Below are 57,671 nucleotides of genomic sequence, written 5' to 3'. Positions count from 1 at the left end.
CTTTAAAAAAAGTGAGTTTTTTACTGTACAGATCAAATAACTCATCGGGATCTGGCACAAAAGGAAGCTTGATATCGAATGATTTTTCCAGATTCTCCACCTGATCACATAGCGTCAGTTCTTCAAATTTAGTCATGTATCCATGCGATCCGTATATCTTTACCTGGATAGAAACTGCATCATCAGCTTTCAGCTTTTCCTGCCTAAAGAACTTGGCGTAATAGCTTAAAATGCCCTGTACAATCTCGCTACAGTCCCCTTGATTGAAAACATTAATTTTTAGGACCGAGCGTTGCCCCACAAACAGATAAGCAAAATGTTTTAGGAACTGATCGAGTTTTTTATGTACCAGATCTGGAACGAAGTGTTTGGATACCTGTTGAGCGTACACCTCATCACAAAAATAGTACAGCCACTCTCTTGACCCGGTATGCTCGATCGGCTGGTAATAATAATGCCCGTCTCCAGATTTCTTTTGGTTTCCTTTGATATAGGGCACAAGGTTGATCGGTCTTAACCTTTTAAACAGATAAGAGGCCAGTTCTTCTCCATTTAACTTCTCGGTCACTTTGAGCAAATAAGCGATATTAATAGGATGCAACGGAGATAGCTTGAGCATTTTATTACCCGAGGTCATCTCGACGCTCCCGATCCGAAGCAGATCGCCCTGGTTATGATGGAGTGCCTTTCCGGTTTCGATTCCTTCTAAAGCTTGTAAAAAGCTCCCAAGAAATGTGCTGTATAAATCATGAAGAGTTGGAGTGAGCTGGGCAAGGCTAGGCAAAAGCCTATGGATACGGAAATATTCCAAAAGCGCCAGATATGCCTGGCGTACCGAATGATCTACAAGTATATCCTCCTTCGGTAAAAGATTGTTGTCCAAATGCTGATAAAAGGCCAGGTAATCTGCATTGATAATTGATTGTTCGAAAGCTAAATTCTCGCGAAACTCTTCTTTAACATAATATCTTTTAGTACCCTGGCTAAGGGTAACAGTAATCTTATCTTTTTCGCTTACACTTGTGTAAGTAAAGGAACCCCCGACGATCTTTTTCTCCCTCACCTCCTGTGCGGAGATAAATTGCGGCACCTCATTATCAACCGCCAAATGAAGCGGAATTATCAAATCTTCATATTGGATTGAAAACTTAATATCCTCTATTTCGCTATCTGAAAGAACAACATCTGGTTGTAGCACCAGGCTTCGTCCCTCGTTAAGAGTAAACACCGAGTCCTCTCGGATTTTTTCGCTCAGCACGGACTCCTGACCAGGATTAAAAGTTATGGCATCTTTAGTTTTAAGTAAAAGGTGCCAGTCATTGGGTTTGCCTTTTATGCGGTAAAAGGACTTGATGCCCAGTAAAATCTGTGCCTTAAAAGGTACAATGAGAAAATTGAAGACAAATTTTGAAGAGAAGCCCGGTTGCGTATAAGAAATACTCTTCATCACAACTCCTTCGTGATCGCCAGCGATCATCGTCATCTGAATTTTTCTCCCGCTGATGCTATATTCACTTCCGGTCAGATTTTTCGGTTGACTAAGTCCTTCTTTTCTAAGGCGTCCATCAAAATTGAGCGAAAAATTAACTCTGGCGAGCAATTGGTGGTTGAAAATCAAGATATGCCTAATCCGCTCTTTGGCCAGGCTATCTCCATCTGCACTATCCCAACAGGTTAACAGGTCGTCTGTTAGTTCCGTTACATTAGGAGAATAGGTAATATTGGTTGTTTTGTTCCTTTCTGTGTTCCAATTGGAAACATCTGTTAGGTCTTCATTCATCCAGTCTTGTGGACGAGAAAGTTTTGTAACCCCTTCCTGACTAAACTGTCTTTCTAAAATTTTATCCAGGCCACCATATTGATGTCCATTACTAACTTGATCGAACCATTCTTCATTTTTGAACAGTCGTTTAAGACCGTCCTCATCCGAGACAGTTTTAAGTCCCCGATCAGGGAAAAGGCCTAGTTTTGCATAATCTTCTAGCTCGATCTTCTTTTTTCCTAAAATGCGCAGGAAAATAGAATAATTAAAAAGCGAAAAATCGTCATCCCGATCTTCAGCCGAATCATCGATGCGAAACCTGAGCACTAATTTGTCACTTTTAGAAAAATGCGGATCCTGCTGGATCTGGTTTTTTATTTTATCACGAACATAATTTACATTGAGTGGCTTAGAAGTCTCGGACAAACTTTTACAGCCGCCTACAATGCTGTCCAATGAGGTATTATGGATAAAAAGAATTGCAGCCCCTTCAAAATTCTCTTTGCCGTCTGAAATCTGATTTCTGAGTCCAGTCAAAAAATCTTCGCTAACATCCGGAGCACTCGCTGCAATGACCAATCGACAACCGGCAAGCTTGATACTATAGGTATGGTAATCTTCATGGGTAAAAGGCGCCACATCATAACCATCTCTTTTTGCGATATCTTCCAAGGCATTATACTGCTCGAAAACTTGTTCTGCCTGTTCGTATTTAATATGGAATTTTTCACCTGGAGAAATGTGGTTCTTGCTGAGATAATCAAGCAAAACCTCTGATATGTAATCGTATATATATTCTTTAGTCTCGATCATAACATTGTGGGATTAAATTTGCTGATATACTGGGCATCACCGCTATCACTTTTCTTTTCCAGTAAATTGATTTTTTCGTAATAACTTAGCACATGGTCCCTGGAAACATTATCAAATCTTACCCCTCTCTGTTCAAGCTCATCCCATAGCTGATTTAACCTGATCCGATCATGATTTCCCACGCATAACCGTGTCAGTAGCAGCAACTGTTCCTGGTTCAGTGCTAAAGACAGCCCTAATTTCCCGCGCTTTCTAGAAAAGTTGAAATTGGTAAAATCGATCATCCATTGCTGATAAGCTTCCTTTGCCCTTTCTCTGTTACTCTGTCCAAACTGAAACTCGATCATCTCAAAGAGTTCAATGATTGCCCTCTGCACGGTAGCCTCATCGGTATCGACCTGCGAAGGTGAAAAATTACCCCAGTTCACATCCTTAATCCCTTCTTTGTACATCTCTTTAAGCTCGTTCAAGGCTTCTTTCAACTCGTCTTTTTCATCTTTGTCCATTGAGGCAAGGTGAACAGAGATCTGTTGGTAAGTTAGGGGGCCATCCTGAAAACCTTCTATATAGTTGATCATTTCCAGATTCACAGCATGGGAAAAGATCTTCTCTACGTGATTTTCAAACATCTTCCAACCATTGGTGATAGGCAACCTGTAATCCTGAAGCTTCTCCCACTGTACTGAAAAGAACAGCTTATCAGTAGGTTGATCAAAAAAACTATTCAGTTCAATGGTGAGGTCGGTAATGTATCTGAAAAAATAGAATTTGAGCAACTGATGAAAACTGTTGACAAACAGATCCGGCTGCGATAGCAAAGTCTGAAGATCTTTTTTAAACAATGCTTTCGTTTTCTCTGAGGCCATCACATAACGTTCATGCACATTTTCCTCTTTCTCATCTGCTGGCAGGCATAACAAGATCAGTTTATAGAGCAGGTTGTCTGGATCTTTATTGGCCAGGCTTTTTAAGTTCTGTTGCTCGTTGAGATCAAAAAAAACAGAATATAGGCATTTTGCAATATTGGTCAAAGTCGGGTTGAACTTTGAATGTCTGATGTGAGGATAAACCAGTACGTCAAAAAGTACCAACTGCCCGTGTTCATCGAAGGCTACGCTTTCTAAAATATTTTTTAAATTAGGATCTCCCGGTGCTCCTGCCTTTTCACAGACAACAGCAATAAATTTATCTTTATCAAAATCTGCATTCTGAGACAGCCCCATTGCTTCGCGGAAGCAGGCACCTGCAACCCCTTTAAAATCTATTAGCGCTAACTTCACTTCTTCTTCACGAAGAGAGGTAGCATTTGCAATAAAAGGGAAAACTTTAATCACCTTGCCCGGCTTATGCCTAAAAGTATCTTTAAGGAAAAGATTTTTCTTAAATCCTTCTGTATCTATCTTAAATCTCATGCGTTCTTCTTAAATTGGAAATCGTCAAAACCTGGAGTAAACTGAAGGGTAAAAACCTGCTTATTTTCGCCAGTGAATTCCTGAATCATCAGCTCTTTGTTCTGCGCTTCAAATTTGCTGACATCATTTACAAATTGAGTGAACTTAACCTGAAGGCTTTTATCGATTCTGTTCGGCCTATAGCCATTGTTGATCTTCGCAATCAATTCATATAGAGGGAGATCAATCGAAAGAGAAAAAATCTTTTCATGTGGCAATACCTTGAATGCTAAACTAAGGTTGCTAGAAAATTTGCTTGCATCAGACATCGCTAAAATTGTTGTAGGGACGAATTGCAATTCCAGCTTTTGGCTGATCTGGAATAGGCTCTGTTTACGGCCGATATTCAAATTAATTCTGGCGCTGTTTCCAAAGGTCAACCCGTTCCACAAATAGATTGCATTCTGTACCTCTTTATAGAGCGGTAACATCGCTTTGATATCACCAGAATTATAAAGGTAAAGGTACTTGATGTAGAGATCGAAAGGACTGGCGGCCAATTTAACACTATCGATTTTCAAAAATCTCAGCCGAAGGTAAAGTGAAATGGTTTGAGCGGTATCTAAGAGCTGTATAACCCGAAACAAGGGATCTTTATCCTGCAATAGTTTATCTATCACAAAATAATCTCTTCTATTATCGGATGTTCCGATCTTAATAATTTTTTCATCCAGTTCCTCACTTCCTCCATCCACAGGATCATATCCAGAAATACTCTTAAGGATATTTGAAGTTGAACCACTTTCAAACAATAACACAGGCAAGGTATGACTGTAAAAATCTTTCTGGTATTTTGCTTCTATAACGCGCTGATGAATCTCTTCATCATTCATTTGAGCAAATTCAGCCGGCACAATCAAATCATAAACCAGGTTCATCAATAAACGGACCGATATAATAAGCTTGTCTACCAAAACCGTTTTGACAATCAGCTCACTAAGGGCGGTCTGCACACTTGGCAAACCAAGCATTTCAAAATTATAACGGATCGGACAATAGCTTTCAGCACTATCTTCCTTATAATCCTGCAAAAACGCGGCATAAAAAGGGTTGTCTGCATTTTTCGCAACAATTCGCCTGATCACCTCTAAAAGAACATTAGATCTAGCCCCGTCAGGTTGGAGATCGAAAATTTGATAATCGGTTAGATTGACAGAAAAAAAGTGGTCATTTACCGGAGGAGCGGAATCAGTATTTTCAGGGTCAATCAACCGCCAATCCTCTACATATTTTCTAAGTCCGTTGAACTCTTCCCCAACATGTTCAAGAAAATTAGCAAGCGTCCCCAGATTGATTGCGATAATGGTCTTTACGATCTGCTTTCCAGTAGAAAGTTCTCCATCGCGGTAAGGAGAGAATACCTCGGCCAAGTTTTCAAGATAACTTTTGTGCTTTGACCGACTTTCAGTTGCATCGTTATATACCTTAAAAGTATCAAGGATTTCCTTGTGCATTTCCCACATCCTGGCCAAAAGGTGAGATTTTCCATCTCCCACATTTCCCAGAACCAAGATCAAGCTCGATTGGTCCCTGGAACCTGATTCCAGGATCAATGAACTAAGATCCTTTTCAATTTTTCTTTCGACGTGGAGATACCGCTTCAGCTCGCTTAATGAAGCATGTTCACCGTCCACCACGGCTTCCTTAGCTGACAGCTTCAGCGTGTCTAGTAATTTTTTAAGTGCCATAAGAGCGTTAAGTTAAACAGCGCCAATTTTAGTGATCGAAACCCTCACTAAAAAATTCTTTTAGTGTAATTCCAAGTCCGTCCAATACCTTGCAAAGCGTTAAAAATTTGAGATTATCGCCCTGCTCATACCGGCCATATTGGGTACGGGATATGCCACTATCATTGGCAAAATGTTCATAGTTGGAATATCCTTTTTCAATCCGCAGCGACTTAATCCTGTTAGCCAGGTTGATTAGAAGCCGCTTTTCCTCACTTGATATTTCCTTCATTTATTAAATTAGGTTTTAACAAATGTTGCAAAATAAACCAAGGTAAATTACCGCTCTAGAGTGTCTTTAATCCAATAGGGAATATGATTATAATAGATCGATCAATCTTGCTGTGATGCAATTTTAAGCTCCAAATAGACCGCCCTGAAAAAATGAGAGCAAATATTACAAAATATCAAAACAGATATTTCACTCTTCCAATTTAAAGTCACAGGCGCTATTAACCAACTTTTGCGATTATAAAAATTTTAAGAAATGAGTAAACAAACCACATTTGATTTCAATGTCATAAAAAACTATATTTGAAAAATTCTAAATGCTCAGTTCATGAATAATTCCATTTTTAAAACATTAAATGGTGATCCTAAAATTCCATCGAGTTCAATTTCCACACAAATTAACCATGGATAGGGACACACTTAAAAACTTTTTTTCAATACGAAAAATTATCTTCCGGAAAACCGAGATCGCTATCTTGGAAAAGATCGAAAAACATATTGCTGATGATTTAGACCTTTGGAAATTACCCAACCTGATCCACCCATTAATGCTAGTTGGAATTTCAATGATTGGTTTTTGTCTTTTTAAAGACCCCAAGCAGGTAACCTTAATTAATGTAATTAATCTCTTGGTAAATGGTAGTTTGCCCATGTTTGCCTTTAACCGTATGAGCTCACTAAGCACAAATCTGTTTAAAACCAACAAATCCGAAGAAGAAAAAGCCAAAACCAGGACTTATTCAATTAGAGTAAAGATAAACGATTGGTCTAAATTACTGATATTTCTGATCGGCATATTTTATGTTTTTCAGGTTACTAAAACCCCTTTTAACTGTCTACCATCAATTTTATTCGTCCAAATTCCCTTGACAGCACTTATGGTTTGGTGTTCAGTCACACTTTCCCGCGATTCATTTCTTCTGCAAGAACAGTTCATCACCAGTACTTTTGCCGATTTGATTAATGATGGAGCAAAAGAGGACAAAAAACATCTGCAAAACAAATACGGGGAGGAAGATAATGGATAATCTTAATAATACCATTCAAGCCAGAAGGGTCGAACAAAATAATCAAGAGTTCTATCTTGGCATTTTTTCAATTGAACAAATTCTAACCTTTACGAAGTTTACTGAACGCCTGATTGTGAATTATGATGAGGAAAATAAGCCCATATATAACGATCACATCCAAAGAAAAGTGGAAAACCCAAGGGTGGAGCGAATTGTAGACTTTTTGCTAGACGATCCTGACGCGCTCTTCCCTACCAATCTTGTAATAGCCATACCCAATGCGGTTATTGAAACTTTTGAGGAAACCAGCCCTGGTATCCATGAAATTAAGTTAAGCCAACGAGTATTTAGTGAAATACGGCGTGTAAACGGAGATGTATTTTTAACCATTATTGATGGACAGCACCGTATCAAAGGAATTGAAGCAGCAATTGCCAAACTCGAATCGGAAATGATTAATCTTAGCCAGATCGCAAGAAGCTCGCCCGATGCCCGCTTTAAGAGAGACTTAGCAAAAAAGACAACTGCGTTGCAAAATTTAAAAAAGATTCAACTTCCAGTTACTTTCTTCATTGATCCAACCCTTGAATTTCAGGCTATGGTGTTCTCAACAATTAATCGAACACAAAAGTCCGTACCTCAAAGTCTAGTATACAGTTTGTTTGGTCTACGAACCGATGATTCACCACAAAAAACGGCCCTGCAGACCGTTTTAACGCTCAATAGTTTTATCGAATCTCCCTTCCACAACAGAATCAAACTTTATGGAGGAAAGTACGAGCGAAATCAAAGTCCCCCACTAACACAAGCGACAATGGTAAAATCAATCATTGATTTTATCTCTACCAATTTAAGGGAATCAGAGAAAGATCGCTTTAGAGAAAGAAAAGACCTTAAAGTGAATATTAGTGATGACTTTCCATTTCGTAAATACTATGCCAATGATCGGGATACGCTGATCCTGGATATTATGTATTCTTACTTTAAAGCAGTCCAAAAAACATTTCAACGTGATGATGCTTCTTTATGGGATTTTGAAACCATTGAAACCAAACCAACTAACATCCTACATACAGCTGTTGGATACCAGGCTTTGCTGGATATTTTAAAGGACATCTTAAAAGAGGTAAAAACCGATGATGAACGTGATAAAGTTGCTACATACAAAAGCTACCTGCAAAAGGCAGGTCACATAAACGTTAGCGACAATGCCAGATATCCATTTACAAGTAAATCAAAACGAATTTTCTACCTCGATTTAAGCCTAGCAATTTGGCCGAATAAAGGCCCAGAGGATAACAGAAGAACATTATTAGCAGAAGCTTTAAGGCAATAGTCAAAAAATACTTTTTTTTAAAATGCCATGCCCACACCGTTTTCTTGGACTTCACTTAACCGACTCTCTTTTTCCTAACTGGGAAGTCGAATATCTGTTTGTCGGCACATTTAATCCACTATGGGATAGGCCTGATGCAAACAACGCGGATATTTCTATGGTCGAAGCGCATATTTCTGGGATGCGGTTAGTACCTTTTTTGGAGATACCATTTATGGGTCCAATCGTGAAGATAGAGAAATGATGGTTAATTTTTGTAAAAAACACAAAACCGGCTTTACTGATCTAATCATTTCTGTGAAGGATGCTGATTTGGAGCAAATAGATCATCGCATAAAAATCTGGTCGGTGAAAGATCTGGAAACTTTCAAAGATATCAAATGGAATACAACGCAGATTAAGAATTTCCTTAAGTGTAAAAAACCAGAGCAGGTATTTTTCACTCTACTATCCGGCAATCGTAAGTCGATCTTCTCAAAAGAAATCCGTGACATCGAACAACAAGCTCGTCAATTAGGTATAAATCACAAAAGATTTCACTACCTACCGGAGCAAGGCTGGGAAATGGCGTCCCTAGGCTGCATCAATTAGTTGAACGGTGAAGCATTAAAGAAAGACTGCCCAAATTAGACTTATTTAAATACCTGAATCATTTCAAAAAAGTAAAAAAACCTGCTTCTGGCAAAAGAGTAAAGCTCTGAATAAAGTTCACTCATCAATTCACCTAAAAAACGAAATTTCGATCATGAACAGATATGTTCTATTTATAGAAGAAGGGGGAAAAATAACACTTATTGACCAACTTACGAATACCAATACCAAACAAGGCCATAACTGTTATTCGAGAAATAAATATTTCTCACATAAAGGTTAACTATCAAATGACCATTGACCTCAATTATTCCACCAAAGCTAAAAACTTTAAGAATACCAGAGATCTAGGTAAAGCGGTTTATGATTTTTCAAAAGCAAAGGGCTATAGCAACACATCTAGTAATGACAATTAAAGAAAACCCTGGCAAAACCAGGGTAGGTAAACAAATATGCCTCAAAGACTTCCCAAGCGTCTACCAAGTTCCATCGCCGCCATAATTGATGAAGATTTGGCAATACCCATACCTGCAAAACGGCATAGACCAGGAAAATCCAGTGCAGCCAGTCCCCCGAGCCTCCATTCCACACTCTGCAATATCCTATGCGCAAGATCAATCGCCGATTCATTTGGTGTTCCCGAACCTATCAGCATTGCAAGCAGTTCGGTATCAGTCATCATAGCAGAGCCCCTCTCCAGCATTTTTTCCCTTGGCCTCTCCCTTTCCTCCATCCCTTTGATACCACTTCCCATCTCTCCAAAGCTCGACTGTCTGGATGCCCACATATCCTGCACCGATTCATATTTCTTCCCAAAATGTGCAACCGCCGCCAACAAAGAGCATAAACTTCCTATAAAGACTTCAAAATCTTCCTCGAACACAGGGATCGACTGACGGACAAACCCGCTGCCAAGCTGCGCTTCACTCAGGGTAAGGCTGATATAATTACTTCGGTTCCGGGCCTGTTTATAATCCAGATAATAGTTTTTTCTTCCACGTGAGAAGCTTTCCGATGTTAAAATGTTAGTTTTCATAATGTTTTTGATTTAATATCCGGCATCAAAATTGGGTGCTCATCCAAAAATTAACAGCAGAAAAAATCACATTATCTGATAGCTAAAATGAACAACAGTTTCCCAAAAAAATTATCCGATATTAGATACCGGAAACAGTTAAGAAACAACACAAAACACTATGAACCAAGAACTAAACTTCACAGAAAAACCACATTGCCGTTACTGCGAGAAGCCACTGCTCGGCAGAGCAGGAAAAATCTTCTGCAACGTGGATTGTAAAAACAACTACAACAGCCGAATCCGGTCAGCACAGCGTGCAGAAGAGAACAAACGCTTTCCCCAAGTAATCCAGACCATCAAAAACAACTATAGGATTTTGCTGCAATACGATTTGGCCAACTTGAAAGAAGGAGAAGTAAAGCATGTCCGCAAAGATGAACTTAGAAGCCTTGGCTTTGATCACCGTTACTGTACAGGGGCCGTAATCGAAAACGTTAGAGAACTATGGAAGTGCTGCTTTGAATTTTGTTGGAAAGAGGAAATGAACTGGCTTACACTAAAATACTCACCATCAATGAATAATCGCTATAATTATTAGCGATCACTAACCTACAAACGCATAAAATATTATCCGTTGCCAATATCGATGCTAACAATGGTTAAATAAAGATTTAGCTTCGCTTCACTCACAGTAAAAGCAAAAAAATCGCCAGCGTCGTTACATTATTTAGCCTTACTTGCTTCCAAGGAAAACACAGTGTAGCCTATTCATTTTCTAATCTTCCAAGGATATCATTCTTGAATTTACTGAACGGCCTTTGGTGATAATTTTTAGGATCTTCTTCGATACCAAAAATAAGACGTTTGGCCTCTGAAGGACTTAAGGGCAGATCCGGTAATGTACTCTTTAGTAGCTTGCTGATATAATTATCCGGATACTTATAGCGCAGATCTAGCAAATCACGAAGCTCTAAAGGGGAATGTACATCGTAAGCTTCTTCGATTTTTAGTTCTTTTATATTGGCGGCGATTCTGCTCGTTGCCGAATCAATCTTAACATTCAAGGTTTTAAGATCCTGGTGACGGTAATTGAAAGTAAATCTTTCGAGTTGATTTTCAGCATAAGGGTGAAAATGCGTATCCAATTGAAAGTTTTTATCGCTTTTAATCTGGTTGCATATTCCGCAGCTAGGAATGAGATTGTAGTAAGAAAGCGCAAGCAAAGGATACCTGGATTTGGAAAACCAGTGATCAAACTGTGCTCTCGCCACATGTTTCACAATTGGTAACTGAGGTTGTTGTTCGGGACGTGGAGGTGCTCCAATTCCTGTGATCGTATTCGTATATAACCGGTTGCAATATGTACAGGTATTACGGCCAATTTTTGCAGCAAGATAGTATGAATTCTTTTTATTTCTTGAAATGATCGCATTATAATCGAATAGCTTTGGCACATCCTGGTAAGCATTATAAACGCTGTGCTCTTCCAAAAAGTTCTTATCAGAATCTGATTGCGTGCTCTTTGACCTTATTTTGAGGAATTCTTCAAATTTATCTGGATCATAATCAGGAATCAACAAACCCATGACCTTCGTATTGATGTCCATCATATTTTCTGGTTCAGCAGACAGAATTTCCTCAAGTAGCTGATCCGAAAAGACATTATTATCGAAATAGGTAGAAGAATTCTTAAGCATCCTACCTTTGATTGCCAAAAGGACAAGGTCAACATATTCTTTAAGGTGTTCCTTTTGCGGACGCGGGATACTAAGCATTTTTCTCGAGTGTTAATTTTTCTTTTTCCAACTGCTCAATTTTTTTGGAAAGCTCATCTATCCGGTACTGATTGTCGATTTCGCCGAGCATCTCTTGCAGTTTAGTTCTAAGCAGAGGCTCATCAATTTGGGAGACCAAAGCCCGGTGAAAACTTAAGTCCAAATTGATTGAGTTCCTTGAAAGAATACTTAACTGCTCTTTTATGTTATCTTTAAGGTCCTTTTCGTCAATGGATAGCTCTTCTTTGAAATTTAATAGCTCATTGTTGAGCCGCTTATAATTAATAAAGCTGATCGTTTCGTTTATCTTGTGCCGCGCAAATTCACCCATAGAACCATCTTTTAAGAAAAAACTCAGCTGCAACAGGTCATGGATATTTGCACCGAAAGTTTTAAAGGCGCTGATATCGGTCTCTGGAACCGCATCGCTCTGCAAAAACAGGATATTACTGCTTGGAATATCAGAGAGGATAAATGGTGAATGGGTTAAAAAAAGAAAATTAATTGCATTGATATGGCTCTTTTTTCCAAGGTGTACACTCTTTAGCGATCTGATAATTCGTGATATGAATTGCCTTTGATACTCTGGGTGGAAGTAAAGTTCGATTTCATCATAGATAATATTGATATTCCTGTACTTGACCCGATCGAACCGGCTTCCAGTCACTGAATTGATATTGTTGATATGATAAATCACCGACTGTGAGGCGTGGATAAGCTGCTGTTCCCCTGAACTGAGCGAACTGAATGGCGATTCCGATTCAGCATCCTTTTCTTGTAAATAAATTTCAATATCAAAAAATGAGGGCGGCAAATGCATAACCATATTCTCTGTTGTAGCATCTTTAGCCCACTTTACCAAATCTTCAAGCGTGAAGTCATATTGATCAAGGGCATTTCTTTGTTTGAAGGCGTTTTCCTTGGAATCCAAACTACTATATCTAAAAAAATTGACCAATTGCTTAAGTTTGAAGGCAACATGGCTTTCCTCTTCAAGCAAGTTTTTGGTGATTTGATCGTAATCAACCTCCGACGGGGTATTGTTAGATTTTCTAAAACCTTTGTATTCATCGTACTGGTCTGCAATCTTTTTCACTTTTTTAATCGCATACTTATCCATTTCTGATTGAAAAGGATGTTGATTTGACATCAGTATTTTTTGATCTTCAATTCCCAATTCTGCAAAAACATTGTTGGTAATAATATCTAAATCCGAAGTGCCAGAGGTTATATTTGAGCCTCGTTTTATGGATTCTTCTCCTACCTTATCCTTAATGAGCGTAAAACGAATCTTTGATACATATTGTTTTTCCGTAAGGTAAATCTGCTTCTCTTTAGAGATTTTTCGCTCGATCATCAAATTGGAAAGCAAGCGGTATTTTGCACGCAAGATCTCATCATTGATTTTAAAATTGCCATTTGTTCTCATGGGATTGATTACCAGCGGCGTCTTATAACCATCATTCTTATGGAAAAGCAAATTGATCCATCCGCCCATCTTACTCGCATTGAGCGAGTAATGAGAATAGTTTACCGATACATTATAAAAAAAAGCTTCTCCCAATTTCTTCTGATAGCTGCCACTATTAAGTAATTTGGTGTCAATATCCGAGGCAGTTTTTGGCAAATTACTTTCAATTAGCTCAAGTCTGCACTGTGCACCTTGCTGCCCCTCATCGATCCTTAAGACAAACACCTGATTTGCAATCTGATAAATGAGCTCCACCCTTAAACCAGCTTGCATTGCTGATAATTCCTTTTGTGCGGATTGAAGTTCCGATATTTTTCTCTTCAGCCAACCAAGTTCATTCTGGATTTTAGACTTCTCATTCAAAGATTCCCCTATAGCATTTTTCAGCTCATTGACTTTCTTTACGATATTTTCTTGCTGCAATATTTCATCGAGGCGTTGATTAAGTTTTTCTTCCTCCAGCTTTTCCCTTTCACCATTTGGATTGGCATCAAGCTCAGCTTGGAGACGTTCCTCCTCTTTTTCATTATCCTCAGGTGTTGGAAGAACACCCAACTCGGAAGAAAAAAGATACACCGCTGCAAAAAGCAGTTCAATCAAAGTACTTTTTCCTGATCCATTTCTGCCTACCACTGCCGAAACATTTACGGCAATCGGGCGATCATCACCCGAGGTTGTATTGTACAAACTATCCATCGGTGTTTCCGGGACCGAAACTTTTAAAATTTTAGCAGATCCGCTAGCCCCGGCAGTTTTATCCAGATCAAAAATGTATTGGTTATAAAACTGATAGATCGTACCGCTCTTGAGATTCTTACGATAGCGTTCGTCGCATCCCTCAAGAGGTCTTATGGCCAGAAACCTGAATACTCCTTTGACTTCGTTTTTTTTTATATTAGACATGTTGCATTAATTAATTTTAAATGATCTGACTGATGGTCCAACATATTACACATAAAAATCAAATCTTAATGTTTGAATATTACCCGAAATCTTGGAATACAAACTATGAATACTGCGAATTAAAATATAAAATCGGCAAAAGGAACCTCACATTACTACTAAGGACTTCTTTTAAAAATCCGCTTACCAACCTTATAGGCAAAAGCAACACCGGAACTTATGGGAAGGCCATTGAAAGCCATAGCATCGAGCATAAGCGTTGATGAAAACTCTAAGGTATTCAGTGCAATATCTTTATTTCTTTCCAGCAGGGACTTTGAAGAGAATATTTTCAATGCTGATTGTTCATAGAACTGCTTATTTAACACAAACTCTATCAGCTCATCTACCGAAGAACTTTGGGGGCTCCGCAGAAAAAAATCCAAATTCTTGTCTTTCTCTAATGAGTCCACTGTTTGCAAATCTTCATAAATACGGAGCTCACTTAAATATTTCGCAAACAAATCATCCCCAAAAATAGCTTTAGTTCCCGTGTTAAGCTCATATCCCAACATTCCCTCAAGGGTAATCGGCATATCCGTATTGATCACATATTTATCCCCCATGACATTATAAAACTGATTAAAATATTTATCTGTATGGAGAAAATCCTGGCCGTCCGCAACAAACTTATCCGTTCGAAAAAGACTGACCATCCCTTTTTTATATGCTTTCTGCAATAGATAAAGACCTGCAATAAAATTATCAGGTTCTATTTTTCTCTCATCAAGACCGAATGAACGCTGATAGTCTTTTAAATCATCTTCAAATGTATAAAGGGTTACCGGCATCATCTGCCTATTCCAAATCTCTACAAACTGCACAGAATCCGGCACTATAATTTCGCTGTAAAACACATCAAGTCCTGACAATACCAGGGAAAGTTTATAAGGTTCTAATATTAGGGGAAGGTCTATCGAGACTTTGGGTAAAGACATTTTATATTTAGTTGAGCAAAATTAATTTTCAGATGCGACAATAATAATAAAAAGAATGGTGAGTTACGATCTTATTTAGCTCACTCTGTAAATAAAGTTATCCTTAAGCATTCCCCAATCTAATCGAAGAGTTGGAATAAGATGTTTAATTGCTTTTGGTGGGCGAGATAGCGGGAAAGGGTGTCTATAGAAAGGATTTTTTTGAGGTGATTTTTACGTGCTAGGCCGTAGCGGCTTCTGATGGATTCAAAGAGCAGGTCTGCCTGTTCGAAACGTGTTCTGAGTTCCCAGCATTGGGGATAGCTGAGCAGCAGGACCTTGGTGTCTTTGACCACTTCGATGGATACTGAGGAATGGGCCTGGTCGAAGAAGCCGGGCATGGCATAGACGAAACTGTTATTGAACCAGAACCAGCTGGTATGGGTCTGCTGGGTGTAGCGGTCAACGGTGATTTCCCGCAGCAGTCCTTCCAGGATAAACCAGAGGTGGGGCTGTTTTGAGCCGGCGGTGAGGATATAGGTTCCTTTTTTCAGGGTTACTTCCAGCAGGATTTCGCGGAGGGCTGTATTGAGCGCGCCGCTTAAAATCAGGAAGGTTTCCATTACGGATGTGATGGCGTTAAAGGATTCATCGGATAGCGGTAGCGCGGATCCTGCATTTACAAAGTCAATTATAGGGATAGTGTGTTGAATAAAAAATAGCGGCTACTCTGAAGTAACCGCTAACAAGGGTTGTTATGATATAGGGACGAAAAATAATTGCTTTTTTAATAGTAACCCGGTTCCATCCAGAACCGGGATTAACTAACCTAAACTTAAAACTAAACTGTTCTTGTGATGCTGTTATTCTATGTCTTTGTCACTGATCTGGTCGTTTTCGGGTTTGTATTTTAGCGGCAACCTACGGCCTTTTTCATCGGCAATCATCCATTTTCCTTTGAGGTAAAACAGGCCGTAGTTTTGGTCTTTATGGCGGTCAACGTCGATTCCGATTACTTTACCCCCGTAATAGCTGGCGATGTAAAAGAATTTCTTAACTTTAAGGATGAGGGAATTAGAGCCGCCATTCGAGCTCAGTCTGGATGATCAGCTTTTAAGTATATCTGAACACGAGCTTGCCGGCAAAAGAGTGTTTCATGTGAATTTTGGTACTGGGGAGAAGCCTTTGGTGATTGCCGTTGGATTGGGCGTCAGGGGTGAAAAATTCTGGACTTCTATTCCTGAGGGCAGGCAGGCTGAAGCGCAGCGGATCGGTAAATTGATTGCGGGTTATATCCGCGGTAAAAAGTAGTTTAGGAGGATTAATTATGTGTTATTATAACGGTCAGAAGGTAACCAGGGCGGAGTTTATCCAGTTGAAGCAACTGGAAAAGGCGGTCCGGGACTATGATTTTTTGAATGTAGATGTGCATAACGGGTTTAATTATCCGCCCTGTGCGATAGCTATTGCCACGGATGACAAACGCGATTTTGAGCTGGTGCAGGCCGAATGGGGCTATGTGCCGGGCAAAATGAGCACGGATGAAGCGGTAGCCTTCCGACGCAAACTGACCACATTGAATTTCAAGGGAGAAAACCTTTGGGTAAGCGAAAGCGGGAAGCGCTCGATGTGGAAGGACGCGGCCAGGTCACGCAGGTGCCTGGTGCTATCTACCGGTATCATTGAATCCCAGCATATCCCCAAAATCGGAAAAAAAGGACAGGCGCTTAAAGAAACCATCAAATACCCGCATCAGGTGACCTTGAAAGACCATGAGTATTTCTGGCTGCCGGGTTTGTACAGTGACTGGGTAAACACTGATACGGGCGAGGTGACCAAAACTTTTGCCATTGGGATTACCAAGGCCAATGAGCTGATGAAGCAGGTGCATAATTCTAAGTTGCGCATGCCCTGTATTTTGACCGATGAGCTTGCCTGGGAGTGGTTCATGGGCGATTTATCTGATGAACGGATCACTGAAATTGCGATGACGCAGATTCCTTCGCGGCTAATGGAATATTGCACCATTGGGCCGGAATACAGGCTCGAGGGTGTGGTTAATAAAAAGCAGTATCCCGAGCTGCCGGAGATCAGGCAGGAGTTTATCGATCAGGAGGTACTGGAGTTTGACCACTGGTCAAAGGGATAAGGTTGTTTTTCGGTATTTAATTAGAGATTTATGGGTTCGAACTTTTCACGACATTTGCAGTTATTGTGGCGCCCAACTCTCGAGTTTCAACTGGCTAGTTTTTGGGGAGGGGCTCATTCAAAAGAAAAAACAACTTAACAATTGTCAAACATTGGGGATATTTTTCCTATAAGAAAACCATTTGTATAAGCGCACATTTTTAATAAAAAATTAGCCTATACCATTGGTGAATAAGAAAAGTCTGTCTATTTCCAAAAAAATGGGCAGTATCACTTTTAAGAATACTCAGTTTTAAGTATTGCCGAGCTTACTGTTACCTGCTAAATTTATAGTCGAAAACCAAGAACTTCCCAATTTATAATTAATCACCTGCGCCAGGCATTCCAGTATCAGCCGGCATAATTTCGCCGGCAGAACCACAGGAATATATGCTTTGTGCAAGATTAGCCCTAGGTAAGATACGATGCTCCCAGATAAAATTCGTCCCGGCCAGTCATGAGCAACTTTAAGCGTTCAAAATATTTTGAACGGCTCAGAAACATGATGATCGTGCTGTTGCAAACTGTACGCGTAAGTTTTTTTTTCGATCACCGATAGTTTTCCAAAGGAAAACCAAACAGAAAAACCTGGAAAAAGCAGAAATGAGGTCTGGCCAGCCCAACTTTTTTTATAAACCGATGAGCAGACCCAAATGGACTGGATAAAAAAACTACTCCAAATATTTATAACCTTAATTAAAAAAGTGATGTCAATACTAGAAGGAATTTTCGAAAAAAAGTCAACAAGCTGGACCTATAGTCCAATTGCTGCGCAGCAGGCTCCAGCGGGAAACCCTCCACAACAGCTACTTCCGGATCGGTGTTATCTGCATGTATTTTTACGCTCCATGAAAATACTCAATACCCGTGAACTTTGGAAGAACTACTATCCGACAACGCACAGCCATATCGAACTCGGTGATATTTCCGGTAAAACGGCCAACTTCAACACCGTAACCACACCGGGAAACCTGCAGGCCATCGATGCCGCCCATGTGGATCTTATTGTCAACATCAGCCAGCGCCTGCTTGGCCCTGTACCCTACCGAGGCGGTGGCCTCAAACTTGAAATAGGACTCTTTTCGATCAAAGAGCAGGACCTACTCAAACCCTTTGTAAGTTTACTCTCCAACCTATCCACTCTGGGTGGTGTTTCCTTTCTTTCAGCTGCTCTCCCCTATGCCAAGCCACTGGAAGATGGCATATCGCTATTGACCAATACTGCTGATACCAGACTGGAGATCGGACTCAATACCGAATTCAAGGACCTCACTACCGGCTATTACGTAGTCATGCGAAAAGATGTGGATGAGATCAATATCAACGAAGTACACGTTTCTCCAAATGATTACCGTTTGCTGGACAAACACGGCAAAACCATCAAAGACGCGCCTTATATGGTACTGGAGATCATGGCCTCCACTACCCGGGAAGACTATTACAATATCCCCGAAGTAGCTGCAAGCTATAACAGCCTGAGGTCTTTACTGGCCACAGGCAAAACAGATGAAGCCAAAGCTGCACTGGAAAATCTCAAAAGGGTGATGTACAATAGCCCTGAACTCATCTTTTCGGACAGTAAAGAAATATTTAAAAAAATCAGCCAGCAGGTCTCTGAACAACTGGAATCACTTTCTCCCACCAAGGTTAGTATTAACGGACAGCTTGAAAGCCTCACGCTCCCTAAACAACTGTTTCTACCCGAACTCAGTGAAGTACTCGAAGGCGTACAGCATTATGAAGGTTACAACGGATATCAGGAAAACTTCCTGGGCGTGAAAGTTGCAAGACCTGACCTTAACAAATATCAGGGAGACATCACCTGCTTAACCGGATCAGCCTCCACTGTGCTCAACTACCTCAACTACAGCGTTGAGCTCTCCAGCTCCAGAAAGTTCCCGTTTTACAGTGCAAGCAACATCAACGGCGCGGCATTCAAAAAAGCCGAACGCAGCGATAGATGGAGACGCGATACTCGTATTGCTTTTGACAGCCAGTACGGAGGAGAACTTTATTCGGCAGACCACAGTAACTTTGACAGAGGCCACATGACCAAAAGAGAAGACGTGCAGTGGGGAGACCAGATCGGTATCGCGGAAAGAGCAGCAGATTCAACCTTCTTTTTTACCAATGCAGTTCCCCAGCATGCCAGACTCAACCAGCGGATCTGGCGAAAACTCGAAGACTACATTCTGCATACCGAAGCGGTAAAAAACGGTTATAAAATCTCAGTCATTACCGGCCCCGTACTTCGCGCAGAAGATCCGACCTTTCTCACCAGGGTCAACCAGATCGCAGTGAAACTGCCCACACTTTTCTACAAGATCGTCTATTACCTTAAGGACGGCAAAGACCTATACCGGACAGGATTCCTGATGAGCCAGAAGAGCTTACTGGAGAAAAATAACATAATCGAAACCAGTCAGCTTGAAGCGCTAGAAAGCGCCATCCCCCCATTCATGGATTTTGATAAAGCAGCTACATATCAGGTAACCGTGGCCACCATCGAAAAACTCACCGGACTCACATTTGCCTCAGCAGCAGAGATGTTCCAGGATGATAAACCCATAGAACTGATCGAAAAACAGGTCGACGTACTGGAATCAATGCCTCAAGGCCTTGACTTTGATTACAGTTTTGGAATTGCCAACATAACCCTTTAACACCAATGAAAAATCTGGAAGAAAAATTCTCGATATACCGCTCCATGATACTGGGCTCCTCATCTGGTAACCAAAAAAGCAGTAACCTTTCAGAATCCATGGAACTCTCTGTCCTGGAATCCACGGGCGAGGCCGATCCGGCCAAAAAAATCAAAACGGCCATTGAAACCCTGGACCATTTGGCCGAACGCCATAAAAGTAAAGCAAAACTAATCAGAGACATAAGCACTGAGCTAAACCAAAAAGGAGAAAAAGTCATCCACGCACTCCAGCTCGGAAATTTCAAATATATCGAAGAATACCCCAAGAGCTTAAATCTGCTGGAAGTCCTTGTCCGCACGGACGGCACCCGGCCGTCCTACCTGATCGAAAACGACCGGATAGATTTTTCTTCCGGGGCAAAAGGCGACTGGGAACAGATCCTTGGCGCCTCCCAGGACAGAATAGCCGAGGCCATGCAGTGCGTTGGCCGTGTCGAACTCAGCGGCGAACACCTGGGAAGCGGTTTCCTGATAGCACCGGACCTGATCGCAACCAACCAGCATGTGCTGCAGGTTATTGGCCAGAAAAAAAGAGACGGAAGCTGGACACTGCAAGCTAATGCAGGCATCGACTTCGGCAGGGAACTGAAGGGAAGGGCATCTAAAAACCCCAGAAAATTCAAAAGATTAATCTTTGCTGGCGATGAGATTGACCCAGCCAACATTAACCATACCAAGCTCGACCTGGCCTTGATAGAACTGGAGCCCACTAGAGTTGAGTTTTTGCCCAAACGCATACTGGGCATAGACGGCAGTTCAGAATGGGCAGCAGCAAGCCGGTACACGCTCACCGCAGGATATCCCGGTGATCCAGGAACAGCAGGACTGGCCTATTACGGTACCGAGGTACTCTCGATGATGTTTGGTTTCAGTTACGGTTACAAACGCCTCTCGCCCGGACAGATACTCAGGCCCACCAGCGTAGTTCCGGGAAGGGTCTCTTACGATGCCAGCACCCTTGGCGGTAACTCAGGTTCGGTGATACTGGCCCTTGGCAGCGAAGGCTTCGCCGCAGGCATACATTATGGGGGGCGCAGCTCTGATCCGAGGGAAAACTGGGGACATATCCTCTCAGACCGGCTTGCAGACAGGGGCACCATCGGTCAAACCGCTTTAAAAGATATCCTGACCAGCTACGGCGCAGTAATCAGCAACAGTTAATACCCAGCCTAATGAATATATCACCAGCAGATGCCCTGTCCGCACTAAAAACCACCCGGCGGGAATTTGGCGCCATGTTTATCCAGGCGCAGAACAGGCTGCCCATCAATGAGCGCTATGAACTTGAAACCATCGCGATCGATACCACTGATGATCCTTCAGCTCTCCTCAAAGCACTCGGGTATGCCCAGATCAATCAGTTTTATGAGCCCCTGCTCACCCTGATCGTACAGTCTGGACTGGAATCCGGAATGATTGCGCAGGCAATGATTGATCAGAACACCTCCATTAACCAGACAACCCTGCAGTCCATTGCAAACGCAAACGGCTTTACCGAGCCCCATACCTACTACCAGGGAATCGCTAAAGGCATGAAATGGACCGGAAAACTGATTATTCCCGGACAGCACGCTGGAACCGGCATACTCATCGGTCCCAACCTTTTCCTCTCCGCCTGGCATGTAGTCAAATCCCTTTTCAATCCCGACCGCAGCCCAAAAAGGGCGGTGAGTGCAGTGGTGGAATTTGACAACTACCTCTATTTAAAACAGGGCCTGTACAACCAGAACGATTCGGAAACAGTGAAACTCCACCAAGACTGGCATGTTGGACACTGCCGCTGCCATGACCAGGAGCTCATTGCAGGTTCACCACTCAACCCGGACTGCTTTGAGAACAACTGGGATTACGTCATTCTCAGGTTGGAACGGGCCGTAGGCTTCGACCGGGGATGGGCCAAGCTCGACAGCCGTGCCGTTGTTCCCCCGGAACAGCAAAAAATCGTCATCTTCCAACATGCGGGCGGAGAGGCGATGCGCATCGATGAAAATGTGATTACCGGTATCCAGCCCTCCCATCCGAGCATTCCCAAGCACCGCTTTCTCCATCTGACCAACACCCTGGGCGGATCCTCTGGAGGTCCCTGTTTCGACAAGGAATTCTCCCTGATCGGTATCCACCAGGGCAGCTGGCCCGAGCAGACCGCCCAGGGAACCCCGGCAGTCGCCACAGCTCGAGCAAGAAACCGCGGCGTACCCATCGTCAATATCATCGAGCACATCAAAAAGACCATCACCGAACTCCCTTTACCCCTAGTCCAGGATTCACCCCTTTACTGGCTGAGGGAGGAGTCTTTCGAGCCGATCATCGGCTGCGATGCCTTTCAGTCACAGATCTGGTCGATGGTCCTGCGCCAAGAGGCTCAGGTACTCAGCATTACCGGTGAGCCCTACAGTGGCAAAAGTTTCCTCCTAAAAGTTGCCCAGACCCTGCTCTCAGATCAAAGGCACCTGAAAATCAATCTCCCGGCAGAAAGGATCTCAAAGATCGAGGTAACCGAACTGCTCGCTTTCATTTCTAGCGAAATCGGTGTACAGCCTCCCCCGCTTACCGCTTTTTCGGATTTTGACAATACTGCGCCGATGTGGCTGAGAAACCATATCGCCCCAGAGCTAACCAATATGCTGAACCTGGCGCGTAACGGCAGATTGGTCTGGCTATTTCTGAGCGACCTGAACCGCTTTAACCTGGAAGGTGCACACGTGGCGGAATTTGTACTGACCCTGCTTGATACCATCCAAAGCTATCCATGGCTGAGAATTGTGCTCGACGGAAACGCATCCCCGTTGCCCCAGGCCATCCGGCCCTTGGCCCGGGAATACAGGAGCAGAACAGTTACCCGGGCAGATGTCGCCGATTACCTGGGCAGATCATTCACCAGACTGGAAATCCATGAAGATACCGCCCCAAGCACCAGGGCCCTTTTTAAAGCCTACCAGAGAAATCTGATCGAAAGGCCCGAAAGCGCGCTCAGTGAACTCAGGAATATGGCCATGGACATCCTTAACGATATTGTAGACCAATGACACCAATCGATAAATTTACCTTTCAGGCCAAAATGGAGAACCGGTTGCGCGCACTTGCTGAAAAGCAGCAAACCGCGCAGCCGGCAGCCACTGTGACGCCCTCTGTGGAACAGCCCATGGAAAACATGGCCGAAGATCTAAATGCCCTGCGTACCGCCGCTGCAACGACCGGACGTTTCCTTCCTGCCCAGCTGCTCAGCCATACGGGCATGCAGGCAAAGATCAAATTGCTCAACCATTTTGCCAGGGAATGCAACATCCTCACCGGCGATCAGGTGGAATGGATCCTCAAAAGTGAAGTCCGCGCTCCGCTGATCGCCTCCCTCACCAATCAGGGAATCCTGTACGACCATCTCAGCAGAAGATTGCCCCCGAGAGATGAATTTGGAGCATTACTGTTCGAGGTACTGTTCGATAAAACCGAATTTGACCTGGAAAGCATGTCCAGAAAAACCCTACTGGAACTCTCCAATGTGCTCCAATCTGTCGGCAACCTGAACAGTCCCTGGATCCAGCGGGTCAGCACAGCTCTTCAAAACGCTTCGTTTCTGGATAGCTACTACCATATCCCGGAAAACTTTATGGGACGGGAGGTCGAGCTGGCTGCATTAGGCCGGTTTGTCAACGCTTTTCAACGTTCCAGTGCATGGAGTGGGTATTTAATGCAGGGTCAGGGTGGTTCGGGCAAATCCACCCTGCTTGCCAAATTCTGCAAGGATACCATGGCTGCCGAAAACACGCTGCTCTGCATCCTTGACTTCGACCGTCCGGGCATCAACGCCGAAGATGATCACTGGCTTAATGATGAACTCGCCAGCCAACTTTCAGTCCAGTCGCCTGCACTTACCGAAAACATCAGACAGTTTAAAGCGGAGGTGAGAAAAGAAACCTTATTGGGGCATTTACGGGGACTATTAATTGGGCAGGGATATACCAAGCCTCTTATTATCATCCTGGACACCATGGAACAGGTCATCCTGCACCAAACCTGGGGCCTACTTTCCAAATGGCTGGACAGGCTATGTGATATTTTCAGCCCAATACCGATAAAGGTAATCTTGTCCGGCAGAACATATCAACAGATCACCTCCCAGAACATCGAAACTACCGTCAACCTTGCCGATTTTACCCGCAGGACTGCAATAGAATTCTTGGTACGTGAAGGTATTCGGAGGGTAGATATCCTGCGGCTGTTCAAATTCGATCTGATCCCTTTCCGTCCGCTCGAACTCCGCCTGATTTCCAGAATCCTCAAACAGGGCAACATAGATCTGGACGAACTTGTCAGTGATATTGCAAAAGGAAAAAACAACGGAATTGCCGAAGAATACTTTATGGGTAGTGTCTATAGAAGGATACTTGACCGCATTGACAATCCATCGGTACGAAAAATTGCCTACCCGGGACTCATCCTAAGATACATTAACCCAGAAATTATCCTCAGCGTACTCCAGCCTGTTTTAAAACTCAGCAAACTGGATGACCAAGATGCAGCAAGGATTACAAAAGATCTGGAACGGTATGCCTGGCTCGCTCAACGGGATCGCACCGGAAACGTATGGCACAGACGGGACCTGCGCCAGGTGATGCTAAGACAAATGTTGGCCAATGAACCAGATCAGGTTCTGGCCATCCAGCAGAACGCGATAACCTATTTCGAAAATCTTTCCACTCCGGAATCCCAAGCAGAAGTATTATACCACCGCATGATGATTCACCGGGAAGATTATTTCTTTGTTCCCGAACCAGCTGAACTGGTGGCAGCAGTGGGACACCTGAGCCGTGACCTTTCCGATCTCCCCGAAACCTATAACGGTATGATCAGATACGCCCAGACCGGGGAGATTGATAGCAGTCAAACGGCTAATCTGCCTTTAAGCTACTTTCTCGCGGCTTACGATCGTACAGGAAAAACCCTCATCGCCAGAGGACTTATCCAAGAAGCGTTCGAACTTTATTTGGAAGGACTGAAAAGAGAGATCAGACCTGGAAGGCTGGGAGAAAGAGAACTGTATGAATGGGAGGCAGAAGCGTTGTTCCAGACCGCAAACTTCAACCTGCTCAGCCAGCCCTTTCAGCATCCCCTTCCATCGCCTGTTCTGGACGAAAATCCGGGCAGGCATATTATTTCCCTTCTCGCATTCTTTATCAATGATCGGCAGGAATATTTTTACGGAGAGCTGGAACAATGGTTCCAGTTGCCGCGTCTGCAGCAGACCGACTGGTATAGATTATTCAGTACAGAACACGCCAAACAGTATATTGAGCGGCTCACCTTTGCCTTGACCTTGTGGAACTACAATCGCCGCTTCAGCACTCTACAATGTAGTGCGGCTGCATACATCGCCAGAATGGTCACTCAATCAACTTATGCAGGCGACCTTCAGGAAAGCCTCCTGATACTTGACCTGCTGGCAGGTAAATCTCTTCCTGAACAATACCCCTACAGTATCAATTCCATCAACATTGACCAGCAGTGGCTTGAGGGGCTAAATCACAAACAGGCACCAAAACCCGAAACCATTCAACATATCATTGATACCATAACGGAAGCCTCCGAGATGAAAATTCCAGCAAGACAGCTCATCAGTAACATCGACACTTTAGCAGAGTTTGAAAACAGCGGTCCGATCTACATGCTTAACGTCAGTGAAATTCAGTCAAGTGAAAGAATCAACTACTTATGCGGCCCTCAAAATGTACTGAGAACAAGCTGTAAATGGGCAATTTATAAGGCCATTGAGGAAGGCATGTCGCCTTCGGTGATCAGAAACGCAGCAGGGGAATTCAACAGCGCACTCGTAGGCGAACTCGATAGAAAAGTATTCAGAAAACGCAGTAGGGATTCACACGACTGGCTGGATGCGCTAATCGAACTTATCGATCGCCAGTGGAAACTTCCGGCATTTATCGACCGGATATCTACGGAATGGCCACATACCGGGCAGCTAGCAGATGTCAATGAACTCCTTAAAAAATGGATCAGGGCCAAAAACTCCCTTTTTATTGACCTCGAATAATTATCAGGATACTCCGGTGGGAGGACTTTCCATCCCACCGCCCTGAAAAATCAACCCAAAACAATTAAGCGAAATACTAAGGATCCAAAAAATAAATGTAACAAAAACAGTCATGATGCGGATGATCAAACTTTCCTTTATTAGCTTTGGCCGTTAGCCCAGATCCAAGCAAAGCTGATAAACACCGTTAGCCAAATATAATGTACTACAGAGGCAGCCTCCTAAGTGAAGTCCTCTCCGTCGAACTATCCAGGCTGATCGAAAAAAAACGGACGCGATTATTGGATCTTTGGCTATCACCTCAGCAACACCGCAGACTTTGAAATCGGCTGGACAAAGCTGCTATCCAACCAGCTGGGATATGTATATTACGGCGAGCACAGCCAGTTCGATGATAGTAAGCTAATTCTGTTAGCATGATTATAAAAGGCTAAAAAAAATAGATAAAGCGATTATAATCAGAAACTACCGATTTCCAACACCTATTATCTTTTTGAGATATTTCGATAGCCGTTTAACGGCTTGGAAAATGTCCGTTGAAGAACAGATTCCACCAATAAAAGGCATCGGTAATGTTCTTTTCCCTATTTTCGACCGCTTTGATGGCTCGAGTCGCTGCGGTATTGAGTTTTGAAAGTGCCTCAAGCCTTTTCGCTAGTGTTTTACATGCCGGAACATTCCCAGAAATCCCCATTGGGTCCCGCAACCCTGCAAGCTGATTGTCATTCAGCATTTTCATAATATTTTTGATATCAATATCATAGACGATCACTTTTTCATTTTCTGCATATTTAGTTACCCTCAACTCCAAGTAAAATGAAGTTATTGGTACGGCATTGTAGAACTTCCAAGCTTTGATCATCTGTATTAATGGTTTCAACTTCCCGGATAACCTGTCATTTTCCCGGTTTACGTAAGCGATATGAGCTCCAGGGCTTGAATCCATCCATCCCCCCGTATAGTCGGGAATTTTATAATAATATTTATCACCAAAAGGAGTACTAACTTGACCTCCATAATATGCTGGAGTAACCTCCATAGTCTCCGATTTGTAAAGCCCAAATGGGATCTGAACAGCCGGAGTTTTCACCATAATATTACTTGTTGAACTAAAAGTATATTGAAGAGCCTCTTTGACCTTTCTTAACGTATAGGCAGAATCAGCCCAAAGCCTGTCTGAAGGGCATCGAGCAAAATAGTCGGTATCACTATAATGCCTAACTCCCGTTCCGTTTCCAAAAGATCCGGTTTCTATCAGGGACGAACAACCAAAATTATTCTCCATACAGCGCTTCACTGATTCTCGATGAGCTGTCGCCTTCTGGTGTTCTGATAAAAGCGGCGATAGCCACCCGATAAAAGTCTCAAATCCTTCTTCTAAACTTCTTGCCATGGTATGTTAGCTGTTGTGTTTTGTTTCGTAAAAACTTAAGTAGATTAGTTTTGGACAACATTGATCTGATAGCTTTTCTTGATTTCTTCCCATTCACCTGCAAGCTCATCTTGTAACTTGAAAAACAGATCACTATCAGTTGGCATACTCGCCCAGGCCAGAGTCGTCTCATATTCAATAATATATTTCATCGCTTCGGGCTCTTTGTTTGTGAAATCAGAATGCTTCAGGCCGTTGAAAAAGGACCTGAAATTTTCTACAATATTTTCCAGTCTCGTTATAACAATTGAAGTTTTAATTGCATCTTGTATCAATGCCAAAGGGAGTATTGATTCAATAAGTGCCCTTATAACCCCTTTATCTCCAACTGAAGCAGAAAAAATGAAAACAACCAAGACAACCGCGGCCTTGAGATAAGTTTTTGGCTGCATGGCCTTTACTACGTTGTAAGTGTGAAAACTGTTTTCGAAGCAATTCACACACAATTTATAAAAACCGGGTTGAATCTGATCCTGTGTAAAGTAGTTCTGGACTGTTGAATTCGCGAAATTTGTTCCAAAGGAATTATCTAGGTATTGAAGTTTGCGCTGTTTTTCTGCTTTGGTAAAAATATAGTTGGCGCGCATTTCAAAAGCAATATAACACACGATGAGCATCGAATTTATCGCGATTATAACAGATAAATAGTCAGCGAATTGAGGATACGATTCACTCCATTTATTTTTTTCATTCAGAGTAAGGAACAACGTAATAATAGTTGAACCTGTAAGCAGCCGGGCTTTATTTTTGTTCAGGTTAGCTACCCTTTCATAATCATTTTTTCTGGACATTTTTCGCTTGTAACATGAGAGACATTGGCAGAAGTCTCGGTAATCTGAAAATCACTGACACCTCAACCTTTTTTAGTTTATGCGCAATATACTAAGATTATTTATGATTTCTTGGCCAGATAAAATCAGTACTTTATCACTATCAAGCGAGAAGCTATGGGCAATAAAAATGCCCGGGGCAAAGCCCGGGCATTAACAAACCAAAACCACTCAAACCACTCAAACCACTTTATTTCTTTTTCTTCTTTTCGCTCACCTCAACCCTTACCCCTTGAGCAAGCCCCTTGGCCTTCTGCATCGCCAAACGCAACCGCACACCGGCAGCCTGGTTTCCCTTCTCAAAAAACTTACGGGCATCTTCCTCAGCCCCGAGCACCAATCCCTTCAACAACTCAAATGTTTTCATAACCTCAATAAATTAAAACCAACAATAATTAATAGCATTCCCCATCACTCATCCCATGCTCATCCCGCCATCTTTATCCAAAGAAAGCTGACTGCCTTTTGCCGATACGATCTCCGCACCGTACCTGGACTCAAATTCCGCCTGCTTTAACAGCAACCAGCCCACATCCCTGGAAAGGATACCCATTTCCGCTACCACCACCATTTCCACCTGGCCTTCCGAGCGCCGCACCAGCTCCTCCACAATCTGCCAGGACCTCCCCCGGCCTTCCTCAGAAAGCACCAGATTCAAGGTAATCCCATTCTCCTGGCAGTAATCATAGATCTGATCCGCCTGCCGGTCCAGATCATGCATATCCCCAAATCTTTCGATACTGGCATATCCGATCGCAAGCAATCCCTTTCCATCCTTTTCCATAGCCCCCTCATCTAACAGCGAAAAACCAAACCAATAAACTAACTGCCCATACCCATGCCTGTACCCACTTCCTGCTGCCTGTCCTTTTCTCTGGGTTTATCCTCTCCTACCTCCAACAGACTGGCCAAAGCCTCCTTGGTCATAAACTGTTCGCGTTTTTCCATTTTGCCCTCAGTAGTAAAAAAGTTCATCTTGTTGTACCTGGGCACAGCTTCAAGCAGTAGCTTTACCGACTGGCCAGTCTTGTCCACCGTAACCAAAGGCGTCATCCCACTCTTTAATTCAGTTTCCAGCTTCTCCCTTTTTTCAGGCACCCCAAGTTCTTTGATCTTGTAGTTATCCAGTACCTTCGATAAATCAAAACCATACTGCGGCACATGGTACTGCTGCAGATTGAAATTACCGTTGGCCCCAACACCCTTATCCATATCAAACTTCACCCAGGCCGCATAAACCTCACCCGTGTTAAAATTCACCAGGTCATCACGGAATACCGAATGTCCCTGGATCATCTGCGCGGTCTGCTGCACGGTAAAACCCTTGCCCCGCTCCGGCCACATGCTCTGTGAAGCAGGCTTACCATAAAAAGTGCCACGGAAAGCCTTGGTTACATAGTTCACCTTACCATCTTTCATCGTTGCAACCGTGACTTTACTGGCTCCATCTTTACCGATTGCAAGTTCCGCCTTCCCACCATGCTCCTTAAAAGCCTTTACCGCATCACTCACCAGATCAAAGCTCGTTACCATCCCCGCTTTAGCTGAACTCTCAGGCGAAATAACCAGATAATGCTGATCTTTTTCCAAAGGTTTTGCCAGGTTATGCGACACGGTAAAACGGTTCAGGTAATAAGAATCCGACTGTCTGGACTTCTGGAAATAAAACTCCACATCCACCTGCCCCTTCACCGCCGCAATAGGCTCATGCAGTTTAAACAGGGCGACACCCGATTTCATCTGCTCCTCCATTTTGGCAATGGTTACCTCAGATGCACCCAGAAGGGCCATTTCTTCCCTCCGGTCTTCTAAATTGTTTAAATTCATAGCTTTTGTATTTAAATCTTGTTTAGGAATATTTAGTAATTCAGGACCAGTCCGATGTAGCCAGCTGATCAAATCAGCAATAGGCACCGCCTGGTGCCAGTTAAAAATCTGCTGGTATTCAGCTTCAAAGGCAAAGGCTTCCATTGCAGAAGAAAAACAGTCCAGCTCAAACACCGAGCAAAGCGGCTGATCACTGTCATACACCACCCAGCTACATCCAGCTTCCGCCTGGCCTTGCAAATAATTCAAGAGATCAGCTGCAAACCCTTCTTTTCCACCCAGCTTTATCATAGCATTTGCAAAAATTAACGGTTGATTTCAAGCTGATGATTAACACCTGTTTCCTGTTTGAATATCATTGGCTCAACCAAAGACAGGCTTTTCTCCGGATTAAGCAGCGTTTTAAGCACAGAAAAGGACATCTCTTCCTTCGCCACATCAAAGAACTCCAACCGGTTTTCAAATGGGGCTGCCCGCAAGAAAAAATCAGCCTTACCGGGCACCGAGACCGACACCATATTGCCTTTTTCCAGTCCCCGCAAAACTGCATCAGAACTGACCGCATAACATTCCAGCGCAATCGCATGCTCCAGCAGTTGCCGCTTCAAATCAAAACCGGACAGATCTCCGCTGGAAAACAGCAAAGTAGATCCAGTCATTCTAGCTTCCTGATCAAGCTTCACCCAGCTTTGCTCTAACCTCCCATCCAGCCCCTGATAAGACTTAAGCACCGATCCACCACGCAGCAAACTAAGGGCATCACTTAAACCGATCCTGCTATCAGCAGAAAAGAAGCAACTCCTTTCAGCACCATCCACCCCAATAAGCTTTCCGTGAAAGCCCGTAAATTTATAGCTCCCCAATCCTGCCTTAACAAACCGGGCCTGCAAAGCCAACTTTTCACCAGTCGAAATTCCACGCATTATATCCAAAGAGACCGCCCCTTGCTCATAATCCACTTTCCCGGTCAGATCAGCGGCCATACCACCCAGACCAATTGCAGAAAACTGTGAAGAAAGCGATAAAACATTCTCTTCACGGAGCCGGTTAAAACGCCGCAGGTGAAGCGGACGATCTACCAGCATCTCCTTTGCCACCACCAAAAGCCGAAGCACAGGATTTGGATATAATGATTTTCGGAGCTTAGCCACTACCGACCGGAGCACCTGGATATATAGCCGCTCCTTTTCGTTTGCCCCAATAGACACCCTAAAAAGCCCCATTGAAAAAAACGCATATTTCAGCTGCTGCATCTTCCGTAAATCAATTGCCCCTCCTAATACCTTTTCCATTTCCTTCTGCCGCTCCTCCCAGGCCAGATAAAGCTGTAAGGCCCGGTTAACCCCAGGATCCATATCAGCGTACCTTTAGTTTATTATCCCTCAGCAGTACCGCCTGCCCTCCCTTAAGCTTCACTTTAACCTTGCGCAGCTTTTTAGAAAGCATGGATTTCGCCGCATCTATCCCCGCACCAGCCACCTGCGCCCCTATTGACTGATCAAAAGTATTCAGTGATACGCCACCGATCGCATTGTCAGCCCCATCGTTTACCGTCCCGGTCAGCACCGCTTCAGGGGCATCCAGCCCCAGCATACCATCATAACTGTACAGCGAAAGGTCAGCCGGTATGATCGCATTGCCCAACCGGATCTGTTTGATATCCAGCAATAGCCGCTGATTGGTGATCTTGCAGGCCCCAAACAGTTCATGCCCTTTTGGGATCAGTACACCGTTCACCCGCAAAGTATCCAGCAGCAATAACTTGATCGTAGCCCCCTGCACCACCTTCTTATCAGATGCAATCACCGCAGGGATCGCTTTGAACAAACTATCAGTATTCACCTTCTTTTCTCCATCCAGGCGCTGCTTTACCCTTTCCGGATGCTGGATATCAATGATATTCTCCATCATCGCATTAAGCTGCCTCATCTCTGGGTCATCACCTACATTTTTATTCTCCTGCATCTCCGTCATCAGCGCCTCCAGCCTGTCCACATCGTTTTTCATGTTGCCCCCGGGACCCGCAGACGCGCCACCACCATAACCCAGACGGTTATCCCTAACCACCGAAACACCTTCATCCGGCCGGTTGATCTCCCGGTTCAGGGCATCAAGCCTCGATGAGATTTCACCCGCCTGTTTATCCGATCTACCATCAAATCCCAGACTTTGCGCCATACGGGAAAGAGAACTGGAACCCCTAGCAGCAGAATCCCGGGCCGCCTGTTCATAAAAGCCCATTTTATCAGATGGCTGCTGCTTTTTTAGTGCCGCATCAGGAAGCGAAAAATCCACCTGCTTTTTCTGCATATCCATTCCCTCTGAAACTCCTTTGCCACCACCGAGCATAAAAAATCCCGTGGTCAGTGCGGCTACTGCCAGTAGTGGCAGAAAAATCAGCAGCACTTTCTTTCTATCAATTTTCTTTCTGTTTTCCATAGATTCAAGATTTAGTACTTAAATGGTTTATTTAATTAATTCAACCAGTGATCCCCAGATGAGATAGAGGCAGTAAGCAGCAACAATGAGGACAACGCAGATCAAAATGATTCGCATCCTGGTAGCTGAAATCTTCGAGGCTTTAGCATTAAAGTAACCAGCCAATTCTGATTGCCTGCGCAAGATCACTCGGGCTAAGCGAAAGGAAAGCTCATTATAATTTTTGTTTATTTGCTCATCCTTTAGCGGACTTTCCCTCAGATTGCCTTTACCAGAAAACCTGTTCCATCCCCTCCTCATGGCTGCGCTGTTTTAACCTGCTCATCCCTGTTCTCCAGAATCTCAAACCTTCTGATCAAAAACCCGTGCGGGTTATTATCCGTCTGATTCTTCAGATCATCTACCACGCCCTGGCTCACCAGTTTCCGGTAAACCGTCGAAGTTGACCTCACCAGTTTCTGCGTGGCAAAACAGCGGAACAGATATGGAAACTGATCCACATCGAGCTGAATACTGTCCACGCTCAGTTCCTGCGAGATATTCGCCGCGATCAGGTTATTGTAGTACCCGCTCTCCTGAAAGTTATCGTACTGTTTCTTTGCCGATTCATCCGCCAGATATAAAGCCTTGGTCAAGCTAGCCTTGATTGCCTTATCATCAGGCACCAGCGAGAAAAAGTATTGGTGAAAGGTGCGAATATGGTCACGCAGTTCTACCGGTAAGTTACTTTTCCGGTCTGTCGCCAGTGCCGTCAGCAGCTTTCCGTTATAAAGGATATAAATCCGCTGATCTTTGATCGTATAAAAGCGGTAGTACTGGTAAATTGCAAAGCAGCTGATGCCGAAGCAAGCCACAATCAGCAAGAAACTGAATAGGCGGATGTGCTTAAAAGCGGTGTCGATATTTTTGAACTGAGAAAACATAAGTCATTATTGAGATTGTAAGAAAGTGGTAAGCAGATTAATATTGGCCTTAACCAGAGGCAGCCGACAGGCTATATATAGAAACAGAGATGACTATTTCCCCTCCAGCCGCTGCTGCTGGTGCGGGTTATCTGCAAAGTAATCCCCTTGCGCTCCTGAGGAAAAGCTTTGCTTTAGGTTACGGTAACCATCTCCCAAAGTATCAGCTGCCATACCTCCACCAGCCCTGCCAATCTGCATCCCTGTACGGGTAGACGATGCAACAATGGAATTCACTTTCTGCAGGATCGTATTGCCTCCTCCGGCATGCACCACATAGTTGGCCACATTAGGCACGCAGAAATACCCCACGATACCGATAATTAAAAAAATCAGATAAGCGGTATCTAAACTCGAGAAAAACGTATCCCCCTGCTGCTCGATCTGCGAGAGGTCCAGTTTTAACATATTCTCCTGCACTTTTCCCAGGATCGAAGAAAAGATATTACAGATCGGCAGCCACAGGAATATATTCACATACCTGGCGATCCATACCGTCAGCGTATTTTGAAACCCGTCAAAGACCGCAAAGCCAAATACCAAAGGCCCCAGTATCGCCAGCACGATCAGAAAAAAAGTACGCACAGTATTGATACACAGCGCTGCCGCGGCATATAGAATTTCCAGTACTTCACTCAGCCACTGCTTGATCGAATTCCGGAAATTATAGGATGCTTTGGCAATATTAAACTCCAGACCATGCCCCAATCCGTCCAGAAAGTTTTCGTTTTCCCTGTTGGGATCATCAGGGTAAGCATATTTATACCACTTATCGCTGTCACCGGAGCCACTTTCCCCCACATACATCTGCCAATAGCGGCTTTTCTTGATCGCAGCCTCCTTCATTTTCAGTAGCCGCTCAATTGCCTTATTGCTGTTAGCCACCATAGAATTGGTCGCCGATACCGTCGGCTGCAGCACCCCATTAATCATGCCCAGTACCGCAGGAAACAGGATCACCGCCATACCCAGTGCAAACGGCCTAAGTAGCGGGTAAAAGTCGATGGATTCAGCAGCCGCAAGTTGCCGCCATACCCGCGAGGCGATATACCACAGTGCCGCAAAACCCGCCAGGCCACGACCAACGCCGATCATGCCAGAGCAGAGCGGGAGCATTTCGTCATATACCCGGTCGAGTACCGGCTGCAGGCCGGAGATGCTCTGCGCAGCTGACTGGGCAGATGCGCCGAAGGGAATCAAAAGCACAGCGAGACTAGTAAGCAAGGTGATATAGATTGATTTCATAAAAATCTGCATTCAAATTATTTAAACTTATTTTTTTGAACCTTAGCTTTAAGCAGCCTACAGGCGAAGGCTGCAATTTTACAGGGTCTATTATTTATTTTTTTGGACCTTAACATTAGGCTGCCTACAAGGAAAGCGTAAGATATCTAAAGGCTTATTATTTTAGTTTTAAACCTCAACATTAGGTTGCCTACAGGGAAAGCGTAAGATATCTAAAGACTTATCTTGGATTTTTTGAACCTCAGCATTAGGCTGTTTACACACACGGTGAAATTTCTGGTAGTCTATTATTGATTTTTCGGACCTCAACATTAGGCTGCCTACAGGGAAAGCGTAAAATATCAAAAGGCCTATCATCGATTTTTGAACTTCAGCATTAGGCTGCCTATAAGAAAAGGCACAAATATTTAAAAGCTAATTGTTGAATTTTTAAACCTTAACAATCGGCTGTCTATACGCAAAAAATCAAAAAGCCTCCCTATCCCACCTACCAAAATTCAATGCCCATTCCCCAGCACCTCTCCCAGCGACTTCACATCTGCCCGCTCTCTGCTGCGCTGCAGATCCAGCATCTTAGCCTGATCGTTAAACGACCTCAAAAACAGCAGCTTCTCTTGCGTTTCCGCAAAGATCCTATCGATCGCAGCCAGCCTTTCTTCATCGCTCATACGAAGATTCGATGAAGTAATCACCGTCAGCAGTTCATCCAGATTGTCCACGCTTAGGTCAAATAACTTCTTGTACACCCCACCTAAATAAGCCAGATCATCTTCCGAGAAATTGCCCGAGGACTGAAAGCGCTTAAAAGCAGACCTATATTCCGATACGATCCGCCCCTGATAAGTAATGATATCGGCAACCTTATGGTATTTTTTGATCTCAGGGCTCACCAGCATCATACCATCCAGGAAAACTTCATGCAAAGAGAAATTACCCTGGGCGATATCCTTGACCGCTTTATAGCCATTTGAGACCAGCAGATATCCTTTTTTCATATCGGACAGGATGTTCTTTAACTGGCTAAGCTTTTCTACGTTCAGCAGCAGTTGCTGCGCCTCAGTAGATTGTGCTGCGCTAGGGGTAGCACAAAAGTTGGTTATGCCGAGAATGATTGTTATTAGCCAGGCTTTCTGTAATGCTGATAATGAGCTTAACCAACGGCTGCCGAACGATAAGATCCAATTTAAAACCCTCCCAAAGTATGACCGGTAAATAATCTTATTCAAAACCATACCCCCTCCTAAGCTCAAGAATATCCAAACCATCCCTTTCCCTATTCCTCACCAAACGCTCCACCGTCCCCATAAAATCCGCCGTAAAAGCTGCCCTATCCCGCATCTGCTCATAAAGCAGATCGATCCTCACGATCCTTTCCGCCTCCTCCATCTCCAGCCTGCCCGAAGTCACCAACATCAACAGTGATTCCAAATCACGGGCGCAGTCTGCCAGTACCGCTGTCTTCACTTCCAGCACATAAAGCTGATCTCCAGCCGAAAGCATTGCATTACCTTTGAATTCCCCAAACCATTTGGCAATGCGGAACTGGTAATCGATGATCTCCGCCACCTTAACGTTTTTCCTAACCGCAGGACTGACTGTTTTCAACGAAGAAATAAAAGCACCATGCAGGCTGAATTCGCCACCCGTGATATCACGTACGGTCTGCAGTCCCCCATCTACGAGTTTATAACCTTTCCTGGCGTAATCCAGATAGACCTGCAGGGCTGCTATCTGCTCAAGCAGATAGCGTTTCTGGGTTTTCTTTTGGTTAAAGAATTCGCCAAAGGTCTGGGCGTAGGACGCGTTGCTAAGGTAGGTTAAACCAATAAGTAAGGCAATAATGCCTATTTTGATTTGCTTTGGCTTAAGCAGTGGCAGCCGATGAGCCAAAGTAGATTTCCAAAATCCCTTAGCCCATAAATTAATTCTCGATTCCATAGATTTCTTTGAGTTTAGCGCTTTCTTCAACCGAAGAAGCGCGTTGGATACTTAATACCGCGTTGCCACGGTTGAAACTTTTCAGGTCTGTATAATTGCCATCCATTTTTTCAGATGCCTTAGCGATGATCTCCAGCCTTTCAGCATCGCTCATCTGGGTCTTAAAGGAATTTACCACCAGCAGCAACCCGTCAAGGTTTTTGATGCTTTCATCAAGGATTCCCGAATAAACCTTTTGCATATAGTCCAGTTCCGATGCGTCAAAATGTTTATCCTGCCGGAACAGGTTCCAGGCCCATTTGTATTCATCGACAATGGCAACCTGCTTCGCCGTCAGGTCCTTCACCTTTTTGTAATAAGCAATGGCCGAGCGCACCTTCCAGAGTTCTTCATAATATTCTTTGTACAGTTCCTTCTGCCGCTCCGTCCAGTCTGCGATCTCTCCCAGCTTTAATTTAGAAAGCTGATTTTCCAGTACCTTCTGCGCATTTTGCAGCCAGATCGTTTCATTCTGCAAGCGCTGAATCTTCAAATCCACCGCCTTGATCACCTTTTTCACCCCTGCCTTGATCACTTCCAGCACGGCGATCTGTGCATCCGCCCCCTTGGGCAGCCCCACGATCAGCGTCACTGTGCTTAAGGGCAGGATTACCATATACTGTTTCATTTTTCCCTTTAGTTTAGTCCTTACCTTTCCCAGCCGGTCAGAAAGACCGGTAAGCAGTTGATTTTTCATGGCTTCAAATAGCTTTAATTAATTGTGTTTGTTTGACCTGAAAGATTAGATAATACCGGTATGCGATTGACTCATAAAAAGTTATAACTTGAGGATTGTCCGCTTGAATTGGCTTAGCGAATCAGCTGGTCGATAAGTAAAGACGGATAAGCAACAATTATAATCCTGTTAATTATTTTTTTCGCTTATCGGGTATCCGGATCGATCAGCAAGGACTGACAAGCACCCCCCATAATCCCATTAGTTTTTTCTTTTAATTTGCCAGCTTGCTTATCAATAAGCTTGGGTTGCTAAGCCAATTATTTAAAAGTTTGACTAAAGTTTAATTTCTAGCTTGACAAAGCGGCTTACCGACCAACTAGTCATAATTAGCAAAAACGGCCAACCCTGATGTGCTTACCAGTAGCTTATCCTCGCCTACCTTACCCGCCACCTATCTTTCGATATTCCCTGGTCCCCAGCAGCAGCACATTGGAATCCGGATAAAACCTGATAATCTTTGAATTCTTTGCTACCTGGATCGATTCACTTTCCTCATCCCAGATCCCCAGCCACTTCTCCGATGCATATTCCTGCTTGCCCAGCTTACCGTTTTCGATCCGCCTGAAGCCTGTCTTTCGAACGACCGGATAAGAACTTTTAACCGGATTGAGTTCCCCAACGGTAAGCGTATCAAAGGCTTCACTATATTCTCCCTTCGCATGATTCACGTAAGTTCCCGGGATAAAAGACTGCAGATCATTGGGACCTTTACAGGCGGTAAAGGCTAAGATGCCCAGCGATAAATAAATCAGTTTTGTTTTCATGATATTTGGTTAGGTTATTTGATTGTTGAATGGATGGTTATATTGTTATATTGCTGGATTGATGTATTGACATATATTTGGATTGATTTATTGCCTGATAATGCATTTTATCCAGACAGCTGATGGGTAACCGGCAGATTTTCAATACGCGATAAATAATTAGCTTACCCCCACGCTTACCCTGGCTTTTCCTTTGCCCGCATCTCTGCTGCCAGTACCGAAATTCCTTTTTGGATGCTCCCGTACTGTTTGGCATATCGCTGCACCTGTACCTTTTCCCGCTCTTCAGTCGTGTAGGCCAAATACTCCTCTAAACTTACCTCTGTCCGGTAGACCTTACTCATCTGCCCGCCCAGCGAGATAAAAATCTCTTTATACTTCAGTTTGGGATCATTGGCTTTGTTCATCGAAAGCACCAATGCCTTCTCCTTATCGGTCAGTCCTAAAAGCTCATGAATCTGGTCAAACTTGTTTTGATATTTACTCTGGTCCAGCAAAATCTTACAATCTGCATTATTGATGATGGCCTGCTTTACTATGGGTGAAGAAATCACGTCCTCAATTTCCTGTGTTACCACAATCGGTTCTCCAAAGAACTTACGCATGGTCTTAAACAGGTAGCGGATATATTCAGCCATGCCCTCTTTGGCAATCGCCTTCCAGCATTCTTCAATCAAAACCACTTTTCGGATCCCCTTTAACTTCCTCATTTTGGAAATGACCATTTCCATAATGATCAGCGTTACCACTGGAAAGAGGATTGGATGGTCCTTCACATTATCCAGTTCAAATACAATAAAGCGTTCCTGCAACATATCCAGGTTTTCTGAAGCATTGAGCAAATAATCAAATTCCCCGCCCCGGTAATAGGGATTGAGCACATAAAGAAAATTGCCCACATCAAAATCTTTTTCCTTGACCTTTCCATCCTCCAGCACCTGCATATATTGCGACATCAAAAATTCATAGAAGGAATTAAAGCAAGGGAATACATCTGCCCTTACCTCCAAATGCTCATAATACAGTTTCAACGCATTGGATATCGCCACATATTCTGACCTCCTATACGGCTCATCATCCTTTTTCCAAAGCGCCAGCAGCAAGGTTTTAATGCTCTCCTTTTTTTCGGTATCCAAAACATCCCCTGGAGCTAAATAAAAAGGATTAAATTTAATTGGATCTTCCTCGCTATAGGTAAAATAGTATCCCCCCACCAGCTCGCATAGCCCTTTATAACTGTGACCAATATCAACCAAAATGCAGTGCGCCCCTTGCTCATAATAACTGCGCATCATGTGGTTTACGGCAAAGGATTTACCTGATCCTGATGGCCCGATCAGCAGCTTCGCCCGATTGGTAATCAGCCCTTTCTCCCAGGGCTCATCACTGATATCCACATGTACCGGCTTTCCGGTTAAGCGGTCTCCCATCCGGATCCCAAATGGACTTAAAGAGCTCTGGTAGGCCGTTTCCAGGTTAAAAAAGCATACCGCTTGCTCTAAAAAAGTATCAAAGCAATCATTCATCGGAAAGTCTGCCGCATTTCCAGGAAGCCCTGCCCACCAGATCTGCGCCTGCCCATCGGTTTCCCGTTTGGCCGAAGCATCCAGCCCTGCCATGGCAGATCCCACCAGGTTTTTCAAATCCAAAGCTTTCGCTCGATCCGAAGACCAGGCCAGCACATTGAAATGCGCCCTGACTGGCAAACGCTGCGCCGCTACAGCCTCATTGAGAAAGTCGTTCACTGCATCCCTGGACAAAGCATTTTCACGGGAATATGCCGACAAGGACTGCAAACGCAACTTTTTTGCCTCCAGTTTCTTCAGCACCTTATCCCTATCCGAGATAAAAACGTACTGGTTAAAAATATGGTTGCAGGACAATAGCGATCCCAGCGGGCTTGCAAAACCGATACTAAACTTTGACCTATCCGAACTGTACTTATCATAATTGATCCTACTTCCACAAAGCGCTGGCAAATCCTCCACGTCAGAAAGCGCATACAACTCACAGCGTTTATCCCCCACCCGGATTTCATCCCGCAGATGGATATCCGAAATCACCGGTATTTCCTCCTTGCCCAATAAAAAACAGTAACGCTCGATTAGCCCTGGTTTATTCGCCGTTCCGGCCAGCTCATTATCAGATAGCTTAACCATTGACACAAAACCACTATCAGATAAAATCCTACAGAACTGCCCCACATAATCCAGAAAGGAAGTAAACAGATCCGCACTTAATGTTTGTTCCGGCACAATGCGCTTGCGCAAAATATTGCTATAAGCGGAATTTGAAAGCTTTCGGCCTGATGGCTTCATCGTCAGCATCACATAACACTCATGGTCTAAAAATTCCCGCTCATTGAAAAAGCGCTCTGAGCTACCAGACAAAAAACTATGTTCAGCATTAAAATCAGCCTTAAACTTACTTTCCAAAAACCAATCCTGTTTATGCAGCACCGTTCCTACGGGTAGCACACGGATCGCTTTTACCCAGGCCTGGTGATAGCTCTCGTAATCCCTTTCCGATAGCGTAAATATTTCCGGCAGCGACAAACGAAACGCTACCGTCAAATCCCCCTGCATCGACTGGATGCAATCATGCTCTACCTTATAGATTGGAAATATGTCTTTAGCTTCGATCATAGCCCAGTATATTTAAGTCCTGTAAAAATCCTGCGGCTACGAAACACCAGATACTTTGGAACCGAGCGCTTTGCCAAAAACTTGAGCAGCCCATACTCCCCGAAACGGGCACTCATGCGGAAAACAACTATAAATAATCCCCCGCCCAAAACGCTTACCAAAACCATCAACAGCACAAGTGGCACCCCCGATACATAACCGATCGCAAAACCGACAAGTAACAGTACCAAGCCCAAAGCCAGATAAGCAATGTATTGCGCTTTTAAGCCCTTGAACACAATTGGCCTGCCTACCCCCTTATTGATATGATAAACTGTTGCCATGACCTATATCCCGAAAAATGATTTTAAAACCGTTGCCACAATCACCAGAAATACACAACTTCCAAACCATGCAGAAGCTACTTTGGAAGTATCCGGCTCTCCGGCATTCCACTTGTTAAAGACCTTGACAGCGCCTATGATGCCCATAACTGCACCGATGGCATACATCAGATCGCAGCCGGTATCAAAATAACCCACCACTTTATCCGTAGCTTCCTGAATACCCGCATTCCCATCCTGGGCAAAAAGCGGCAAACCACTAACAAACTGATAAGTGCAAAGCACATATAGGGCTAATAAAAATTTGGCAAAAACCTGCCCGCGAGGGCTGTTGAATTGATTTTTCATAGAAATCGATAGATAGAATGAATAGATGTAGGGTAGAAATGAAATGGATAGAAACCGCCAACAAGAGAGAAAACAAAAACTCGCAGGTAAAACTAATACCAGAGATTCTCCAGCTCCTCAGCACCAATATGAAAAGCAGCATGACCAGCAATGAACTCATTTATGGCTCCAATGCGCGGATGCGAACTCATGCCTGGATAATTCTCTTTGATCACTTTCATGAGTGCCAGAAAATCCTGCTTGGAACCATCCTCTTTTGCTAGCAATAAAAAAACATTTTTTATCTCCTCAAGCAAATCCGGCACCAGCCCCTGTTGATCGGCGACATTACGCTCATCCAAATCCACAAATCCAATATCTTCCATTCCTACGCTAGTCATTCCCTCTGGCAGTTTTGCTTTTCCCATCAGATCATCCGCAATTTCCTCACTACCCGCAGCAGAAGTACCGTCATCAGGAATAGTTGCACGACCGGCATGAAGCTTATGTCCCGAACCCAATCCCAAACCTGCACCAATTAAACCCCGCCCATTTTTCCTAAGCAAAAAGAACACCAGCACACCACCGTACCAGAGCAGCGCCAACACCAGCAGCACAACTATAAATCCCGAAGTAGAAAAACGATACAACATAAGACCTCATGCTAGATCCCGGCACCCCATTGTACCGGGATTTGATAAAGCAAAGTTGCAAAGCCCCCAAATCTTCCTATCCAATATTGGATAGATTGGATTGAAAACAGCCCCTCAGCATCCTAAAAGCAGAAAAAACTTCCCCTAAAACCCATTCCGCCTTCTCAGCTTTTCCGGGTCGTAAGCATCATCATCCTCCATTTTTTTCAGCATCGCTGCTTTCATCATATCCAAAAACGCCGTCTTGCTCATTGTTTTTCTCGCCTTTAAATCATCAAAGCCGCGTTTGGGCACCCGAAGGTTCACCCCAAAAAACTCCCCCACGATCTTAAACAGCTCCACGATCCCAATTGCACCATTATTCACCTGACCAGTTAAATGAATCCCATGCGCCAGCTCAATTAAATGGATATCCTCACCGGTCCACTTAAACTGCCGCTGCAAACTGCCCGCAGCATCCACCACCGTAGCAGAAAGCGAAGCAGGGCCCGAAAGAGCATGCAGCAAAGCCAAAATCTCATTCCTAAGCCGCTCAAAAGCCACAAACGAGCTCACCAGCTCCGCCATCGGCGTACCCAAAAACGGCTCATAAGCCAAAACAAAAGGCTGCAACACATTCCCCGCATCATTCCTTGTATAAAAAAGCTCATCCAGCATTTCCCCATCCAAACGGAAATAATCATAATGCATACTGTTCTGCTCAAAAAACCGGGCGATCTCCCGCAGCTTCAGCAAGCAGTACTTTTTCTTCGCCTTTAACCCACTATCCGGTACATCCACCAAAAAATACTGATATGCCGTTTCAAAAACAATCAAAGACTTAAAACGCGGATAGATCGTTTTATAATAAAGAATCTCTTCTAAAGAATCTTCAGACGGATGCTCCGATACAAAATCAGAAAGCACGCCAATTGCATCAGCGATCAGCGCAGTTCGCGCCTTTAGACGCGCTACATCAGAAAATTCCTGAACAGCTAAAGATTCTAACCGGATATCAAGCTCGGCCAACAGTTTTTCACTAAACTTTAAATACATAGGACTGATATTAGATAAAATCCCACTTTGCCCGTTAACCGGCAACAACTCTCACAAGCAGGAAGAAAAATAAACACATAACCCAAACAGCTATAAACCACTCACATCCATCGCGAGCTCAAAAGCGAAACGTGCGTTATAGTCACCGATATACTAAAGCATAAGATAAAGCGTTAACTATCTGTATCCGATCCGCAAGGACAATATTACCCCGTTTAAAAATAACAATGGTTGATCTGTGACACAATCGATCACCATGCAGCATTTTAACATCTCCGAAGATGACTTACTGGAAACATTAAGCTTCATCATGCCCCTTCCAACTCCTATGCAAAATAGGATAAAAGAAGAAAGCCTCATCGAAACTTTCGAACGTAAAAAAATCCTATTATCACCTGGCGAAACTGCCCGGCGCATTTACTTTATCCGAAGCGGTTTTCTCCGGTCCTACTTCATCGACGAAGATGGAAAAGAATGCACCACCTGGTTCAGCGGCAAAGGTGATCTGATGACCTCAGCATCCAGCTTTTTCAGCCAGCAACCTGCAAATGAGTACATCGAAGTGCTTCAAGACTGCAAACTCCAATCCCTCACCTGGCTTGAACTCAATGCCTATTATGCCGATTTCAAAGAAGGCAATCTTCTCGGCAGAATTATCATCCAGAAATACTATATCCTGGGCGAAGAACGCGCCATCCTACTACGCACACAAAGACCGGAACACAAATATGATCTCCTGCTCAAAAACCATCCCCAGATCGAACAACAAACCACACAACAAAACATAGCCTCTTACCTCGGCATAAGCAGGGAAACACTCAGTAGAATCCGGAGAAAAAAACTAGAAATGTGTCACCTGACACAAAAACAACAAAAAGATAAGCAGTAAATTTTAACAGAACCTTACAAAAAAAACTATTATAACGAAAAGCATTTCAAATATTAGGTCTTACCTACAAAACCTTCCTTTAACATTTGAGATAATTTGCGACTTCGTTAATTCCTGAAAATCAGCCTGCAAATAGGTCGAAATTTGACCAGTAACGGCTACTCGCGAAAAGCTTATCGTAAGATAGGCTTTTTTAGTCTTATAGCTTTTTTATTTGGGTACAGTGTATTGGGTCATATTTTGGGCAGGTAAATTCAGGACGGTGCACTTTACATTTATTCGATTTGAATCACCGTTAGATAGATCATATAAAAGATCAATTGCATTTCCATCTTTCAGCACCAATAGTGCCATAAGGATCTCATCGTTTAAAAGTACAGTAATAGTATTCCATTTTATTTGATCGAGTGTCCGTGCCATATTAATTTAGGTTTCTTTAAAGATGGAAAACTTTATCATAGAATAAAAGCGCCTGAGTAGACTACCTCTCCGATTTTAACCTAACAGCACTTTAAGCTCAATTTTCATTTGCATTATCAACTAAAGATCTAAGAACTAAAGTAAAAAAGCGTGCAAGAGAAAGTTCAAAGTTCAATTGAGAAAACCATTACTCAAGATCACGCTCAAAAGTTTTTTTATCGGAACGCAAAACAACTATTTTAGTCACTTGCCCATCTTCAATATCCATTTTAAGTTTACTAGTTTTCACTTCGTCATTAGGATCCAGAATATCGATATTACCTATTTTATCCGAAGGACCAGACATTTTGATATCACTAGTAATACTGATAGTAGATTTATTGAGGGAATCATCCACTAGAAAAAGATCCTTCGTGAACGACCTTGGAAATTTCTTTACAATCTGTTCATCGTATTTTTTACGAAGACTAGGGTCATCATCAAAAAATTCAGCATAAGATTTTGGATCTACAATTTTATTAGATGACTCCCTATAGTCAGCTTTAATTCTTATCTTTAAGTTTTTCCGGCTTGTAAAATCCTTGATATTTCTCTCCACAAAATCAGTAAAAGAAACTAAAAAAGCGTTAGTTTGGATTTTATCATTATTAGATGTGCTAAACCCTAAAAAGTCACGGTAAAAATAACTTGCCAAATCCTTTTTACTCGGAGAAAAATTATCATCATAAACAAAGGTCTCAAATCCACTACTTCCTTTTTTTGCCTTGTTAGAGTGAATGAGTATTCCGATTTTGTAGAATTCCTTTGCAGGAGAGAGAAATAGTTCTTTGATCAGTTGAATAGCTGTGCCATTCAAAGTTAGTGCCTCCTGCAGTTCAGCCTTGATGACCATAACGGCATTATTCTTATCAACAACACCATCTATAATAACCAATAATCCTCCGGGCCTTGTACCCGCCTGATGCGCGTCAACAGCAATTTCAGTAATATCTTTGGTAGCCTGAACGAAAGCTTCCGCCCCAAGTTCATTCAAATCTTTGGCCAAATTCCAAAAACTATCGCTTTCAGTATATTCCAGCTTCGTTTCAAAAAAACGATTGGATTTGCCAACCGCATCATAAATTCTCGTAAGCAGGGTCTCTTTAGTATCCTTATCCAGCGTGTGTATCAAATCCGAACTATCAGAGTAAGCGTCATGGGCCTTAGTCTTCCCGATGATTTTATGGATTATCAGACGAGAGATGTTAATTTCTTTAAATTTCATGTTATAATTCGTTTAAATCCAAAAGACTTTCGGTATCCAAATCCAAAAGGCTAGCGGAATATTTTAGGTAAGGTGGCTTTTCCAGTATGACATTATTTAAGTGCTGCGAGATACAGAACAGCAGGTAAGCCAAGTTCCTTCCTCCCTGCGAGCAATCAATAAACTTCCATTCAACCGAGGATAAATCCGTCACATATTCTGGATAAAGCTGTACAGTTAATTTATTATGTTGTAGATCTTCCTTATTGACCAATACAAAAATACCTCGGTTCAAAATGACAGTGATATTGGGCTGGAACTTTAGGGTGTGATCCAATTTATACAGATTCTTGAATTTATGAAAATCCGAATCCTCTTTAATCGCAAAAGCAAAATTAAACAGCGGATTTCTAATCGGATTTTTGGTCAGCTCCACATCAAGCTGCACTTCCTGGTTTCCTGAAATGAGCGTTTTACTATCTATGCCCTTTCTGACAAGCCTATTTTTCAAATCTGCGATAGATGCCATCGAATCCTCCAAATTCTTAAGATTCCAGGTAGCCTTGATCTCCCCGGTTAAATAGATCGACTCATAGAAGAACAACTCGGTAGTGTCATTGAAATGAGCAATAGGATTATGGTCAATATGCTCCGATATAATCAGGTCATATTGCTTACTTACATTAAGATCCTGATCAATAATATGCCCGTTACTTATTTTATACTTCAAGGGCAAAAGTTCGCTCAACATACTCCTGACTGCTATCTCAATCTCGTTGCCAGAAGCCTTGATATCTCGGGCGCGGTGTAAAATAGAAGATAAATTAGCGGAAATCGTAAGCCGGTCAGCATAAGTCTGATAGAGCTTCATTAGCTCCAATGTTATTTTTTTATCTGCCATTTTCAGAATTGCCAATTACTCAAGAAAAATAAATATAGTAATTTATCATAACCGAAATTTACGGATTCCCGTAAAACTAAAAAATATTAAAGTCGGTAGATAAATCTATCCACAGCAATGATCTACTAATCATTACCGACTCGCCCTTCTCACAAATATTTAAGTTATTGCCATTTGATAAAATGCTTACATTGAAATCTTCATCCAAGGCTCTGAATATATCTTAAACATAGGTCATACATTTTCGACCAAATCGCCAATAAATTTATAACAACCAGATAAGCGTAGGTCACTTATACTCCATTATATCACACCAAGTGATTTGGCAACTACATGTCAAGTTTGTTGACTACGTTTTTGTAATTTATATAGTTGCTCATTATTTGTAAGTCATATTCCAAAAGAAAAAAATTATCTATGCTGGGTTTATCTATAATGTTTGTTTCATTTTCGTTAAGTTTTTCTCTGAGCTCCATCAACAATCTCCCAAGTGCATTAACTCCTTCATAATAACTGCCGCAGTCGACTGCCCCCCAAATTTTATCAGTGTCCGTGTATTCTACGATAGGCATATTTTTCGTCGATAATAATATTTCAGAAAATTGCTTTAAATTCTGCTGAAGCTTCATTTGCAAACAAAAGCGCATTATCTTAAATCTTACTGAATTCCAATCTGGTCTTTCGGACTTGGAATGCAGGCGCGAGATTTTCTTGGCATACATAGGACTTGAAGCGCTTAAAATTCTTTTCTGAATGTCAAGCTGCTTTGGGTATTTACATGCTTGATATAAAGTTTCAATATTACCTATTATTAGATTACCAATCCTAACAGGAAAACCTGGTGCCATATTAGATAGAGAGCCTAACTCTCCTTTTGTACTACGGAAAGTAATACATTCTCCTTTTAGATACCTTCTAATTTGATTCTTTTTATCTTCCACGGTTTGCTACAGAGAACAAAGGTATCCAATTATGGTTTTCCCACCAATAAATTATTGGGCATGTGTTAGAAATATTCCTCCATGTGAACGCGTGACTTCCAGTTCCAAAAGTTTTATAACTAGGATATCCAAATCCAAGCGGACGAGTTGATGGACTCAAATTTTCAGCTCTTGATAAAATTTCAATACCTTTATTCAGTATAATTTGTTCATAACGATTTCTATTCTCGGGGGAAGAATAAAATTCCTCTTTTCCTGGCCTCTCATTGTCACGATAAGCATACGTCTCATGTTTTTCGGCCTCCAAGGATTGTAAATATATCTCCCAATGATCACAGTCGTCCGGTTTAATCGGATAGACATGATTAAATTTCGGATTATTATTATAATAGTTAATCCGTGGATCATTCTCTATTTCATGAACTCTATGGAAGGTTAATGAGGTAAAAACTCCTCCGAAATCCATAGAAAGGCCATATTTAACAATTTTATAACCCCAAGTGTGTAGGAAGAAAAAGATTGGTATAAGTTTAATGCCTTGATCCTGAAATTTATCGGTTCCATAGGCTAATACTTCTTTTTTAATGTCTCTTTTAAAAGTACCTCCTGAAGCTAAAACATCATCAACATAAATCCAAAACTTGATGTTCTCACTATTACTTGTATTAATTGAAAAGCCAAATTGTTTCATGCAGATTTCTGTTAGGAATTCCAACAACTTAGTTTGACTTTTCTCTTCCGACTGACAACTTAGAAATCTTGAATCGTTAAGAAAGGACTTAATATCATCGTATTTATTGTATTCGGCGAGATACTTGAAAATTTGTTCAAATTCACCAACTACTAATTCTTTCGAAATATAGGATTTAGGAAGAATATGATATAATTCTTCTAAGATAAACTGTCGATCATTCTCATCGAATTGATTTGCCCAACGCATGACGTGATCCTTATCTATAAAAATTCCATCATCGTTGCGATAGTCCTTTATTAAATTGACTATGAGAGCTGCTAATTCATCCATTTATTTATATTAGTTATATTTGTACCTTAGGCATCTGATCATAGGTCCTGCCATTAAGAAGCCTACCTGATGCTTTTTTATTCTTTCCACCCCACTGCTTAAAAAAGAAAGGGACAAAAGATATCTCACATTGATATTGAATGTTTTCAACCCACTCAATTTCCATTGGCCTTGGTCTAAAACCACTTTCTCCCCCAACAATTACCCAATCGATTTTCTTCAAATTTAGTTCATTTAGTGGTCCAATAAGTGGCTCCAATGATAGAAATTTAATTTTCGCGCCTGTTTTACGTAGGTAATCAATCCGATCAACAACTTTATCATTTTCTACTGAAACGCCCATCCATATATTATTAGTCCATTTTAATTGTTTGTGTATTTCAAAAAGTCTTGCCGCCCTTTTTGTCAGAACTTGAAAAACATGCTGAGGATTCTGGTTCATTACTTTGAAGACTGCGACAATGTATTCTAATGGTATTTCTTCGTGGAATAAATCACTCATTGAATTAACAAAAACTACCTTAGGACTCTTCCATAGAAAAGGAATGTTTAATGAGGCAGGATGCGGTTTAACTGTTGTAAAACCATCCTTATATTTTTCTTGTCCCATTCCTTTCAATCTTCTGGACATAATCTCAGCATAGCAAAATTTACAGCCTGCTGAGATTTTTGTGCATCCAACAGTCGGATTCCAAGTCATTTCCGTCCATTCAATCGAAGATGTAGCCATTATTTAAACTTTAACATGCAATAGTTTGAAATCAAAACTGCTACCTGGTGAGATACGTTATCTGTAAATGTAGATTTAAGCCTCCCCTCAGTCACTAACTTTCTTAGAGCCTGCGAATAATGGCTTCTACTATATAGATTAGTTTTCTGATGTTCATCAAATAAAGCCATAGCAGAAATTTGTTTTCCTGCATAAGATTCAAGAAGTTCATCCTTTAATTTATCAATATTCATACTTTGGGTATCAAACAATTCAATTATCTCATTCTTAATAACCTTAGAATCAAACGTGTAAGTATTAATTCCATCAAAAATAGTTCCGACATTGGCAAAGTCTGTGTATATTTGTTTGACAAGATCAAACCCCCTGAAATGCTTTGTTATATGTAAAATATAATGACTCGTAGCGTCGTTATCTTCTTCTTTAAACTTAAATGCAGTATAATACACTTTACTATTTAGTATTTTCTCATACTCTTTACCCAGACAATCAATTATGAGGCTTATTCTCTCAGCAGTATTTAACTTATATCTTCGATCGATTCTAACCTGTGCTAGCGTGGTAGGAAATAGATTTTGCATGAGGTCCTCAAATTTGTCGTTTTCAAGAGCAGGGTGTATGCGTTTAATATTCACAAAAAGAAAAATTTCATTACCCCAATTCTTCATGAACTGCGCAAGTATTTTTGTTTCTATAGCCTTATATCCAAAGGGATCGATAAATAATAATGTCGGATGCTCGTTGTTTTTCCCGACATGAGTGTTTTTCAATAAATAGTCTTTAACTCTAGTGTCTTCCCCAACAGTCCGATTTGCAAAAAAAGGCTTATTTTTAAAAGTCCCTTCTGGGAAATACTCATAAAAATTGGATTTAAGGGTATCCGTGTGTTCTTTGTCGTTAAAAATAAAGTGAACTTTATCCTTTAAAAACGCATCTTCTTTACAGTCTCTTGCCAAAAGAATTGGCGTTGATAGATTCCCGTCTCTGTATATTCCCGGGCCAGCAAAAAGATCGGTAAATCTGATCGAGGTTGGCATATATTTTTTTGAAATAATTTTACAATAACTAGGGAAATATTTTGAAACTATATTTGCTTTTATTTTGGAAGAGGCAGTTTGTTCTTCGAAAAATGTTTTTTCTGACATTGTTAACTTAGATTACTTGATTGAGCGTTATTCTTAATTAAATTTAACAACCACTAATATAAACATTTAAGTGTTAATTCTTATCATCATCAATTTAAACAACAATTAGCTAATAAATGGCAAACCATGCTGTAAAAATAGCGCTTGTCAAAAATAAGTTATGAACAATCTAGAAGTTTAGTTGTAGAACGATTGAGATTTAATTAGAATGATAAGTTGCAATTGAATATAGATTATGATCACCAATGCTAAAGACAATATTTGAGTGATCCCCTTTATCATGACATCAAAGCGACTTAACAAATTAAATTCATCAGATCCCAGATTATTACTGTCTTTCTGGCTGAGATTTGATTATTTCCTCTAAGTCTGTCCTAAGTGCTTTACTAACCTCCAAAAGTGTAGATAACAAATAGTCTGCCTTCGCGTTCTCAATCCGACTAATCTTTGCCCTATTTACACTGCAATAACTAGCTAGTTCATCTTGAGACCAACCAAGCTGGTTACGCAAAAATCTCACATTTTTACCAATTTGAATATAAAGATTTTGAAACTCCACTTTCATTCGAGAAAGTTGCTATAATCTGAAAAATAAAAACGTGTCAATATTGACACATATTCAAATTTTTCGTACCTTTATAATATTCATTAGCAGTTATTTCTTTAATACTGGTGATTGAAACAATTTTATTTGGCATTTATTTCAACGAAGCCTTGCTACAATAGACCTAGGAAATCTTAAAGCACGTAAGGCAATAGGTGAGTGATATGCCCATTTTCTATATATTTGTAGAAATGGGCCACTCTCCGTATTGCGTGCTTTTGAACTTCGGTTCAATCCCTTCCTAGGGGGTATTGTAGCATACGGAGGGTGGCCCATTACATACTCCCTCTCAACTTTATTGCTTAATGTCATAATTACAGAAGCAATGAAAACTATACCTAAGTTTTATTTAAAAATCCTTCTCGCGTTGATTATCTGCGCCCCTGAATAGTCCCCATACACCAGGCGGTTACGCCATGTTCATCGGTTAATGATTATTTCAAACATGGCCCCCGTCCTGGTTTTTTAGCACAAACAGTAACCCACAACTAACCATATAACCACATGAAAAAAACAATAATATTTATTGTACTGGCCACGCTTTGCCCAATACTAAAGCTTAGCGCCCAGACCAACAACCAGATCAGTGGACGGGTCGTCACCGCAAATGATGGCAAAGCCCTCCCCAGTGCTACCATCAACATCAAAAATTCAAATGTCACAGTCCAGTCCGCAAAAGACGGCACATTCACTATCCTTGCCAAAACCGCAAGCGGCACTTTAACTATACGCTATACCGGATACCAAAGCCAGGAAATTGGTTTCAATACCAATACCAAAACACTTGAAATCAAAATGCAGGAAGCCAATAATTCCTTCGATGACATTCAGGTTATTGGTTACGGAAAAACCACCAAACGGCTCAATACCGGATCCATTTCCACCATCAACGCTAAACAAATCGAAGAACAGCCCGTCACCAACGTACTCTCTGCACTATCTGGCAGGATGCCCGGCGTATTCATACAAACTACCAATGGCTTGCCAGGAGGTAACATTTCTGTCCAGATCCGGGGAAAAGGCTCAATCGCAGCAGGTACAGACCCCTTGTATATTGTTGATGGAGTTCCTTTCGAAGGAGCTAGTCCTAACGGAACAAACAATGCGGTAAGCACCAATAATATCGCAGGCAACATCAGTCCCTTGAATAATATCAACCCATCGGATATTGAATCCATAAATGTGCTTAAAGATGCAGATGCCACAGCCATATACGGCAGCCGCGGGGCAAATGGTGTCGTATTGATCACGACCAAAAAAGCCAAGGCAGGTGAAACCCAATATAGCTTCAACCTTCAGCAGGGATTTAGCCGTGCCGCGAGCAGCCCAAAACTCATGAACCTACAGCAATACCTGGAAGTGAGAAGGGAAGCTTTTCAAAACGATAACCGCATCCCTTCCGCTGATCCTACCTCCACCAACTATGCCCCAGACCTAACGCTCTGGAGCCAAACCGAAGGCACAGACTGGCCAGCATACTTACTCGATAATACCGCGTCTTTCACCGACCTACAAGGCAGCATATCCGGTGGAAAAAACAATACCACCTTTTCGGTCAGCGGAAATTACCGGAGCGAAGGCGCAATACTGGCCGGAGTGAACAATTTCCAGCGCGGCGGAATCCAAACCCAGCTTAACCATACCAGCAGTAATGGAAAGTTCACGCTCAATGCCAGGAGCTCATTAACCAAACAATCCAGCGTATTTGCCAATCCCGTGCTTAACCTGGATCGGAGTTATCTCAGACCACCTAACTTTCCATTGTTACTAGCCAATGGTGAAATCAACTGGTATGGCAACAGTAACATTCAGGCCGAACTGGACGCTACAAGCAAAACGTCCACCGACAATATCATCAGCAATCTGGCACTATCCTATCAGCTCCTACCATCGCTTTCTTTGAAACTAAATTCTGGTTATACCAAAACAAGCTATAACCAGAAATTAATTTTTCCCAGTAGCAGCCTGCCCCCCGGAAGTCTCAACACCACCTCTTTTTCGCAGAACAGCGGGCAATCCTTTATTGTTGAGCCACAGATAGATTATCATATCCGTATTAAAGAACTGAGCGTAAACCTTATGGCCGGCGCTACCTATCAGAACCGGACCAACGATTCTCAGTTCATCAAAGCCAACGATTTTAAGGTCGCCAGCTTAATGGAAGACCTGGGTTCAGCCTACACAATTGAAAGCCGCCAAAACACCTATAGCCATTATAAGTACGCCTCCATTTTCGGCAGGATAAACCTGAACTTAAAAAATCAGTACCTGATCAATGCCACGATAAGAAGAGATGGCTCTTCCAGGTTTGGTCCCGGGAACCGTTACGGCAATTTTGGATCAATCGGTGCAGCCTGGGTATTCAGCAATAATGAATTCATCAAAGATAACCTCAGTTGGATCAGCCACGGAAAAATAAGAGGCAGTATTGGGACCTCCGGAAATGACCAGATCGGCGATTACCAGTATCTTTCTACCTACAGCAGTCCTGGCGGCAACCTTTATCAAGATGGGGTAACCATTCGTCCCAGCCGAATCAGTAATGATGATTTTCATTGGGAAAGCACTACAAAAGCAAACATAGGATTGGAAATTGGACTTTTCAAGGAAAAAGTGCTGCTCACTGCAGACTATTACCGTAGTACTAGCCGTGACCAGCTCGTCAGTTATTCTTTACCCCGCCTGACAGGTTTTTCCGAATACCAAGCCAATCTCCCTGCGGTAATACTCAACACAGGCCTGGAGATGAGTATAGAATTGAAAATCATCAATCGCAGCAACCTGAACTGGAGCGCGCAGGGAAATATCAGCATTCCCAAAAATCGGCTCCTTTCCTTTGAAAACTTTGAAAATTCAAGCTATGCCCAATTGTATAAAATTGGAGAAGATTTAACGCGTATCCGCGGTTACCAGACTTTGGGCGTTGATCCTGCAACCGGCAATATGATTTATGCCGGACAGGACGGAAATGCCTCTACCACCCCATTCGACAATTTTACGCTGGGTAAACTCACCCCCGACTTTTATGGCGGGTTTGGCTCTTCCTTAACTTATCAAAATTTTGAACTGAATGTATTTGCCCAGTTTGTCCGGCAACAAAGCAAAGGCGACCTTAAACGTCTCCCCGGCACAGGCGTGTTCAACAACTTCGCACTAACCTATCAGCGCTGGACACCTTCAAATCGTTCCACTACCGTACCCAAAGCAACTTTAGCCAGTACCGGAGTAATTTATCCCAACTCTTCGGCCAATGTATTCAACACCTCTTATCTGCGGTTAAAAAACATATCCCTCAGTTACCGCTTCAAGGAAGCATTCCTAAAACAGATCAAAGTAAACAGTTTAAGGCTTTACGCTGAGGCTCAGAACCTGTTTACCATCTGGAACAGCGATGCGGCGGTATTTGACCCAGAGTCTGGTGTTGTTTCCACAACTGCCCTGGGGCGTAACATCCCTCCGGTAAAAACAATTGTACTGGGTCTTCAACTTAACTTTTAAAAATTTCACTATGAAAACTTATCTTTCATTTGCCATGGCTATTTTAATAATGGCTTTCACTTCACCCGGTTGCAAGCGGCTCATAGAGGTCCCAGCATCAAAAAGCCAGATTGAAGTACAAACGGTATTTTCCGATAGTACCCTGGCCACCTCTGCCCTTTTGGGTGCTTATTACTCCATGACCCAAAGCACAGTATCCTTTAAATATCTTAGCCTTTACAGTGATGAATATGCCCAGACTTCCGGCGATCCGAGTCTGGATGAATTTTATAGCAATCAGGTCAGGCCTGATAATCCCCTTAACCAATCACTCTGGGGAAACCTTTTCTCTGTTATCTATCAGGCTAACGCCATCATTCGGGAAACTAGTAACTCACCGCTCTCCCCAACCTTAAAAAACCAGCTTACTGCTGAGGCTAAATTCCTTCGCGCCTTTGCCAATTTCTACCTGGTTGAACTCTATGGCCATATCCCACTGGTCATAAGCCCCGATGTACAAGAGAACAAGACCGCATTTCAGGTAGATGAGCCCACTATCTTTCGGCAGATCATCCAGGATCTCAATGACGCTAAAGCTACCCTTCAGCCCAGCTACAAAGGCTCAGGCAAAGTCAGGGCGAACCGTTGGGCCGCAGCGGCATTATTATCCCGGGTTTACCTCTTTCAAAACCAGCACCAGCAGGCAGCCGATGAGGCTACCGCGGTTATTTCTTCAGGTCAATATTCTCCTCTAGGAACACTAGAAACTATCTTTCTGGCCGCCAGTAAAGAAGCTATCCTGCAATGGTGGGCTACAGGTGGCGCGATCCCGGACGGCTCTGCCCTGATTCCAGCGGCCGCTACCAGTGTACCGACATACGTATTAACAGCAGGGTTGAAACAGGCCTTTACTGCAGTGGACTTGCGGGGAAGCAAATGGATTGCCACAAGGACCATCAGCACCAGCGGCAATTCCACCACATACAATTATCCCTCTAAATACAAAAACAGGACTGCCAATTCTGGCAGCGCGGAATATCCTATGGCCTTGCGACTGGCTGAACAATATCTGATCCGCGCAGAAGCCCTGGCAAAACTACAACGAACATCCGAAGCCATTGCCGATGTTAATCAGACGCGGACGCGTGCAGGCCTATGCCCATTAAGCGCAACCACCAGTCAGCAGGATTGCCTTCAGGCCATTGCCTCAGAAAGAAGGCTTGAATTGTATGGAGAATATGCCCACCGCTTCCTGGACCTTAAACGGCGGGGAGAGCTATCAGCAATACTCAGCCCGATTAAAACAGGTTGGAAAAATACTGCATCAAACTTACCCATACCCCAGAACGAATTAATTTACAACTCAAACCTTAAACAAAATGAAGGCTACTAAAAAAAACTACCTGCACTTATTGATCGCAATACTATTCACCATAAATGGATATGGACAGCAAAAGATTACGGAAATAAAAACCGGAGACCCCCTGCCGGATATGATACTCAGCGGCATCATGAATAGAGACATCAAACAAATCAATTTAAAAGAGCTTTACAAAAACGCACCTCTAATCATTGATTTCTGGTTTACTTCCTGCGTGCCTTGCATCAAGGAAATGAAGTTCCTGGATTCCCTCAAAGCGCAGCATCCCGGAAAATTCAATGTATTAATGGTGACCTACCAAAAAGAAGCAGAAATTAAAGCATTTTTAAACAGGCCTAACAATAAAGATGTCAAAACATCCAACCTATACCTGGCCAACGCAGACAGCATTCTAAAAAAGATGTTTCCCCATAAAGTTGCACCGCATAATGTATGGATTGATAAACAGGGCATGGTCAGGGCTATTACCGGCACAGAGGAAGTGACAGTGACTAACGTTTTAAGGTTTGCGAACCAGGAAACCAATTTAAAAATGACGCAGAAAAAAGATATCCTGAATTTCGAGCCCATGGAGGAATTCCATCTGATGGATACCAGCTTTTCTTACCGGTCTATCATCACCCCGGCCATTCCCACCGGATCAGGTGGTTCGCTGGCCGGCACCTCCAAAGGACTTGCTTACAACCGGTTTTTCCAATATAACGCCTCAATCTCCCACCTATTCTGGACTGCCTTCAGCATTTACAACAAAAATCCATTGGGAAATTACCGGGAAAATCTGGTTGAAATCCACACTAAAGATTCTTTAAGATTACTTTATCCTTTCGGAAAACATGTTGGTCTTTTACAGCACTCCCCCTATAAAAACCTACAGGAATGGAATAAGGACAATACTTATTGCTATGCGTTAACCTTACCCGATAGAATACCGGATACATTGTTCCGGGATTACCTGTTCAGTGATCTCGAGCGCTATTTCCAGGTACACCCTGAAATTGAAAAGCGGGAACGGCTATGTACGGTGGTGAGCAAAACAAAAGGAGAAGCGTTAAAGGCAGCAGAAGCAAATCAGGGAGCATATGCGAAGATCAAATTTACGGGTGGCAAGCTCCAGATCCGAAATGCTAAAATACAGGATGTCGTGAATTATTTTTTTACCATTTACGATAACCGCACACTCAACCACCCTTTTGTAACGGAGATACCAGACTCGGAGCAGTACCGGTTCGATCTCGATCTGGATTTTAACGGGAGCAAAGCCCTCGATGAAGGCATTTCTCCTGAAGACTATTTTCAAATGCTCAGCAGGTATGGATTTCGCTTTGAGCAAAAGCTCCGCCCTTATCCGATCCTGGTGCTTTATGATTATGGAAGTAATCAATAATTCAAAACTCCTGTTAAACAAGAGGCTGTCTCAAAATAAATGAGGCAGCTTTTTTGTATTTAAATAAATCCTATGTGTCATTTCTTTGTTGCTGGCTAGAAATGTTTATTTATCCAGCATTTTTTTAAAAAGAGCAAAAGCAAGTCTTTTTAGGCTGCTTTTTTTCTAACATTTTGTGCAATTGCCAATAATCCCCATTCTATTGCCACTTTTTCTTTCCCCCGAAGCATGAAGCGGCGGAACCCGTGGTTCTGTTTAATATTCCCGAACACTGGTTCAACATCATGACACCTTTGCTTTCTTTTTTCAACTCCCTTTTCACTGTTGAGTAGCTGATATGCTTTTGCTTTATG

50 protein-coding genes (1 of these 50 running past the window's edge) are annotated in these 57,671 nt (G+C 42.6%); 14 read left to right on the top strand and 36 right to left on the bottom strand.

Going from position 1 to position 57,671, the window contains the following annotated elements; genetic code table 11:
* The 4 genes in view from dptH to BMX11_RS15950 are tightly spaced (at most 28 nt apart) and all read right to left on the bottom strand, a layout consistent with a single transcriptional unit that may run on beyond the window.
* Window positions 1-2,575, bottom strand: the 5' portion of a protein-coding gene (gene dptH / locus BMX11_RS15965; protein WP_090886039.1) for a DNA phosphorothioation-dependent restriction protein DptH. Its footprint begins 2,573 nt before the window's first position; only the first 2,575 of its 5,148 coding nucleotides appear in the window; it begins with the start codon at window positions 2,573-2,575; its stop codon lies beyond the left edge, outside the window.
* Entirely contained in the window at window positions 2,572-3,987 is a 1,416-nt protein-coding gene (gene dptG / locus BMX11_RS15960; RefSeq protein ID WP_090886037.1) for a DNA phosphorothioation-dependent restriction protein DptG, read from the bottom strand. The genes dptH and dptG overlap by 4 nt, the downstream gene beginning before the upstream one ends.
* Window positions 3,984-5,714, bottom strand: coding sequence for a DNA phosphorothioation-dependent restriction protein DptF (gene dptF / locus BMX11_RS15955; RefSeq protein ID WP_090886035.1), 1,731 nt, complete (start codon window positions 5,712-5,714; stop codon window positions 3,984-3,986). The genes dptG and dptF overlap by 4 nt, the downstream gene beginning before the upstream one ends.
* A gap of 28 nt (window positions 5,715-5,742) precedes the next feature.
* On the bottom strand, window positions 5,743-5,985 hold the full coding sequence (locus BMX11_RS15950) for a helix-turn-helix domain-containing protein (RefSeq protein WP_090886033.1): 243 nt from the start codon (window positions 5,983-5,985) through the stop codon (window positions 5,743-5,745).
* Window positions 5,986-6,460: 475 nt separating this feature from the next.
* On the opposite strand from BMX11_RS15950, the gene BMX11_RS15945 reads away from it, so the two are divergent.
* The 3 genes from BMX11_RS15945 (at window position 6,461) to BMX11_RS15930 (ending at window position 8,921) form a co-directional block, all read left to right on the top strand.
* Complete coding sequence (locus BMX11_RS15945) at window positions 6,461-7,012, top strand: hypothetical protein (protein ID WP_139180204.1); 552 nt, start codon at window positions 6,461-6,463, stop codon at window positions 7,010-7,012.
* The gene (locus BMX11_RS15940; RefSeq protein WP_175474585.1) at window positions 7,005-8,330 is read left to right on the top strand and encodes a DGQHR domain-containing protein; all 1,326 of its coding nucleotides are present in this window, start codon (window positions 7,005-7,007) and stop codon (window positions 8,328-8,330) included. Before BMX11_RS15945 ends, BMX11_RS15940 begins: the two co-directional genes overlap by 8 nt.
* 240 nt (window positions 8,331-8,570) lie before the next feature.
* Entirely contained in the window at window positions 8,571-8,921 is a 351-nt protein-coding gene (locus BMX11_RS15930; RefSeq protein WP_090886025.1) for a hypothetical protein, read from the top strand.
* Between the two features lie 457 nt (window positions 8,922-9,378).
* On the opposite strand, the gene BMX11_RS15925 is transcribed toward BMX11_RS15930, so the two are convergent.
* Complete coding sequence (locus BMX11_RS15925; protein ID WP_090886023.1) at window positions 9,379-9,957, bottom strand: UPF0758 domain-containing protein; 579 nt, start codon at window positions 9,955-9,957, stop codon at window positions 9,379-9,381.
* Between the two features lie 160 nt (window positions 9,958-10,117).
* Here BMX11_RS15925 and BMX11_RS15920 point away from each other — a divergent pair, with 160 nt between their 5' ends.
* On the top strand, window positions 10,118-10,537 hold the full coding sequence (locus BMX11_RS15920; protein WP_090886021.1) for a hypothetical protein: 420 nt from the start codon (window positions 10,118-10,120) through the stop codon (window positions 10,535-10,537).
* Window positions 10,538-10,703: 166 nt separating this feature from the next.
* On the opposite strand, the gene BMX11_RS15915 is transcribed toward BMX11_RS15920, so the two are convergent.
* The 4 genes from BMX11_RS15915 to BMX11_RS15900 form a co-directional block, all read right to left on the bottom strand.
* Window positions 10,704-11,714, bottom strand: a complete 1,011-nt coding sequence (locus tag BMX11_RS15915; protein ID WP_090886019.1) for a hypothetical protein — start codon at window positions 11,712-11,714, stop codon at window positions 10,704-10,706.
* Complete coding sequence (locus tag BMX11_RS15910; protein WP_175474584.1) at window positions 11,707-13,761, bottom strand: hypothetical protein; 2,055 nt, start codon at window positions 13,759-13,761, stop codon at window positions 11,707-11,709. Before BMX11_RS15910 ends, BMX11_RS15915 begins: the two co-directional genes overlap by 8 nt.
* A gap of 485 nt (window positions 13,762-14,246) precedes the next feature.
* Window positions 14,247-15,065 carry a hypothetical protein gene (locus BMX11_RS15905; protein ID WP_090886015.1) on the bottom strand — a complete coding sequence of 273 codons (819 nt, stop codon included), beginning with the start codon at window positions 15,063-15,065 and terminating at the stop codon, window positions 14,247-14,249.
* A gap of 119 nt (window positions 15,066-15,184) precedes the next feature.
* Window positions 15,185-15,667, bottom strand: a complete 483-nt coding sequence (locus BMX11_RS15900; protein WP_090886013.1) for a Crp/Fnr family transcriptional regulator — start codon at window positions 15,665-15,667, stop codon at window positions 15,185-15,187.
* 442 nt (window positions 15,668-16,109) lie between these two features.
* Here BMX11_RS15900 and BMX11_RS15895 point away from each other — a divergent pair, with 442 nt between their 5' ends.
* The 6 genes from BMX11_RS15895 (at window position 16,110) to BMX11_RS15870 (ending at window position 25,981) form a co-directional block, all read left to right on the top strand.
* The gene (locus BMX11_RS15895; RefSeq protein WP_090886011.1) at window positions 16,110-16,355 is read left to right on the top strand and encodes a hypothetical protein; all 246 of its coding nucleotides are present in this window, start codon (window positions 16,110-16,112) and stop codon (window positions 16,353-16,355) included.
* A gap of 64 nt (window positions 16,356-16,419) precedes the next feature.
* Window positions 16,420-17,193: an SOS response-associated peptidase gene (locus BMX11_RS15890; protein ID WP_175474583.1), complete on the top strand. Its 774-nt coding sequence runs from the start codon at window positions 16,420-16,422 to the stop codon at window positions 17,191-17,193.
* 745 nt (window positions 17,194-17,938) lie between these two features.
* The gene (locus BMX11_RS15885; RefSeq protein ID WP_175474582.1) at window positions 17,939-19,894 is read left to right on the top strand and encodes a DNA/RNA non-specific endonuclease; all 1,956 of its coding nucleotides are present in this window, start codon (window positions 17,939-17,941) and stop codon (window positions 19,892-19,894) included.
* Window positions 19,895-19,899: 5 nt separating this feature from the next.
* Window positions 19,900-21,096: a trypsin-like serine peptidase gene (locus tag BMX11_RS15880; protein ID WP_090886005.1), complete on the top strand. Its 1,197-nt coding sequence runs from the start codon at window positions 19,900-19,902 to the stop codon at window positions 21,094-21,096.
* Between the two features lie 11 nt (window positions 21,097-21,107).
* The gene (locus BMX11_RS15875; RefSeq protein WP_090886003.1) at window positions 21,108-22,961 is read left to right on the top strand and encodes a trypsin-like serine peptidase; all 1,854 of its coding nucleotides are present in this window, start codon (window positions 21,108-21,110) and stop codon (window positions 22,959-22,961) included.
* Window positions 22,958-25,981 carry a hypothetical protein gene (locus tag BMX11_RS15870; RefSeq protein WP_090886000.1) on the top strand — a complete coding sequence of 1,008 codons (3,024 nt, stop codon included), beginning with the start codon at window positions 22,958-22,960 and terminating at the stop codon, window positions 25,979-25,981. The genes BMX11_RS15875 and BMX11_RS15870 overlap by 4 nt, the downstream gene beginning before the upstream one ends.
* Before the next feature lie 514 nt (window positions 25,982-26,495).
* Here BMX11_RS15870 and BMX11_RS15865 read toward each other — a convergent pair.
* The 19 genes from BMX11_RS15865 to BMX11_RS15775 all read right to left on the bottom strand — a co-directional run bounded on the left by BMX11_RS15865 (window position 26,496) and on the right by BMX11_RS15775 (window position 43,179).
* On the bottom strand, window positions 26,496-27,374 hold the full coding sequence (locus BMX11_RS15865) for a nucleotidyltransferase domain-containing protein (RefSeq protein WP_090885998.1): 879 nt from the start codon (window positions 27,372-27,374) through the stop codon (window positions 26,496-26,498).
* 44 nt (window positions 27,375-27,418) lie between these two features.
* Window positions 27,419-28,204: a hypothetical protein gene (locus BMX11_RS15860; protein WP_090885996.1), complete on the bottom strand. Its 786-nt coding sequence runs from the start codon at window positions 28,202-28,204 to the stop codon at window positions 27,419-27,421.
* Between the two features lie 229 nt (window positions 28,205-28,433).
* Window positions 28,434-28,610 (bottom strand): histone H1, encoded by a 177-nt coding sequence (locus tag BMX11_RS15855; protein WP_090885994.1) that lies wholly within the window; start codon window positions 28,608-28,610, stop codon window positions 28,434-28,436.
* A 48-nt stretch (window positions 28,611-28,658) separates the two neighbouring features.
* Window positions 28,659-29,027, bottom strand: coding sequence for a recombinase family protein (locus tag BMX11_RS15850; RefSeq protein WP_090885992.1), 369 nt, complete (start codon window positions 29,025-29,027; stop codon window positions 28,659-28,661).
* Window positions 29,028-29,065: 38 nt separating this feature from the next.
* The gene (locus BMX11_RS15845; RefSeq protein ID WP_090885990.1) at window positions 29,066-30,361 is read right to left on the bottom strand and encodes a hypothetical protein; all 1,296 of its coding nucleotides are present in this window, start codon (window positions 30,359-30,361) and stop codon (window positions 29,066-29,068) included.
* Between the two features lie 14 nt (window positions 30,362-30,375).
* Entirely contained in the window at window positions 30,376-31,425 is a 1,050-nt protein-coding gene (locus BMX11_RS15840; RefSeq protein ID WP_090885988.1) for a hypothetical protein, read from the bottom strand.
* Window position 31,426: 1 nt separating this feature from the next.
* Window positions 31,427-32,509, bottom strand: a complete 1,083-nt coding sequence (gene traM / locus BMX11_RS15835; RefSeq protein WP_090885986.1) for a conjugative transposon protein TraM — start codon at window positions 32,507-32,509, stop codon at window positions 31,427-31,429.
* Between the two features lie 27 nt (window positions 32,510-32,536).
* Complete coding sequence (locus BMX11_RS15830; RefSeq protein ID WP_090885984.1) at window positions 32,537-32,809, bottom strand: hypothetical protein; 273 nt, start codon at window positions 32,807-32,809, stop codon at window positions 32,537-32,539.
* A complete protein-coding gene (gene traK, locus BMX11_RS15825; RefSeq protein WP_090885982.1) occupies window positions 32,806-33,432 on the bottom strand; it encodes a conjugative transposon protein TraK in 627 nt (208 codons plus the stop codon). Before traK ends, BMX11_RS15830 begins: the two co-directional genes overlap by 4 nt.
* 93 nt (window positions 33,433-33,525) lie before the next feature.
* Window positions 33,526-34,728, bottom strand: a complete 1,203-nt coding sequence (gene traJ, locus BMX11_RS15820; protein ID WP_175474581.1) for a conjugative transposon protein TraJ — start codon at window positions 34,726-34,728, stop codon at window positions 33,526-33,528.
* Window positions 34,729-35,213: 485 nt separating this feature from the next.
* A complete protein-coding gene (locus tag BMX11_RS15815; RefSeq protein ID WP_090886095.1) occupies window positions 35,214-35,834 on the bottom strand; it encodes a hypothetical protein in 621 nt (206 codons plus the stop codon).
* 100 nt (window positions 35,835-35,934) lie between these two features.
* Window positions 35,935-36,654 (bottom strand): hypothetical protein, encoded by a 720-nt coding sequence (locus tag BMX11_RS15810; RefSeq protein ID WP_090885980.1) that lies wholly within the window; start codon window positions 36,652-36,654, stop codon window positions 35,935-35,937.
* A complete protein-coding gene (locus BMX11_RS15805) occupies window positions 36,638-37,390 on the bottom strand; it encodes a conjugal transfer protein TraI (protein WP_245738688.1) in 753 nt (250 codons plus the stop codon). Before BMX11_RS15805 ends, BMX11_RS15810 begins: the two co-directional genes overlap by 17 nt.
* Window positions 37,391-37,812: 422 nt before the next feature.
* Window positions 37,813-38,196, bottom strand: a complete 384-nt coding sequence (locus BMX11_RS15800; protein ID WP_090885978.1) for a hypothetical protein — start codon at window positions 38,194-38,196, stop codon at window positions 37,813-37,815.
* Between the two features lie 176 nt (window positions 38,197-38,372).
* Complete coding sequence (locus BMX11_RS15795; protein ID WP_090885976.1) at window positions 38,373-40,841, bottom strand: TraG family conjugative transposon ATPase; 2,469 nt, start codon at window positions 40,839-40,841, stop codon at window positions 38,373-38,375.
* Window positions 40,838-41,164: a DUF4133 domain-containing protein gene (locus BMX11_RS15790; protein ID WP_090885974.1), complete on the bottom strand. Its 327-nt coding sequence runs from the start codon at window positions 41,162-41,164 to the stop codon at window positions 40,838-40,840. The genes BMX11_RS15795 and BMX11_RS15790 overlap by 4 nt, the downstream gene beginning before the upstream one ends.
* A 3-nt stretch (window positions 41,165-41,167) precedes the next feature.
* Window positions 41,168-41,512, bottom strand: a complete 345-nt coding sequence (locus BMX11_RS15785; RefSeq protein ID WP_090885972.1) for a DUF4134 domain-containing protein — start codon at window positions 41,510-41,512, stop codon at window positions 41,168-41,170.
* A gap of 92 nt (window positions 41,513-41,604) precedes the next feature.
* Window positions 41,605-42,144 carry a hypothetical protein gene (locus BMX11_RS15780; RefSeq protein WP_090885970.1) on the bottom strand — a complete coding sequence of 180 codons (540 nt, stop codon included), beginning with the start codon at window positions 42,142-42,144 and terminating at the stop codon, window positions 41,605-41,607.
* 144 nt (window positions 42,145-42,288) lie between these two features.
* The gene (locus BMX11_RS15775; RefSeq protein ID WP_090885968.1) at window positions 42,289-43,179 is read right to left on the bottom strand and encodes an RteC domain-containing protein; all 891 of its coding nucleotides are present in this window, start codon (window positions 43,177-43,179) and stop codon (window positions 42,289-42,291) included.
* A 256-nt stretch (window positions 43,180-43,435) separates the two neighbouring features.
* On the opposite strand from BMX11_RS15775, the gene BMX11_RS15770 reads away from it, so the two are divergent.
* Window positions 43,436-44,068, top strand: coding sequence for a Crp/Fnr family transcriptional regulator (locus BMX11_RS15770; protein ID WP_090885966.1), 633 nt, complete (start codon window positions 43,436-43,438; stop codon window positions 44,066-44,068).
* Between the two features lie 607 nt (window positions 44,069-44,675).
* Here the strand turns inward: BMX11_RS15770 and BMX11_RS15760 are convergent.
* The 7 genes from BMX11_RS15760 to BMX11_RS24850 all read right to left on the bottom strand — a co-directional run bounded on the left by BMX11_RS15760 (window position 44,676) and on the right by BMX11_RS24850 (window position 51,037).
* Entirely contained in the window at window positions 44,676-45,752 is a 1,077-nt protein-coding gene (locus BMX11_RS15760) for a nucleoid-associated protein (protein ID WP_090885962.1), read from the bottom strand.
* A gap of 1 nt (window position 45,753) precedes the next feature.
* Window positions 45,754-46,602: a DUF6602 domain-containing protein gene (locus BMX11_RS15755; RefSeq protein WP_139180203.1), complete on the bottom strand. Its 849-nt coding sequence runs from the start codon at window positions 46,600-46,602 to the stop codon at window positions 45,754-45,756.
* Between the two features lie 359 nt (window positions 46,603-46,961).
* Window positions 46,962-47,573, bottom strand: coding sequence for an NADAR family protein (locus BMX11_RS15750; protein WP_090885958.1), 612 nt, complete (start codon window positions 47,571-47,573; stop codon window positions 46,962-46,964).
* A complete protein-coding gene (locus BMX11_RS15745) occupies window positions 47,563-48,597 on the bottom strand; it encodes a phosphoribosyltransferase-like protein (RefSeq protein WP_090885956.1) in 1,035 nt (344 codons plus the stop codon). Before BMX11_RS15745 ends, BMX11_RS15750 begins: the two co-directional genes overlap by 11 nt.
* A 13-nt stretch (window positions 48,598-48,610) precedes the next feature.
* Entirely contained in the window at window positions 48,611-49,327 is a 717-nt protein-coding gene (locus tag BMX11_RS15740) for a DUF5131 family protein (protein ID WP_090885954.1), read from the bottom strand.
* Entirely contained in the window at window positions 49,327-50,472 is a 1,146-nt protein-coding gene (gene tcmP, locus BMX11_RS15735; RefSeq protein WP_090885952.1) for a three-Cys-motif partner protein TcmP, read from the bottom strand. Before tcmP ends, BMX11_RS15740 begins: the two co-directional genes overlap by 1 nt.
* A 328-nt stretch (window positions 50,473-50,800) precedes the next feature.
* A complete protein-coding gene (locus BMX11_RS24850) occupies window positions 50,801-51,037 on the bottom strand; it encodes a helix-turn-helix domain-containing protein (RefSeq protein WP_090885950.1) in 237 nt (78 codons plus the stop codon).
* 543 nt (window positions 51,038-51,580) lie between these two features.
* Between BMX11_RS24850 and BMX11_RS15725 the strand changes: the two genes are divergently transcribed.
* From BMX11_RS15725 to BMX11_RS15715, 3 genes are read left to right on the top strand one after another with little or no spacing between them, the layout of a single operon-like run.
* Entirely contained in the window at window positions 51,581-54,574 is a 2,994-nt protein-coding gene (locus tag BMX11_RS15725) for a SusC/RagA family TonB-linked outer membrane protein (protein WP_090885948.1), read from the top strand.
* 10 nt (window positions 54,575-54,584) lie between these two features.
* Window positions 54,585-55,946, top strand: coding sequence for a RagB/SusD family nutrient uptake outer membrane protein (locus tag BMX11_RS15720; protein WP_090885946.1), 1,362 nt, complete (start codon window positions 54,585-54,587; stop codon window positions 55,944-55,946).
* Window positions 55,933-57,318: a TlpA family protein disulfide reductase gene (locus BMX11_RS15715; protein WP_090885945.1), complete on the top strand. Its 1,386-nt coding sequence runs from the start codon at window positions 55,933-55,935 to the stop codon at window positions 57,316-57,318. Before BMX11_RS15720 ends, BMX11_RS15715 begins: the two co-directional genes overlap by 14 nt.
* A 149-nt stretch (window positions 57,319-57,467) precedes the next feature.
* Here the strand turns inward: BMX11_RS15715 and BMX11_RS15710 are convergent.
* The coding region (locus BMX11_RS15710; RefSeq protein ID WP_139180202.1) for a transposase at window positions 57,468-57,671 on the bottom strand (204 nt) is incomplete at its 5' end.

This window comes from Pedobacter rhizosphaerae (assembly GCF_900111155.1).
Taxonomy (GTDB): domain Bacteria; phylum Bacteroidota; class Bacteroidia; order Sphingobacteriales; family Sphingobacteriaceae; genus Pedobacter; species Pedobacter rhizosphaerae.
This window is presented reverse-complemented; position numbering and strand designations above follow the sequence as displayed.

What these genes read in the sequence shown, in the direction of transcription:
- dptG (WP_090886037.1), bottom strand. Translation starts at nt 3,987, where the DNA reads ATGAGATTTAAGATAGATACAGAAGGATTTAAGAAAAATCTTTTCCTT.
- dptF (WP_090886035.1), bottom strand. Translation starts at nt 5,714, where the DNA reads ATGGCACTTAAAAAATTACTAGACACGCTGAAGCTGTCAGCTAAGGAA.
- BMX11_RS15950 (WP_090886033.1), bottom strand. Translation starts at nt 5,985, where the DNA reads ATGAAGGAAATATCAAGTGAGGAAAAGCGGCTTCTAATCAACCTGGCT.
- BMX11_RS15940 (WP_175474585.1), top strand. Translation starts at nt 7,005, where the DNA reads ATGGATAATCTTAATAATACCATTCAAGCCAGAAGGGTCGAACAAAAT.
- BMX11_RS15930 (WP_090886025.1), top strand. Translation starts at nt 8,571, where the DNA reads ATGATGGTTAATTTTTGTAAAAAACACAAAACCGGCTTTACTGATCTA.
- BMX11_RS15925 (WP_090886023.1), bottom strand. Translation starts at nt 9,957, where the DNA reads ATGAAAACTAACATTTTAACATCGGAAAGCTTCTCACGTGGAAGAAAA.
- BMX11_RS15920 (WP_090886021.1), top strand. Translation starts at nt 10,118, where the DNA reads ATGAACCAAGAACTAAACTTCACAGAAAAACCACATTGCCGTTACTGC.
- BMX11_RS15915 (WP_090886019.1), bottom strand. Translation starts at nt 11,714, where the DNA reads ATGCTTAGTATCCCGCGTCCGCAAAAGGAACACCTTAAAGAATATGTT.
- BMX11_RS15905 (WP_090886015.1), bottom strand. Translation starts at nt 15,065, where the DNA reads ATGTCTTTACCCAAAGTCTCGATAGACCTTCCCCTAATATTAGAACCT.
- BMX11_RS15900 (WP_090886013.1), bottom strand. Translation starts at nt 15,667, where the DNA reads ATGGAAACCTTCCTGATTTTAAGCGGCGCGCTCAATACAGCCCTCCGC.
- BMX11_RS15895 (WP_090886011.1), top strand. Translation starts at nt 16,110, where the DNA reads ATGAGGGAATTAGAGCCGCCATTCGAGCTCAGTCTGGATGATCAGCTT.
- BMX11_RS15885 (WP_175474582.1), top strand. Translation starts at nt 17,939, where the DNA reads ATGTCAATACTAGAAGGAATTTTCGAAAAAAAGTCAACAAGCTGGACC.
- BMX11_RS15880 (WP_090886005.1), top strand. Translation starts at nt 19,900, where the DNA reads ATGAAAAATCTGGAAGAAAAATTCTCGATATACCGCTCCATGATACTG.
- BMX11_RS15875 (WP_090886003.1), top strand. Translation starts at nt 21,108, where the DNA reads ATGAATATATCACCAGCAGATGCCCTGTCCGCACTAAAAACCACCCGG.
- BMX11_RS15870 (WP_090886000.1), top strand. Translation starts at nt 22,958, where the DNA reads ATGACACCAATCGATAAATTTACCTTTCAGGCCAAAATGGAGAACCGG.
- BMX11_RS15865 (WP_090885998.1), bottom strand. Translation starts at nt 27,374, where the DNA reads ATGGCAAGAAGTTTAGAAGAAGGATTTGAGACTTTTATCGGGTGGCTA.
- BMX11_RS15860 (WP_090885996.1), bottom strand. Translation starts at nt 28,204, where the DNA reads ATGTCCAGAAAAAATGATTATGAAAGGGTAGCTAACCTGAACAAAAAT.
- BMX11_RS15855 (WP_090885994.1), bottom strand. Translation starts at nt 28,610, where the DNA reads ATGAAAACATTTGAGTTGTTGAAGGGATTGGTGCTCGGGGCTGAGGAA.
- BMX11_RS15850 (WP_090885992.1), bottom strand. Translation starts at nt 29,027, where the DNA reads ATGGAAAAGGATGGAAAGGGATTGCTTGCGATCGGATATGCCAGTATC.
- BMX11_RS15845 (WP_090885990.1), bottom strand. Translation starts at nt 30,361, where the DNA reads ATGATAAAGCTGGGTGGAAAAGAAGGGTTTGCAGCTGATCTCTTGAAT.
- BMX11_RS15840 (WP_090885988.1), bottom strand. Translation starts at nt 31,425, where the DNA reads ATGGATCCTGGGGTTAACCGGGCCTTACAGCTTTATCTGGCCTGGGAG.
- traM (WP_090885986.1), bottom strand. Translation starts at nt 32,509, where the DNA reads ATGGAAAACAGAAAGAAAATTGATAGAAAGAAAGTGCTGCTGATTTTT.
- BMX11_RS15830 (WP_090885984.1), bottom strand. Translation starts at nt 32,809, where the DNA reads ATGAGGAGGGGATGGAACAGGTTTTCTGGTAAAGGCAATCTGAGGGAA.
- traK (WP_090885982.1), bottom strand. Translation starts at nt 33,432, where the DNA reads ATGTTTTCTCAGTTCAAAAATATCGACACCGCTTTTAAGCACATCCGC.
- traJ (WP_175474581.1), bottom strand. Translation starts at nt 34,728, where the DNA reads ATGCAGATTTTTATGAAATCAATCTATATCACCTTGCTTACTAGTCTC.
- BMX11_RS15810 (WP_090885980.1), bottom strand. Translation starts at nt 36,654, where the DNA reads ATGGAATCGAGAATTAATTTATGGGCTAAGGGATTTTGGAAATCTACT.
- BMX11_RS15805 (WP_245738688.1), bottom strand. Translation starts at nt 37,390, where the DNA reads ATGAAAAATCAACTGCTTACCGGTCTTTCTGACCGGCTGGGAAAGGTA.
- BMX11_RS15800 (WP_090885978.1), bottom strand. Translation starts at nt 38,196, where the DNA reads ATGAAAACAAAACTGATTTATTTATCGCTGGGCATCTTAGCCTTTACC.
- BMX11_RS15795 (WP_090885976.1), bottom strand. Translation starts at nt 40,841, where the DNA reads ATGATCGAAGCTAAAGACATATTTCCAATCTATAAGGTAGAGCATGAT.
- BMX11_RS15790 (WP_090885974.1), bottom strand. Translation starts at nt 41,164, where the DNA reads ATGGCAACAGTTTATCATATCAATAAGGGGGTAGGCAGGCCAATTGTG.
- BMX11_RS15785 (WP_090885972.1), bottom strand. Translation starts at nt 41,512, where the DNA reads ATGAAAAATCAATTCAACAGCCCTCGCGGGCAGGTTTTTGCCAAATTT.
- BMX11_RS15780 (WP_090885970.1), bottom strand. Translation starts at nt 42,144, where the DNA reads ATGTTGTATCGTTTTTCTACTTCGGGATTTATAGTTGTGCTGCTGGTG.
- BMX11_RS15775 (WP_090885968.1), bottom strand. Translation starts at nt 43,179, where the DNA reads ATGTATTTAAAGTTTAGTGAAAAACTGTTGGCCGAGCTTGATATCCGG.
- BMX11_RS15770 (WP_090885966.1), top strand. Translation starts at nt 43,436, where the DNA reads ATGCAGCATTTTAACATCTCCGAAGATGACTTACTGGAAACATTAAGC.
- BMX11_RS15760 (WP_090885962.1), bottom strand. Translation starts at nt 45,752, where the DNA reads ATGAAATTTAAAGAAATTAACATCTCTCGTCTGATAATCCATAAAATC.
- BMX11_RS15755 (WP_139180203.1), bottom strand. Translation starts at nt 46,602, where the DNA reads ATGAAGCTCTATCAGACTTATGCTGACCGGCTTACGATTTCCGCTAAT.
- BMX11_RS15745 (WP_090885956.1), bottom strand. Translation starts at nt 48,597, where the DNA reads ATGGATGAATTAGCAGCTCTCATAGTCAATTTAATAAAGGACTATCGC.
- BMX11_RS15740 (WP_090885954.1), bottom strand. Translation starts at nt 49,327, where the DNA reads ATGGCTACATCTTCGATTGAATGGACGGAAATGACTTGGAATCCGACT.
- tcmP (WP_090885952.1), bottom strand. Translation starts at nt 50,472, where the DNA reads ATGTCAGAAAAAACATTTTTCGAAGAACAAACTGCCTCTTCCAAAATA.
- BMX11_RS24850 (WP_090885950.1), bottom strand. Translation starts at nt 51,037, where the DNA reads ATGAAAGTGGAGTTTCAAAATCTTTATATTCAAATTGGTAAAAATGTG.
- BMX11_RS15725 (WP_090885948.1), top strand. Translation starts at nt 51,581, where the DNA reads ATGAAAAAAACAATAATATTTATTGTACTGGCCACGCTTTGCCCAATA.
- BMX11_RS15720 (WP_090885946.1), top strand. Translation starts at nt 54,585, where the DNA reads ATGAAAACTTATCTTTCATTTGCCATGGCTATTTTAATAATGGCTTTC.
- BMX11_RS15715 (WP_090885945.1), top strand. Translation starts at nt 55,933, where the DNA reads ATGAAGGCTACTAAAAAAAACTACCTGCACTTATTGATCGCAATACTA.